Annotated in this window: 55 protein-coding genes and 4 tRNA genes (2 of these 59 running past the window's edge); 26 read left to right on the plus strand and 33 right to left on the minus strand. The window is 67.5% G+C overall.

Features of this window, described 5'->3' with window-relative positions:
* On the plus strand, positions 1 to 600 hold the 3' portion of the coding sequence (locus ABIC25_RS11670; RefSeq protein WP_004021785.1) for an MspA family porin. The gene continues 69 nt to the left of window position 1, outside the view; 600 of the gene's 669 nt are visible here — the last part of the coding sequence; the start codon falls outside the window, past its left edge; its stop codon occupies positions 598 to 600.
* Positions 601 to 647: 47 nt separating this feature from the next.
* Complete coding sequence (locus ABIC25_RS11675) at positions 648 to 1,328, plus strand: MspA family porin (RefSeq protein ID WP_239402076.1); 681 nt, start codon at positions 648 to 650, stop codon at positions 1,326 to 1,328.
* A gap of 63 nt (positions 1,329 to 1,391) precedes the next feature.
* Here the strand turns inward: ABIC25_RS11675 and ABIC25_RS11680 are convergent.
* The 5 genes from ABIC25_RS11680 to ABIC25_RS11700 all read right to left on the minus strand — a co-directional run bounded on the left by ABIC25_RS11680 (position 1,392) and on the right by ABIC25_RS11700 (position 3,422).
* Positions 1,392 to 1,482: transfer RNA gene (locus ABIC25_RS11680), tRNA-Ser, on the minus strand.
* A 161-nt stretch (positions 1,483 to 1,643) separates the two neighbouring features.
* Complete coding sequence (locus ABIC25_RS11685) at positions 1,644 to 1,853, minus strand: CsbD family protein (protein ID WP_004021787.1); 210 nt, start codon at positions 1,851 to 1,853, stop codon at positions 1,644 to 1,646.
* 150 nt (positions 1,854 to 2,003) lie between these two features.
* Positions 2,004 to 2,273 carry a hypothetical protein gene (locus ABIC25_RS11690; RefSeq protein WP_004021788.1) on the minus strand — a complete coding sequence of 90 codons (270 nt, stop codon included), beginning with the start codon at positions 2,271 to 2,273 and terminating at the stop codon, positions 2,004 to 2,006.
* 122 nt (positions 2,274 to 2,395) lie between these two features.
* Positions 2,396 to 2,860: a nucleoside deaminase gene (locus ABIC25_RS11695; RefSeq protein WP_004021789.1), complete on the minus strand. Its 465-nt coding sequence runs from the start codon at positions 2,858 to 2,860 to the stop codon at positions 2,396 to 2,398.
* Positions 2,861 to 2,879: 19 nt separating this feature from the next.
* Positions 2,880 to 3,422 carry a tRNA adenosine deaminase-associated protein gene (locus ABIC25_RS11700; RefSeq protein WP_004021790.1) on the minus strand — a complete coding sequence of 181 codons (543 nt, stop codon included), beginning with the start codon at positions 3,420 to 3,422 and terminating at the stop codon, positions 2,880 to 2,882.
* A 78-nt stretch (positions 3,423 to 3,500) separates the two neighbouring features.
* On the opposite strand from ABIC25_RS11700, the gene ABIC25_RS11705 reads away from it, so the two are divergent.
* Positions 3,501 to 4,475, plus strand: coding sequence for a prephenate dehydrogenase (locus ABIC25_RS11705; RefSeq protein WP_354561518.1), 975 nt, complete (start codon positions 3,501 to 3,503; stop codon positions 4,473 to 4,475).
* A gap of 18 nt (positions 4,476 to 4,493) precedes the next feature.
* Here the strand turns inward: ABIC25_RS11705 and ABIC25_RS11710 are convergent, their stop codons facing one another.
* Positions 4,494 to 5,048: a putative glycolipid-binding domain-containing protein gene (locus tag ABIC25_RS11710; RefSeq protein WP_239402192.1), complete on the minus strand. Its 555-nt coding sequence runs from the start codon at positions 5,046 to 5,048 to the stop codon at positions 4,494 to 4,496.
* 161 nt (positions 5,049 to 5,209) lie between these two features.
* Positions 5,210 to 5,995, minus strand: a complete 786-nt coding sequence (locus ABIC25_RS11715; protein ID WP_354561519.1) for a hypothetical protein — start codon at positions 5,993 to 5,995, stop codon at positions 5,210 to 5,212.
* Positions 5,996 to 6,527: 532 nt separating this feature from the next.
* Here ABIC25_RS11715 and helR point away from each other — a divergent pair.
* Positions 6,528 to 8,705, plus strand: a complete 2,178-nt coding sequence (helR, locus tag ABIC25_RS11720) for an RNA polymerase recycling motor ATPase HelR (RefSeq protein WP_354561521.1) — start codon at positions 6,528 to 6,530, stop codon at positions 8,703 to 8,705.
* A gap of 215 nt (positions 8,706 to 8,920) precedes the next feature.
* On the opposite strand, the gene ABIC25_RS11725 is transcribed toward helR, so the two are convergent.
* Together ABIC25_RS11725 and ABIC25_RS11730 are read right to left on the minus strand one after the other, a co-directional pair.
* Positions 8,921 to 8,996, minus strand: a tRNA-Arg gene (locus tag ABIC25_RS11725).
* A 52-nt stretch (positions 8,997 to 9,048) separates the two neighbouring features.
* A tRNA-Ser gene (locus ABIC25_RS11730) sits at positions 9,049 to 9,141 on the minus strand.
* A 118-nt stretch (positions 9,142 to 9,259) separates the two neighbouring features.
* Here ABIC25_RS11730 and hisC point away from each other — a divergent pair.
* Positions 9,260 to 10,327 carry a histidinol-phosphate transaminase gene (hisC, locus tag ABIC25_RS11735; protein ID WP_354561522.1) on the plus strand — a complete coding sequence of 356 codons (1,068 nt, stop codon included), beginning with the start codon at positions 9,260 to 9,262 and terminating at the stop codon, positions 10,325 to 10,327.
* 34 nt (positions 10,328 to 10,361) lie between these two features.
* Here the strand turns inward: hisC and ABIC25_RS11740 are convergent, their stop codons facing one another.
* Complete coding sequence (locus ABIC25_RS11740) at positions 10,362 to 11,339, minus strand: alpha/beta hydrolase (RefSeq protein WP_101820662.1); 978 nt, start codon at positions 11,337 to 11,339, stop codon at positions 10,362 to 10,364.
* Positions 11,340 to 11,528: 189 nt separating this feature from the next.
* On the opposite strand from ABIC25_RS11740, the gene ABIC25_RS11745 reads away from it, so the two are divergent.
* The gene (locus tag ABIC25_RS11745) at positions 11,529 to 12,038 is read left to right on the plus strand and encodes an acyl-CoA thioesterase (protein ID WP_354561524.1); all 510 of its coding nucleotides are present in this window, start codon (positions 11,529 to 11,531) and stop codon (positions 12,036 to 12,038) included.
* Here the strand turns inward: ABIC25_RS11745 and ABIC25_RS11750 are convergent.
* Positions 12,012 to 13,259, minus strand: a complete 1,248-nt coding sequence (locus tag ABIC25_RS11750) for a hypothetical protein (protein WP_004021799.1) — start codon at positions 13,257 to 13,259, stop codon at positions 12,012 to 12,014. The two genes, ABIC25_RS11745 and ABIC25_RS11750, sit on opposite strands and share 27 nt — an antisense overlap.
* Positions 13,260 to 13,410: 151 nt before the next feature.
* Between ABIC25_RS11750 and ABIC25_RS11755 the strand changes: the two genes are divergently transcribed.
* The 3 genes from ABIC25_RS11755 to ABIC25_RS11765 all read left to right on the plus strand — a co-directional run bounded on the left by ABIC25_RS11755 (position 13,411) and on the right by ABIC25_RS11765 (position 16,399).
* Positions 13,411 to 14,499 (plus strand): magnesium transporter CorA family protein, encoded by a 1,089-nt coding sequence (locus tag ABIC25_RS11755; RefSeq protein ID WP_239402090.1) that lies wholly within the window; start codon positions 13,411 to 13,413, stop codon positions 14,497 to 14,499.
* Positions 14,500 to 14,633: 134 nt separating this feature from the next.
* Positions 14,634 to 15,602: an ABC transporter ATP-binding protein gene (locus ABIC25_RS11760; protein WP_354561525.1), complete on the plus strand. Its 969-nt coding sequence runs from the start codon at positions 14,634 to 14,636 to the stop codon at positions 15,600 to 15,602.
* Positions 15,599 to 16,399, plus strand: coding sequence for an ABC transporter permease subunit (locus ABIC25_RS11765; RefSeq protein WP_354561526.1), 801 nt, complete (start codon positions 15,599 to 15,601; stop codon positions 16,397 to 16,399). Before ABIC25_RS11760 ends, ABIC25_RS11765 begins: the two co-directional genes overlap by 4 nt.
* 16 nt (positions 16,400 to 16,415) lie before the next feature.
* On the opposite strand, the gene ABIC25_RS11770 is transcribed toward ABIC25_RS11765, so the two are convergent.
* Complete coding sequence (locus tag ABIC25_RS11770) at positions 16,416 to 17,090, minus strand: winged helix-turn-helix transcriptional regulator (protein WP_354561527.1); 675 nt, start codon at positions 17,088 to 17,090, stop codon at positions 16,416 to 16,418.
* Between the two features lie 305 nt (positions 17,091 to 17,395).
* Between ABIC25_RS11770 and ABIC25_RS11775 the strand changes: the two genes are divergently transcribed.
* On the plus strand, positions 17,396 to 18,211 hold the full coding sequence (locus ABIC25_RS11775) for a class I SAM-dependent methyltransferase (protein WP_354561529.1): 816 nt from the start codon (positions 17,396 to 17,398) through the stop codon (positions 18,209 to 18,211).
* A gap of 158 nt (positions 18,212 to 18,369) precedes the next feature.
* Here ABIC25_RS11775 and ABIC25_RS11780 read toward each other — a convergent pair whose 3' ends face one another.
* Both ABIC25_RS11780 and ABIC25_RS11785 read right to left on the minus strand, forming a co-directional pair.
* Positions 18,370 to 19,242: an exodeoxyribonuclease III gene (locus ABIC25_RS11780; RefSeq protein ID WP_354561531.1), complete on the minus strand. Its 873-nt coding sequence runs from the start codon at positions 19,240 to 19,242 to the stop codon at positions 18,370 to 18,372.
* A gap of 94 nt (positions 19,243 to 19,336) precedes the next feature.
* Positions 19,337 to 19,424, minus strand: a tRNA-Ser gene (locus ABIC25_RS11785).
* Between the two features lie 77 nt (positions 19,425 to 19,501).
* Between ABIC25_RS11785 and ABIC25_RS11790 the strand changes: the two genes are divergently transcribed.
* Positions 19,502 to 20,473, plus strand: a complete 972-nt coding sequence (locus ABIC25_RS11790; RefSeq protein ID WP_354561532.1) for an NAD(P)H-quinone oxidoreductase — start codon at positions 19,502 to 19,504, stop codon at positions 20,471 to 20,473.
* Positions 20,474 to 20,607: 134 nt separating this feature from the next.
* On the opposite strand, the gene ABIC25_RS11795 is transcribed toward ABIC25_RS11790, so the two are convergent.
* Complete coding sequence (locus tag ABIC25_RS11795; RefSeq protein ID WP_354561534.1) at positions 20,608 to 21,105, minus strand: MarR family winged helix-turn-helix transcriptional regulator; 498 nt, start codon at positions 21,103 to 21,105, stop codon at positions 20,608 to 20,610.
* A gap of 71 nt (positions 21,106 to 21,176) precedes the next feature.
* On the minus strand, positions 21,177 to 22,373 hold the full coding sequence (locus ABIC25_RS11800) for a cysteine desulfurase-like protein (protein WP_101820655.1): 1,197 nt from the start codon (positions 22,371 to 22,373) through the stop codon (positions 21,177 to 21,179).
* A gap of 60 nt (positions 22,374 to 22,433) precedes the next feature.
* On the opposite strand from ABIC25_RS11800, the gene ABIC25_RS11805 reads away from it, so the two are divergent.
* The 4 genes from ABIC25_RS11805 to glfT1 all read left to right on the plus strand — a co-directional run bounded on the left by ABIC25_RS11805 (position 22,434) and on the right by glfT1 (position 25,764).
* On the plus strand, positions 22,434 to 22,985 hold the full coding sequence (locus tag ABIC25_RS11805; protein ID WP_101820726.1) for a bacterial proteasome activator family protein: 552 nt from the start codon (positions 22,434 to 22,436) through the stop codon (positions 22,983 to 22,985).
* 145 nt (positions 22,986 to 23,130) lie between these two features.
* Complete coding sequence (gene wzm / locus ABIC25_RS11810) at positions 23,131 to 23,994, plus strand: galactan export ABC transporter permease subunit Wzm/RfbD (protein ID WP_354561536.1); 864 nt, start codon at positions 23,131 to 23,133, stop codon at positions 23,992 to 23,994.
* A gap of 13 nt (positions 23,995 to 24,007) precedes the next feature.
* Entirely contained in the window at positions 24,008 to 24,847 is an 840-nt protein-coding gene (gene wzt, locus ABIC25_RS11815; protein WP_354561537.1) for a galactan export ABC transporter ATP-binding subunit Wzt/RfbE, read from the plus strand.
* On the plus strand, positions 24,844 to 25,764 hold the full coding sequence (gene glfT1 / locus ABIC25_RS11820) for a galactofuranosyltransferase GlfT1 (protein ID WP_354561539.1): 921 nt from the start codon (positions 24,844 to 24,846) through the stop codon (positions 25,762 to 25,764). The genes wzt and glfT1 overlap by 4 nt, the downstream gene beginning before the upstream one ends.
* Before the next feature lie 168 nt (positions 25,765 to 25,932).
* Here the strand turns inward: glfT1 and ABIC25_RS11825 are convergent, their stop codons facing one another.
* Entirely contained in the window at positions 25,933 to 27,351 is a 1,419-nt protein-coding gene (locus ABIC25_RS11825; protein ID WP_435529071.1) for an MFS transporter, read from the minus strand.
* Positions 27,336 to 28,163 (minus strand): acyl-CoA thioesterase, encoded by an 828-nt coding sequence (locus ABIC25_RS11830; RefSeq protein WP_354561676.1) that lies wholly within the window; start codon positions 28,161 to 28,163, stop codon positions 27,336 to 27,338. The genes ABIC25_RS11825 and ABIC25_RS11830 overlap by 16 nt, the downstream gene beginning before the upstream one ends.
* Positions 28,164 to 28,217: 54 nt before the next feature.
* Between ABIC25_RS11830 and ABIC25_RS11835 the strand changes: the two genes are divergently transcribed.
* Complete coding sequence (locus tag ABIC25_RS11835; protein WP_354561543.1) at positions 28,218 to 28,691, plus strand: winged helix-turn-helix transcriptional regulator; 474 nt, start codon at positions 28,218 to 28,220, stop codon at positions 28,689 to 28,691.
* Here the strand turns inward: ABIC25_RS11835 and ABIC25_RS11840 are convergent.
* Both ABIC25_RS11840 and ABIC25_RS11845 read right to left on the minus strand, forming a co-directional pair.
* Complete coding sequence (locus ABIC25_RS11840) at positions 28,688 to 29,941, minus strand: glycosyltransferase (RefSeq protein WP_354561545.1); 1,254 nt, start codon at positions 29,939 to 29,941, stop codon at positions 28,688 to 28,690. The genes ABIC25_RS11835 and ABIC25_RS11840 overlap by 4 nt on opposite strands.
* Before the next feature lie 2 nt (positions 29,942 to 29,943).
* Positions 29,944 to 30,582: a TetR/AcrR family transcriptional regulator gene (locus ABIC25_RS11845; RefSeq protein WP_354561546.1), complete on the minus strand. Its 639-nt coding sequence runs from the start codon at positions 30,580 to 30,582 to the stop codon at positions 29,944 to 29,946.
* Between the two features lie 143 nt (positions 30,583 to 30,725).
* Between ABIC25_RS11845 and ABIC25_RS11850 the strand changes: the two genes are divergently transcribed.
* From ABIC25_RS11850 to ABIC25_RS11865, 4 genes are all read left to right on the plus strand, one after another.
* Positions 30,726 to 31,604: a TIGR03619 family F420-dependent LLM class oxidoreductase gene (locus ABIC25_RS11850; protein WP_101820724.1), complete on the plus strand. Its 879-nt coding sequence runs from the start codon at positions 30,726 to 30,728 to the stop codon at positions 31,602 to 31,604.
* Between the two features lie 151 nt (positions 31,605 to 31,755).
* Entirely contained in the window at positions 31,756 to 33,330 is a 1,575-nt protein-coding gene (locus ABIC25_RS11855; RefSeq protein ID WP_354561548.1) for an ABC transporter substrate-binding protein, read from the plus strand.
* A complete protein-coding gene (locus tag ABIC25_RS11860) occupies positions 33,331 to 34,296 on the plus strand; it encodes an ABC transporter permease (RefSeq protein ID WP_064571941.1) in 966 nt (321 codons plus the stop codon). It abuts the gene before it with no gap.
* Entirely contained in the window at positions 34,293 to 36,920 is a 2,628-nt protein-coding gene (locus tag ABIC25_RS11865; protein WP_354561550.1) for a dipeptide ABC transporter ATP-binding protein, read from the plus strand. Before ABIC25_RS11860 ends, ABIC25_RS11865 begins: the two co-directional genes overlap by 4 nt.
* A gap of 34 nt (positions 36,921 to 36,954) precedes the next feature.
* Here ABIC25_RS11865 and ABIC25_RS11870 read toward each other — a convergent pair whose 3' ends face one another.
* The 3 genes from ABIC25_RS11870 to ABIC25_RS11880 are packed head-to-tail and all read right to left on the minus strand — an operon-like array spanning position 36,955 to position 39,814.
* On the minus strand, positions 36,955 to 38,361 hold the full coding sequence (locus ABIC25_RS11870; RefSeq protein WP_354561551.1) for a phytoene desaturase family protein: 1,407 nt from the start codon (positions 38,359 to 38,361) through the stop codon (positions 36,955 to 36,957).
* A 56-nt stretch (positions 38,362 to 38,417) separates the two neighbouring features.
* Entirely contained in the window at positions 38,418 to 38,960 is a 543-nt protein-coding gene (locus tag ABIC25_RS11875; RefSeq protein WP_004021823.1) for a GtrA family protein, read from the minus strand.
* A 23-nt stretch (positions 38,961 to 38,983) separates the two neighbouring features.
* Positions 38,984 to 39,814, minus strand: coding sequence for an aldo/keto reductase (locus tag ABIC25_RS11880; RefSeq protein WP_101820644.1), 831 nt, complete (start codon positions 39,812 to 39,814; stop codon positions 38,984 to 38,986).
* A gap of 61 nt (positions 39,815 to 39,875) precedes the next feature.
* Between ABIC25_RS11880 and ABIC25_RS11885 the strand changes: the two genes are divergently transcribed.
* On the plus strand, positions 39,876 to 41,459 hold the full coding sequence (locus ABIC25_RS11885) for a phytoene desaturase family protein (protein WP_354561553.1): 1,584 nt from the start codon (positions 39,876 to 39,878) through the stop codon (positions 41,457 to 41,459).
* 136 nt (positions 41,460 to 41,595) lie between these two features.
* Here ABIC25_RS11885 and ABIC25_RS11890 read toward each other — a convergent pair whose 3' ends face one another.
* The 3 genes from ABIC25_RS11890 to ABIC25_RS11900 all read right to left on the minus strand — a co-directional run bounded on the left by ABIC25_RS11890 (position 41,596) and on the right by ABIC25_RS11900 (position 43,413).
* On the minus strand, positions 41,596 to 42,276 hold the full coding sequence (locus tag ABIC25_RS11890) for an arginase family protein (protein ID WP_354561554.1): 681 nt from the start codon (positions 42,274 to 42,276) through the stop codon (positions 41,596 to 41,598).
* Positions 42,215 to 42,532 carry a hypothetical protein gene (locus ABIC25_RS11895; protein WP_004021827.1) on the minus strand — a complete coding sequence of 106 codons (318 nt, stop codon included), beginning with the start codon at positions 42,530 to 42,532 and terminating at the stop codon, positions 42,215 to 42,217. The genes ABIC25_RS11890 and ABIC25_RS11895 overlap by 62 nt, the downstream gene beginning before the upstream one ends.
* Before the next feature lie 83 nt (positions 42,533 to 42,615).
* A complete protein-coding gene (locus tag ABIC25_RS11900; RefSeq protein WP_354561555.1) occupies positions 42,616 to 43,413 on the minus strand; it encodes a MerR family transcriptional regulator in 798 nt (265 codons plus the stop codon).
* 159 nt (positions 43,414 to 43,572) lie between these two features.
* Between ABIC25_RS11900 and ABIC25_RS11905 the strand changes: the two genes are divergently transcribed.
* A complete protein-coding gene (locus ABIC25_RS11905) occupies positions 43,573 to 43,917 on the plus strand; it encodes a nuclear transport factor 2 family protein (RefSeq protein ID WP_354561556.1) in 345 nt (114 codons plus the stop codon).
* Positions 43,918 to 43,939: 22 nt separating this feature from the next.
* Here ABIC25_RS11905 and ABIC25_RS11910 read toward each other — a convergent pair whose 3' ends face one another.
* Both ABIC25_RS11910 and ABIC25_RS11915 read right to left on the minus strand, forming a co-directional pair.
* The gene (locus tag ABIC25_RS11910; protein ID WP_435529070.1) at positions 43,940 to 46,918 is read right to left on the minus strand and encodes an MMPL/RND family transporter; all 2,979 of its coding nucleotides are present in this window, start codon (positions 46,916 to 46,918) and stop codon (positions 43,940 to 43,942) included.
* Complete coding sequence (locus ABIC25_RS11915) at positions 46,919 to 47,362, minus strand: MmpS family transport accessory protein (protein WP_004021830.1); 444 nt, start codon at positions 47,360 to 47,362, stop codon at positions 46,919 to 46,921.
* 216 nt (positions 47,363 to 47,578) lie between these two features.
* On the opposite strand from ABIC25_RS11915, the gene ABIC25_RS11920 reads away from it, so the two are divergent.
* Positions 47,579 to 48,139, plus strand: coding sequence for a peroxidase-related enzyme (locus tag ABIC25_RS11920; protein ID WP_354561558.1), 561 nt, complete (start codon positions 47,579 to 47,581; stop codon positions 48,137 to 48,139).
* A gap of 42 nt (positions 48,140 to 48,181) precedes the next feature.
* Here the strand turns inward: ABIC25_RS11920 and ABIC25_RS11925 are convergent, their stop codons facing one another.
* From ABIC25_RS11925 to ABIC25_RS11945, 5 genes are read right to left on the minus strand one after another with little or no spacing between them, the layout of a single operon-like run.
* Positions 48,182 to 49,048 carry a siderophore-interacting protein gene (locus tag ABIC25_RS11925; protein ID WP_354561559.1) on the minus strand — a complete coding sequence of 289 codons (867 nt, stop codon included), beginning with the start codon at positions 49,046 to 49,048 and terminating at the stop codon, positions 48,182 to 48,184.
* Positions 49,045 to 49,914, minus strand: coding sequence for an ABC transporter ATP-binding protein (locus ABIC25_RS11930; RefSeq protein ID WP_435529069.1), 870 nt, complete (start codon positions 49,912 to 49,914; stop codon positions 49,045 to 49,047). The genes ABIC25_RS11925 and ABIC25_RS11930 overlap by 4 nt, the downstream gene beginning before the upstream one ends.
* Complete coding sequence (locus tag ABIC25_RS11935) at positions 49,907 to 50,962, minus strand: FecCD family ABC transporter permease (RefSeq protein WP_354561560.1); 1,056 nt, start codon at positions 50,960 to 50,962, stop codon at positions 49,907 to 49,909. The genes ABIC25_RS11930 and ABIC25_RS11935 overlap by 8 nt, the downstream gene beginning before the upstream one ends.
* The gene (locus tag ABIC25_RS11940; protein WP_354561561.1) at positions 50,959 to 52,023 is read right to left on the minus strand and encodes an iron chelate uptake ABC transporter family permease subunit; all 1,065 of its coding nucleotides are present in this window, start codon (positions 52,021 to 52,023) and stop codon (positions 50,959 to 50,961) included. Before ABIC25_RS11940 ends, ABIC25_RS11935 begins: the two co-directional genes overlap by 4 nt.
* The gene (locus tag ABIC25_RS11945) at positions 52,023 to 52,943 is read right to left on the minus strand and encodes an ABC transporter substrate-binding protein (RefSeq protein ID WP_354561562.1); all 921 of its coding nucleotides are present in this window, start codon (positions 52,941 to 52,943) and stop codon (positions 52,023 to 52,025) included. The genes ABIC25_RS11940 and ABIC25_RS11945 overlap by 1 nt, the downstream gene beginning before the upstream one ends.
* 185 nt (positions 52,944 to 53,128) lie before the next feature.
* Between ABIC25_RS11945 and ABIC25_RS11950 the strand changes: the two genes are divergently transcribed.
* The 3 genes from ABIC25_RS11950 to ABIC25_RS11960 form a co-directional block, all read left to right on the plus strand.
* Entirely contained in the window at positions 53,129 to 53,755 is a 627-nt protein-coding gene (locus tag ABIC25_RS11950; protein ID WP_239402137.1) for a TetR/AcrR family transcriptional regulator, read from the plus strand.
* 222 nt (positions 53,756 to 53,977) lie between these two features.
* Positions 53,978 to 55,420, plus strand: coding sequence for an ethanolamine permease (gene eat, locus ABIC25_RS11955; RefSeq protein ID WP_354561563.1), 1,443 nt, complete (start codon positions 53,978 to 53,980; stop codon positions 55,418 to 55,420).
* Positions 55,417 to 55,990, plus strand: partial view of an ethanolamine ammonia-lyase subunit EutB gene (locus ABIC25_RS11960; protein WP_354561564.1) — the 5' end (the start) only. The gene runs 836 nt beyond the window's last position; only the first 574 of its 1,410 coding nucleotides appear in the window; the start codon lies at positions 55,417 to 55,419; its stop codon lies off the right edge, out of view. The genes eat and ABIC25_RS11960 overlap by 4 nt, the downstream gene beginning before the upstream one ends.

Raw genomic sequence — 55,990 nt, forward strand, 5'->3', positions numbered from 1 at the left:
CTCGCCGGCGCCGCGTCGGCGGGCGCAGACGCATTCGTCCGACTTCCGGGCGGCACCGCGAAAGGTGAGGGCATCCAGATCGTCCGGTCCGAGGAGAGCGCCCGGGTCTCGGCGTCGATGGCCGCGAACGGCGTGTCCAGGACCACCTGGGTCAGCGGCCAGATCACCTTGTACGCACCACATCTCAAGCCCGCCAAGGCAGGGCCGAGTGTCGGTGCGGCCGGCGAGACGACACTACCGGGGAGCAACGGAACCGCGACGAACGGCGCCGCCGCCACACTGTCCACCGGTTACATCATCGGATGCCAGGTGAACATCAAGGGCCTCCAGGGCGGGCTGTCCGGCTCGCTGACCCCGACCGCGCCGTCGCTCTCGGGCACCCTGACCGTTCCACTTGCCGCCGGCGACGTCACGTTCGTGGTGCTGAACACCAAGAACATCGAGAAGGCCGGCACCTACCATCTCGGTTACGACGACGCCCAGATCGATGTGCAGAACTGTGGCGGATACGCCCAGGCCCGTGCCTTCACCACGATCGAGACCACCGGCGAGGTGCACCAGAAGGTGAACCTCTACGGCAAGCCGTTCTCCATCGGCTGACCGCGAACCCGTTGACCATGACCAAGACTCGCCGAATCGGAGCTCCCATGACCGTCCCCCAGCGCCCCGCCGCGCGCACCCGGATCATCGCGGCCACAACCGCAATCGCCTGCGCGGCACTGGTGCCCGCGCTGACCGCCGCACCCGCGCAGGCCGACACCGCCGTCCAACTCCCCGGACAGTCCGTCACGAAGAAGTTGAAAGACGGTACGACGGTGACCATCACGCGCAGCAACGAATCCGCGCGGATCAACCCCTCCATGGGCGGTACGCCCCTGCATCGCAATGCATGGGTCTCCGGCAAGTACGTGGTGACCACCTCCGACAAGGCGGCGAAGATCGGCGTCGGCGCGGGTTACATCGTCGGTTGCCAGCTCACCCTCGGCGGCAACTCGAACAGCCGGGCCGGCGCGACCGCACCCGACTTCGACCTCCAGAGCACGACCACGACGGCCGAGACCGGCGCCGGCGTGACCATCGGCCCCGGCCAGGCGGTCAACTACGTCATCAACGACCGTGAATACAAGGACGCGTTCGGTGCAGCCGGACACTCGTCGTCGATCAGCTTCGCCGGCGGCAAGGGCACCCTGGCGTACACCAACGAGACGATGATGGTGAACGGCTGTGCCGGCTACGCACAGGCCCGCTCATACGCCAAGGTGAGCATCACGACCGACAACGTGTCGCAATCGATCGCCGTGTACGGCAAGCCGTTCAGCATGGGCTGATCCGCGGAACCGCGGCCAGAACATCGAAATGGCCCCCCACCCTTGCGAGTGGGGGGCCATTTCTGGCGGTGGCGGAGGGATTTGAACCCTCGGTACGGGGTTACCGCACACAGCATTTCGAGTGCTGCACCTTCGGCCGCTCGGACACGCCACCGCCGAAGACTGTACCGCAGAGGGGCGGTCAGACTTAAATCGGCTGGTCAGGCGTGGGTGTCAGCGCACGTCACCTGCCCTTCGAGGCTCGTCGCTATCGCTCCTCGCACCTCAGGGAGCAGGGGATACGTCGCGCTCCTCGCACCTGATGGAGCAGGGGGCCTAGTGGCCGGTCAGCTTGTCCTTGACGTCGTCGATCTTGCCCTTGACGGCGTCAGCGGCATCGGTGATCTTCTGCTTGCCCTGGGCCTGCGCCTGGTCACCTTTGCCCTCGTTCTTGAGGTCCTGGTTGTCGGTGAGGCTGCCGGCAGCTTCCTTGCCGCGACCCTTCAGCTCTTCGGCCTTGTTCTGTGCGTCGTCAGTGGTTCCCATGAAGCCTCCTCTATAGGGTTCGGCCCATCGGCCGAGTGGAAGAACTCGACGACGTTCGTCGCGCCACGGCTCGACGCCAACGCCGCCGCTCAGGAGCTGACTCCTGCTTCCACCGTGCCACAGGACCACGATGGTCTGCAGAACCCCAGGTCAGCGGTTGTTGAACTTCTGCGACACCTCGTTGAGCTTGTCCTTGGCGGTGGTGAACGCCTCCTGGACCTTCTCGTTCTCGGCGAGGTCGTTGAGCTTGTCCTTCGCGGTGCCCAGGGCGTCCTGCACCTGCTTGCTCTCGACGAACTCGTCGATCTTGTCGCGGGCGGTACCCAGCGCCTCCTGGACCTTGCCGCTCTCGGCGAGTTCGTTGATCTTCGCCTTCGCGGTGTCGAAGGCCGCGGTCACCTTGTCGGACGGATCGGTCATGACTACTCCTCGCGGGTCGGGGGTACTGCAGTCCAATCTGCCAGGACCGAGCGGCCACGACCACCGGACGGGACCCTGAGATCTCACCGATCTTGATGTCTCGCGACCCCGAGACGCCGCGGTCACGGATGTCGTCGGGTGGCGAAGAAGTCGACCATGAGGGCGCGGCACTCGGGTTCGAGCACGCCACCCTTCACCTGGGGCCGATGCGACAGCCGCGGGTCGCGCACGACGTCCCAGAGCGAACCGACCGCGCCCGTCTTGGGCTCCCATGCTCCGAACACGACGGCGTCGACCCGGGACAGCGTGATCGCGCCCGCGCACATGGTGCAGGGTTCGACGGTCACCGCGATCGTGCATCCGGGCAGGCGCCAGCCGTCGCCGAACGCCCGCGCCGCCGCACGCAGTGCGAGCACCTCGGCGTGTGCCGTCGGATCGCCATCGGCCTCGCGGCGGTTGGCGGCGCGAGCCAGTTCGATGCCTTCCGGGTCGAACACGACCGCGCCGATGGGAACGTCGTCGGTCCCCGAGAGTGCTGCCGCGTCGAGCGCCGCACGGACCATGGCCTCCCAGGCGGGCGCACTCATCGCACGAGTTCGTGCCGACTCAGTGGCCGAGGGAGTCGAGGACCTTGCCCAGCTCGTCGGCGAAGCCGAGCCGTGCCGCGATCATGCCGAGCTGTTCGTCGGCGTAGAGATCGGTGTCGCCGACGATGATGCTCATCACCGCGTCGGGCAGTCCCAGATCGGCGAGCAACCCGAGATCCCCTTCCTCCCACGGATCGATCTGGTCGAGCTCGTCCGGATCGATGTCGGGCACCTCGACGTTCAGCGCGTCCAGCGCGTCGACCGCGATGTCATAGTCGACGGAGGCGGTCGCGTCGGAGATCAGGAGACGCGCTCCCGTCGGGGACGGCCGCACGATGATGAAGAACTCGTCGTCGACATCCAGCAGCCCGAACACGGCGCCCGCGGAACGCAGCTCACGCAACTGGGTTTCGGCGTCCTCGAGGTCGGAGAGCGCCGACGGTTTCATCGCGGTGACCTTCCAGCCACTCTCGTCGCGGACGACCGCCACGGCGAAACCGTCGATGTCGTCGTCCACGTCCTGCGCGTTCGACCCCGACTTCCCAAATCCGGCACCGGCCATGCAGCAAACCGTAGCCCCTATCACCGGTACTCCCAAGTCCCGGTTCACCGTGCGTGACCGGTATGGGAACGTGTCAGGGTGACTGCCGCGCCGTCGTCCCCCGCTCCCGTCCTCCCCCGACCGGTGTGCGTGCTCGGTCTCGGGCTGATCGGCGGGTCACTGCTGCGGGCCCTGCACGACGCCGGACACGACGCCTTCGGCTACAACCGGTCCACCGCGACGGTCGACGCCGCCACCGGTGACGGCTATGACGCGTCTGCGGATCTTGTTGCGACACTCCAGCGCGCGGCGTCGTCGGACGCGCTGGTCGTGCTGGCGACGCCGGTGACGACCATCGAGCCGCTGGTGACCGCTCTCGCCGAAAACGCCCCCGGCGTCCTGGTCACCGACGTCATCAGCGTCAAGCAGGAAGTCGCGCGCGTGCTCGCCCACCTCCACCCCGGTGGCCGGTACGTGGGCGGCCATCCGATGGCGGGAACCAGTTCGTCGGGTTGGGCAGCGACCGACGCCGCCCTCTTCGACGGGGCCATGTGGGCGGTCACCACCACCGACGACACGCCGTCGGACGACTGGCTGACGGTGGCCTCGCTGGCTGTGGCCGTCGGCTCACGTGTGGTGCCGGTGGCTCCGGACGCGCACGACCGGGCGGTCGCCGCGATCTCTCACCTGCCGCATCTGACCGCAGCGGCCACCGCCGCCGTCGGAGCCGGGGAGAGCGATCTCGCCCTGCGGCTGGCGGCGGGCAGCTTCCGCGACGGAACCCGGGTCGCCGGCACGGCACCGGCCCTGCAACGCGCGATGATCGAGGCCAACGGCATCGCGGTGCTCAACGTCCTCAGTGAGACCATCGACCGTCTCATCGCAGCGCGCGACGAACTCCGCGACCACGGCACCGTCGAAGTGCTCGTCGACGACGGGCACCGCGCCCGGTCGGCCTACGAGCAGTTGCACTCCGGAACCGCTGAGGTCATCAGCGGGGTGACCGTCGGCGACGACGGCTGGCAGCAAGAATTGCGTCGTCAGGCCCACCAGGGCCGGGTGTGGGTGGGCTGAGGTCGGGACCGACCGCCCTCAGACCCGGCGCGCGAGACCCGGGTAGTCGAGGACGAAACCGTTGTCGTCGACGGTGATCGTGGTCGTCGCGAGCGGCGAGTCCACCTCGAAACCGCCCTGAACCGCGGTGTACGACATCGTCGCCGGCTTCACCTCACCACTCGGCAGGTACATGTAGGCGACGGGGACCTCGGCGGCCTCGGTCGACGAGGCCGACACATCGCCGCGACGGATCGGCAGGGAATTGAACATGGGCGACAGGGCCAGCTCGACGTCCTGCGCGCCGCCGAAGTCCGAGCGGGTGGTCTCGCCGTCGGGGCGACGGATCAGCCACGTGCCCTCGTCGTCGCGGGTGATGCCGAACTGCGTCTCGCCGTCGGCGCGCACCAGGTGCACGGTCAGCCGCTTGACCACACCGGCATCGGTGGTCTGCAGCTCGTACGACGCGGAGAACGCCTCGTGGTCGGCGGTCGCCGCGGCGATGATCCGTCCGTATGCCTTGAGGCGCGTGCCGGACACGACCAGGCGGACCTGTTCGAGTCGATCGGTGTCCTCGCCTCGCCACGTGAGCATCGTCTTGAACTCGTCGGTGGAGGCGGAGGACTGACCGCTGTCAGGGGCTGTCTGCGGAGAACTCACGAGACCACGGTAGCGAGCCACGGCCCCGATCACACATCGGACGAGCAGGTCATCCGACCGACACGCGGTATTCGCGGTGACGGGGACGTGAACACCTAGGCGATGCAGGACGCGGTTCGGCGCGTCGACGACGGCGTCACCGTGTCCTCCACCACCTTCTCGCCGTCGACAGTGATCGAACAGCTCACCGAGCTACCCGTCCCCGCGATCACCAACAGACGCAGCGGGTTGATCCCGCCCGTGAAGCGAACAGTCCACGGATTCGTCGGGGCGAATTCGGAGCGCAGGCCGGCGTCGTCGACGTACAGGATGGTGGCCTGCCCGTCGATGGTCGCCTCGTAGGTCACCGGCTTGTTCTGCGGGTCGATTCGCTCACCGGGCCGGCCCGGAAGCTGTTGTCCCGGTTCGGGCGGGGTGAGGCTGGGCGGTTCGAAAGTGCGCGGGATCGGCATCGTGTCGGTGATGAGCGGCGAGTCCGCGACCGGTTCGTCCGACGACCCGTTGCGCAGACCGAGGAAACCGACGAAGGCCACCACGAGCAGCACCACCACCCCGAGCGTCAGAATCAGTGTCGCGGTGGGCACGTCGAGAATGCGCGAACGGGACTCACCGGCTGAGCTGTCGGCCTCGCGCTCGGCGGTCGCGGTGCGCTCCGCCTCTGCGCGCTCCGCGCGCTCGGCCAGGTTCAGTTCGGTGTTCGTCGGCTGGCCGGGACGGAACATCGGGGTGCCGTCGGAGGCGTACCCGAGCGGGGGATAGAGCTGTGGCGCGCCGGGCCGGCCGTAGAGGTCGCGGGGCGACCCGGCGGGCAGGCCGCCGGCCTCGCCGCGGTGCCGCGGGTCAAGGGCGCCGTGGTTCGGCTCCCCGTACGGCTGTCCCATCGTCGGCCTCCGGTCGAGATCCTGCGTCGTCGTCGACGCGTCGAAGCACCCGCTCCGAACCGGCGGACCGGGGCGACGCCGCGTGTCATTCCACCTCCGACCTTACGGCGCGAGGTCTGGTGCTCACGCCGACGATCGGAAAGCCGCAGGTCACGTCGATGCGGTGCAGAGAAGCGAACCAGTCGGTCGAATGAGTCGCGACCCGGGAGACCGGGAAATGAAGGCTGTGGCCGCGCTGCCGCCCCGCCCCCGTGCGCTCGGGGGCGGCAGCCCCCTGACAGGCCCCACCGATAGGAGTTCACCGTAGTGAACTGAAAGTACTTTCACATACACCATCGCGGCCCGCAACAGCTGATGGGTCATCGGATCACATGAAACCGGGGTCCGTTTCACCCGCGCGCCCGACGATCGCTCTTCCCCTTTCACCATAAGCCCTGGACAGGGGCTTGCCGCAAGGCCCCCCATGCGGTGCAGAATCGCTGTCTCACCTGCCGAGACCACCCTGCCGCCTGCCGATTCGGAGCCCCTCTCTGTGACCTCAGCCCCCGACGCCCCCTCCGACGCGACTTCGACGACCACCGCGGTGTTCGACCTCCCTCACCGCCTCTCCCCGAAGAACGATCCCGCCCTCATCGCCGACGACGCTCGACACTTCACCTCGATCACCACGAATCTGCGCCGCACGCTGGCCGACGCCGACGAACGCTTGCAGGGACTGCGGCGCGAAGCCGGCGGCAAGGGCCGCCGGGCCGTCGACCGCGACATGGAGATCCACCAGCTCGGGGCGCGCATTCGATCTCTGCGCCGATTCGGCCTCGACCTCTGCTTGGGCCGCCTGGTCCGCGACGACGGGGAGATCCTGTACATCGGCCGGCTCGGTCTGACCGATCCCACCGGCGACACCCTGCTCGTCGACTGGCGCACGCCGCTGGCCGCGCCGTTCTTCGCCGCCACCCGGCGTGACTCGATGGGGCTGCGGAGCAGACGCCGCTACCGCTGGACACACGGTCGGATCACCGACTACTGGGACGAGGTCTTCGTCGACGACCCGGCGGTGCTCGCCTCACACGCGGCACTCGACGACCAGTCGGCCTTCCTCGCCGACCTCGGTGCCAGTCGTTCTCCGCGCATGCGGGATGTCCTGGGCACCATCGCCACCGATCAGGACGCGATCATCCGCGCCGGATCGCACGGCGCCCTCGTCGTCGACGGCGGGCCCGGGACCGGCAAGACCGTCGTCGCGCTGCATCGTGCCGCCTACCTCGTCTACGCCGATCCGCGCCTCGCCGGCAATCGGGGCGGGCTGCTCGTCGTCGGGCCCCACCGGCCCTACCTCTCGTATGTCGCCGATGTGTTGCCGAGCCTCGGCGAGGAGAGTGTCCAGACATGCACTCTCGCCGATCTGGTTGCCGAAGGCGATTCGGCGACAACCGAAGCCGACGCCGCCGTCGCACGGTTGAAGTCGTCGGCTCGCATGGTCGAGGCCGTCGAACCGGCGGTCAAGTTCTACGAACAACCACCCACAGCACCCTTTGTCGTCGAAACGCCCTGGGCGGAGACAACTCTGACCCCGACCGACTGGGCGGAGGCCTTCGACGTTCCGGAACGCGGCACGGCGCACAACGATGCCCGCGACGAGGTCTGGGAGGAGCTGATGTCGATCATCGCGTCGCGACACGACGACGACGTGCCGCACCACGCGCTGCGTCGTGCACTGGCGGCGAACGACGAACTCGTGACGGCCTTCTCGCGAGCGTGGCCGGTGCTCGACGCCACGGAGATCGTCGGTGACCTGTGGTCGGTGCCGGCCTTCCTCCGCATGTGCGCGCCGTGGCTGTCACGCGACGAGGTCCGCGCACTCCAGCGCAGCACCCCGGACGCCTGGACCGAGGCCGACCTGCCGATCCTCGACCGCGCCCACCGCCGGATCGGCGACCCGGCGGCGTCGGCCCGTCGTCGTAGGCAGCGCTCCGACCGGGAGGCGGAGCGCGAGAAGATCGACCAGGTGGTCGACGACCTGATCGCCGCCGAGGTCCACGACGACGGAGAGGGGTTGATGGCGATGCTGCGACACGAGAACCTGCGCCACAACCTCGGGGACGACCTCGACGGTGAGACCACCGGCCCGCTGGCCGGGCCGTTCGCGCACATCGTCGTCGACGAGGCACAGGAACTGACCGACGCCCAGTGGCAGATGCTGATCGATCGTTGCCCGTCGAAGAGCTTCACCGTCGTCGGCGACCGCGCACAGGCTCGCCGAGGATTCGGCGAGTCCTGGGCCGAGCGACTCGAGCGCGTCGGGTTGAGCGACGTCACAGCGGCGGGACTCACGATCAACTACCGGACCCCCGAGGAGATCATGGACGCGGCTGCACCCGTCATCCGCGCGGTTCTCCCCGACGCGAATGTGCCGACTTCTGTTCGGCGGGCGGATATTCCGGTCACGTACGGCGACCGCGCGGACCTCGACGCGGTGGTCGGCGAGTGGACGTCGACGCATCGAGACGGGATCGCCTGCGTGATCGGCGAACCGGGGTTCGCCGGGACCGACCGCGTGCGGTCGCTCACCCCGACCCTCGCCAAGGGACTCGAGTTCGATCTCGTGGTGCTCGTCGACCCCGACTCCTTCGGCGCGGGCATTGAGGGTGCGGTCGACCGCTACGTGTCGATGACCCGGGCGACCCAGCAGCTGGTGATCCTCCGCGGGTAGCCACCCCCTCGCCGATTGGGGTAGTGCCGTACTCGTGTCGACGCCGCGCGGCCCGGTGAGGATGGATGGCACCACGACGGATCATCCGCGAGCTCATCGGCGACCGCCCGAGAGCCGCCGTGCCCCAGAGCGTGTGCCCCGGCACCTCGTCCACCCACCCAGGGTTCCGGCGCACACAGAAGAGGCCCGCCACCGGGATCGGTGACGGGCCTCTGTGGTGCGCCCGTAGGGATTCGAACCCCAAACCTTCTGATCCGTAGTCAGATGCTCTATCCGTTGAGCTACGGGCGCGTGATATTCAGTTGTACAGCTCTTCAGTTGAACCGCCGTCGGCCGACTGCGGTGGCGGAGGCGAGAGGATTTGAACCTCCGGTTCCGTTTTAAGCGGAACAACTCATTAGCAGTGAGTCCCATTCGGCCGCTCTGGCACGCCTCCCTGGCGGAGTCCTTTCGAACTGCCGAGTCGAAAGGTTACACACCCTTCGCGTCCACAAGCAAACCGGTTGGTCAGAGCCGGTTTCTGCGTCTCCGGGGTCGCGGCCTACATTGGTCGGGTGAGCTTGCGAATCCGCCCCGACCTGGACGACCTTCCCGTGTACGTGCCGGGCAAGACGTTTCCGGGAGCGGTGAAACTCGCGAGCAACGAGGTCACCGAAGGTCCGCTGCCGAGCGTCATCGATGCCATCGGCGCCGCGGCCGCAGCCGTGAACCGCTACCCCGACAACGGGATGGTCGAGCTGACCGCGGCGCTGGCCAAGGGTCTCGGTGTCACCGAAGACGAGGTCCAGGTCGGCTGCGGATCGGTCATCCTCTGCCAGAACCTGATCCTCATCACGAGCGGACCGGGCGACGAGGTGGTCTTCGGGTGGCGGTCGTTCGAGACCTATCCCCTCGCGACCCGCGTCGCGGGCGCGACACCGGTGCGGGTCCCGCTCACCGGAGACCTGACGTACGACCTGCGCGCGATGGCCGACGCGGTCACCGACCGCACGCGGCTCATCTTCGTGTGCAACCCGAACAACCCGACCGGCACCGTCGTCGAGGCAGCCGATCTCCGTGAGTTCCTGAACAACGTGCCGTCGGACATCGTCGTCGCCCTCGACGAGGCGTACTTCGAGTACCTGCGCCTGCCGTCGAATCAGGCGTACGACGCACTCGAGCTCCGCCGCGAGTTCCCCAACCTGGTGGTGCTGCGGACCTTCTCGAAGGCGTACGGACTGGCCGGGTTGCGGGTCGGGTACGCGATCGGCGACCCGGAGGTCATCACAGCCCTCGGAAAGGTCCACATCCCGTTCTCGGTCAGCAGCGTGGCGCAAGCCGCAGCGCTCGCCAGCCTGGACGCCGGCGAGCAGCTGCTGGCCCGCACGGACGCGGTCGTCGCCGAACGTGCCCGCGTCACCGCTCGACTGCGCGACGCCGGATACCGGGTGCCGGACTCACAGGCCAACTTCGTGTGGCTCGAGCTGGGGGCGGCGTCGATGGAATTCGCACGCGCCTGCGTCGACGCCGGTGTGGTGGTCCGCCCGTTCGACGGTGACGGCGTCCGGGTGACCGTCACCAACGCCACCGAGGACGACGTGTTCCTACGGTTCGCCGAGAACTGGGAGGGCCCGCGGGCCTGACGATCTGTCGTCGCGATCGCGAGCCCGCGGTCGACTACAGCCCGCGGCCGATCGTCGGCCAGAGGACCTCGAGATCGCGCTCCCAGTACGCCCACGTGTGGGTCCCGATGAGCCGGAACCCGTCCGTGTAGCGCACCCCCGCCGCGCGCAGCGTGATGGCGAATTCCAGCGAGCACCGGTATGCACCCAGTTCGAGTGCCGACGACGACGCGGTCACGACCTCGCGCGGCCCCTCTTCCGGATCGATCTGTCGTTGGAGGTCGAGGGGACCGACGGCACCCGACCCGGCGGAGATGAAGATGTTCTTCCCCCGCAACCGGTCCAGATGCAGGCTCGGATCGTGCGCGCGCCAGCCCGCGGAACCGAACGGGCCCCACATGTTGGTGGCGTCGCCGCCGTCGCGGCCGACGGTGCCCCGGACATACGCCTCGTTGACCGGCCCGGACACCGGCGGACAACCGCTGAGCGAGGCCACCCCGGTGTACATCTCGGGATGACGGATGGCCAGCGAGAATGCGGCCTGTCCGCCCATCGACAGCCCGATGACGGCGTTGCGGCCGTTCCCGTCGAACCGTTCGTCGATCAGCGGGGGCAGCTCCTTGGTCAGGAAGGTCTCCCACATCGGCTTCCCGAGCGCCGCGTCCTTCTTCTGCCAGTCGGTGTAGAAGGTGCCCTTGCCGCCCGTGGGCAGCACGACGTTCACGTTCTTGTCCGCGAAGAAGCGCCCGGCCCGACCCTTGGTGATCCAGTCGCTGACCTCGCCCTCGGCACCCGCGCCGTCGAGCATGTAGACCGTCGAGCGCGGCGCCGAACCGCCGACCGGCGTGAGCACCGAGAGCTTGATCCGCTCGTTCATCGCCGGCGAGAACACCCAGATGTCGGTGCGCAGAGCGCTCAGTTTCTCGGACTTGGCGATACGCGCCACCTGTTTGGGAGCCGCGTCGGCAATGGCGGGGGTCGACAGAATCCCCACCATCAGGCACACCAGACCTGCGATCAATCGCCTCGACATCCAGCCAACTCCCTCGCCGACAGTCCCCCCGAGCGCACTCGGACCCGTCGTGTCACCACGTACGCGTCCGCGCCGGTCGGATCGGCGCGGCGCGGACATCTAGACTCACAGACTACCCGGCGTCCAGCGGAGTGGAAGGCCGTGACCACGGCGTCTCACGGTCACCGGGACCGCCGAGGAAAGTCGACGATGCCCAGTTCACCTGCTGTTCACCCCCAGCCTCCCCAGCCAGACGACGCACCGTCGACCGAGAGGCTCGGGCGACACGACTTCGCGTACGTCGCCGACGTCGGGGTGCGATGGTCGGACATGGACGCGTTCGGTCACATCAACCACGCGCGGATGGTCACGCTCATGGAGGAGGCGCGCATCGCGTGGCTGTTGAGCGCCGGCGAGGACCACGCCCCGCTGATCACCAGCGCGATGATCGTGCACGTCGACATCCGATACCAGGCACAGCTGCGCCACGACGACTCGCCACTGCGAATCGGGATGTGGATCAGGGGCTTTCGTTCAGTGGACTTCACCATCGGCTACGAGATCCGCAGTGCCGGCGCCGAAGCCGACAGTCGTCCGGCATGTGTGGCGAGTACGCAGATGGCAGTCGTCGACATCGAGAAGCACACCCTGCGAAGGCTCACCCGCGCCGAGAAGGACTACCTCAGCGCGTGGTCACGAGGGCTCGTAGCGGGCGGGTAGCTCGCGAGGCACCGCCGGCGAGATCCGCGCGATGTTGCCCTGCAACACATCTCGATAGATCCGCAGTTGCTCTTCGCCGCTGCGGACCTGCTCGGTGAGTCGCTTGGCGTTGTCGACGGAGATCTCCCGGTCACCTGATCTCGCGATCAGCGCGTCGATGCGATCGTCCAGCGTGGCCGCCTTGTTGTACTCGGCGAGGACCTGTAACTCGACGGCCGCGGACTCGACGACGTGCGCGACCTCGCCGAGCGCCTGGACGCGGTCGATGAGCTCGGTCCACACCGGTCGCAGCGTCGTCTCACGCTGATCGATCTGCGCGGCGAAGGTGCGGTCGAAGCCGCCGTTGCGCTTGGCCCGATCGAGGTCGATGCGGACAGCTCGCAGTGCGATGACGTCGGCGGCGATCTCGGCGACCTCGGCATGCAGGTTCACCTGGGTGCGCTGGACCTCGAAGTGGTCGGAACGCCACGCAGGGTTGCCGAGGATGCGGTCGTAGTAGTGGCCGGTGATGAACAAGAGCGTCTCGTAACCGTCCACGAAGGTCGCGGCGCGAGGCGCACCGGCCTGCGCGGCACCGCCCGGCGCCTCGCGCACGCCGGACAGGAACTGGTCGGCCCACTGCCCCGCCTGCGAGTTGCCCGACTTCGCGGCCACCTGCCCGACCACGCCGGCGATCCGGTCGAACGCCGCGGTTCCGGCGCGACGGACATAGCTCGACGTGTTGACGTTGGGGGTCGGCGTGCACAGCAGGCCGGCGAAGAGCCGGTCCCGTTCCTCGATCTCGAGATAGACGTTCTCGCGCCGTTCCCGCCGGATCGCCCTGGTTCCCGACGCGAACACACCCTTGGCTGCGACGATCTGCTTGCGGGCGTCCTCGCGGCGGCGTTGCAGACCGTTGAGCCGGTTGCGCATCACGGCACCGACCACGCCGGGCACCACCGGACTCGACAACTGGTGTTCGATCTGGACGATCGCGCGCTGCATGCGTCGGAGGTCGCCGAAGCCCGCGGACATCGACGGCATCGGCCGGCCGGTGGAGATCCGGCGCACCACGATCGCCCGCCCACCCGGGGTGAGATATCCGGACGCGATGAGCAGCGCCGCGGTGTCGGACAGTTCGCGCCGCTCGCCCGGCACCGCGGAACGATCGCACCACTCGCGGATCTGTTCGCTCGTGCGCGCGGGCATCAACCGATGTCCGCGGGAACTGCTGTCGACCATGTCGTCGCCGCCTTACCTGGAGATTCGGTGTCCGTTCCCGTCGCAGACACCGATTTCGATGCTACCCGCGGACGACGACCACCCGGCGTGACCGACGTCGCCACTGCCTGTCGAACCGCCGGAAAACGTCCGACGGTGTCACGATGGCCACATGACAGTGCCCTCGGATGTGTCGGAACCTCGCGGCGTCGAACGCATCCGCGGTCAGATCTGGCGGAACGGTGACCCGGTGGACGGCTTCGACCTCGGCGAGATCTCCCACTGCCTGGAGGATCCCGAGAAGCTGATCTGGGCGGATCTGGAATGTCCCACCCACGAGACGCTGTCCCGGCTCGCCGACGAACTCGAACTCGACCCGTTCGCGATCGAGGACACCGTCGCGGCGGCCGAGCGGGTCAAGACCGTCACGTACACCGGGCACACCTTCGTGATGGTCTACGCGGTGTCGCTGCACAACGGAGACGCACCGTCCGAGGACCGGGACGATGACGATGACGGCTCCGCGGCGACCGATTTCCGCGCCTCTGCGAACGGACGGGCGCGAATGTTCGACCTGCACCGCATTTCCGTCTTCGTCAAACGCAACGCACTGATCACCGTGCGACCGACCCCGGCGCTCGACATCGACGAGGTCATGCGGCGGTGGTCGGACAGCGGGGCCATGCAATACGGGATCGGCGCGCTCGTGCACGGCTTGCTCGACGTCGTCGTCGACGGACATTTCGACGCCGTGCAGCGCCTCGACGACGAGATCGAAGATCTCGAGGCGTTGCTCTTCGACGAGCGCATCCCGGGGCGCGAGCTGCAACGCAGAACCTACGACCTGCGCAAGGACCTCGTCGTCCTACGGCGGGTGGTCCTGCCGATGCGTGAGGTGATCGCCGGCATCCAGCGACGACGGTTCGACAACCACGCACCGCCCGAACTCGATCCGCATTTCTCCGATCTCTACGACCACGCGCTGCGCGCATCGGAGTGGACGGAGTCGTTGCGCGACATGATCACCACTGTTTTCGAGACCAACCTGACCCTCGCCGACGCGCGCCTCAACACGGTCATGAAGAAGCTGACCGCGTGGGCCGCGATCATCGCCGTGCCGACCGCCATCACCGGCTTCTACGGACAGAATGTGCCGTTCCCCGGTTTCGAGCGACTACTCGGCTTCATCACCAGCACGACGCTCATCGTCGTGGTGGTCGTCGGCCTCTACCTCTCGTTCCGTAAACGCGACTGGCTGTGAGCTGGACTCCGATTGGACTGCGCCGCAACAGTTTGCGCGCCAGCTCCCGGCTCTTTCGGTGAATTCTCGCGAATCCGGTTGATTACGAGCGCGTTTGATAGCGTAAGTGGCCAACCCACCAACGGAAGGCACCGATGGAGTCACCCGCGATCACGATCGACGGTCTCACCAAGCGGTTCGGCAGCCTGACCGCGGTCGACGACCTCTCGTTCACCGTTGCGCCCGGTCGCGTCACCGGGTTTCTCGGGCCGAACGGTTCGGGCAAGACCACGACCCTGCGGATGCTCCTGGGCCTGGTCGAACCGACCACCGGCCGGGCGCTGATCGGCGACCGTCCGTTCCGGCAGATCCCGCAACCCGCCCAGCACGTCGGCGCGGCACTGGAGGCGTCGAGTTTCCACCCCGGGCGCACCGGACTCGGGCACCTCAAAGCACTCGCTCCACAGGTCGGCGTCCCGACGTCACGATGCCGGGAAGTGCTCGACTTCGTCGGACTCGCCCAGGCCGCGGACCGCCGCGTCGGCGGATACTCGATGGGCATGCGGCAGCGCCTCGGCCTGGCCACCGCGTTGCTCGGCGACCCGCAGATCATCCTGCTCGACGAGCCGGCGAACGGACTCGATCCGCAGGGGATCGTGTGGCTGCGCGGACTGCTACGTTCACTGGCCCACGAGGGACGGACGGTTCTCGTCTCCAGCCACGTGCTCGCCGAGGTGGGGAGCACCGTCGACGACGTCGTGGTGATCGGTAACGGCAAGCTGGTCCGGGCGTCGACGCTCGCCGACTTCGAGGCGCTGGCCGAGCACGCGGTCGTCGTGCGGACCCCGTCGCGGGCGTCGTTCGTCGCGCTCGCGGGTGAGCGCGGCTGGCAGGTCGAGGACACCCACGACGGTTTCCGGATTCCCGGCGTGAGCGCTGCCACGGTCGGTACGGCGGCCTTCGCCGCGGGCATCGAACTCCACCAGCTCGCCGACGTCGGCGCCGACCTCGAGGCGGTCTTCCTGAACCTCACGAGGTCGTCGGACGCACCGACGAGTCATTTCCCGAGCGGTCCACCCGGTCCCCTGGCCGCTGGCCCGACGTCGCCGGAGGCTGTCCGATGAGGGCCGCGCTGATCGCCGAGTACCGCAAGTTCACCTCCACCAGGATGTGGTGGGTACTGCTCGTCGCGATGGTCGTATACCTCGGCTTCATCGGTGCGGCGCTGGCCTTCTCGATGACCACCGAGAATGCGATGCAGCAACCGACGACCCTCGTCGGCGCCGACCTGGCCCGCTCGATCTACGCGCTCACCAGCCCGATCGGGTATGTGTTCGCCCTCGTGATCGGCAGCCTCGCTGTCACCGGGGAGTTCCGGCACAAGACCATCACCGCGAGTCTGCTCGTCGAGCCCCGACGCGGAGTCCTGTTGGTGGCGAAGCTGATCGCAGGTATCCCGATGGGCCTGCTCTACGGCGTCCTGGGCACGCTGGCGGTCGTCGCGACGGCGGCACCGATCCTCGCCACCGTCGGGGACGGCGCGTTCCTCGGTGACAGCTCCACCCTCGAGGTGATCGGTCTCTCGATGCTGGTGATGGTGCTGTGGACGGCGATGGGCGTGGCGTTCGGCGCGGTGGTGTCCAACCAGGTCGCCGCGATCGTGATCCTGCTGGCCTTCACACAGCTCGTCGAACCCATCGCGCGCATCGCACTCGCGACGTTCGACGTCACGTCCTCGGTGTCGAAGTTCCTGCCCGGGTCGGCCGCCGACGCCCTTGTCGGATCGAGCTTCTTCGCGACGATGGGCGGCGGGAGCGACGACCTGCTCCCGCAGTGGGCCGGCGCGCTCGTGATGCTCGCCTACATCGCCGCGTTCGCGATCATCGGTCGGTACACGACGTTCCGTCGCGACATCGCCTGAACCAGGTCAGCCGTGCTCAGGCCGGTCGCGGAATCGCCGAGGTGAGGCTCTGACCGATCCACGACGGCACGTCCCGAGCCACCTCCGCGGGACCGTGGATCTCGACCCGATCGCTCGTGAGCGCGAGACGCCAGTCGATGTCGCCCCGCCATATCTCGGTGAGAGTACGCAAATCGGTCACCACGGTGGCGTCGAGTTCGTAGCCGGGGTCGAAGTCGCATACCTGCGCCTCACCGCCGGCGACGACCAGCCACCAGGTACGCGCCTTGCCGATGACGTCTCGAAAGACGAACTGCACCATGGTGCGTCGGCGCGGCCATCGGTCGATGGGGACGGTGCGGTGCATGTCCCACATGAGCAGATGGGGGTCGAGGTCGGCGTCGCCGAGTTCGCCGATCCAGCGGATACCCCACGCGCTCAACGCCTCCACGACCGTCGTGAGCTCCTCGCCCATGGCCGTCAGTGTGTACACCGAACGTCCGCCGACCTCCGCGCGGTTTATCACCCCCGCGCGCTCGAGACTTCGCAGCCGTTTGGTGAGCAGTGCCGGCGACATCTTCGGCACGCCGCGTCGTAGCTCGTTGAAATGTCTACTGCCCAGGAGGAGTTCGCGAACGATGAGAATTGTCCACCGCTCGTCGAGCAACTCCATCGCCTTGGCCACCGGACAGAACTGTCCATACGATGTCATCGCAGCCTCCCCGCTGCTGGTTGAGCCGGCCCCGAGCGAAGCGAGGCGCCGTCTCATGCTGGTTGAGCCGGCCCCGAGCGAAGCGAGGCGCCGTGTCATGCTGGTTGAGCCGGCCCCGAGCGAAGCGAGGCGCCGTGTCGAAACCTCCTCGACCCAGTACACACCCGTCGTCGACTGATGACCAGTACAGAAACTGAACTGCCACCGGTACAGATCTTGGTCTAGAGCCCGGGCCGGGCTTCGTCGGATGCTCGTTGTGTCCGGTCACGGACAACAGCCACCCGACGACTCGAGGGACTTCCATCATGACCACTTCGCAACGCGCCCCGTTCGACGCCGAGATCAAGGCTCGCCACCGCAAGCTCTGGGCCTCCGGCGACTATCCGGCCGTCGCCGACCTCATCGCACCGCTGGGTCGACGCCTCGTCGACGCAATGCACGTCACCGCCGGGGACAAGGTCCTCGACGTCGCCGCCGGCGCCGGGAATGTGGCCGTACCCGCGGCCGAGGCCGGCGGGCACGTCGTCGCCAGCGACCTCACACCCGAGCTCCTGTCCGTGGGCGAAGCCCGGCACCGCGACCTGCCGATCACCTGGCGTACCGCCGACGCCGAGGATCTCCCGTTCGACGACAACGAGTTCGACATCGCGACGTCGTGCGTCGGGGTCATGTTCGCGCCGAACCATCAGAAGTGTGCCGACGAGCTCGTTCGCATCGTACGACCCGGCGGACGGATCGGGCTGATCAACTGGACGCCAACAGGTTTCATCGGCGAACTGTTCGTGGTCATGAAGCCGTACGCCCCGCCACCGCCGCCCGGGGCGCAGCCGGGTCCGCTCTGGGGCGACGCCGACCACGTGCGGTCGCTGTTCGGTTCCGGTGTCACCAACCATGAGTTCGTCACCGAGACCGTGGAGATCAGCGAGTTCGACGACGGCGCGGCGTTCCGCGAGTTCTTCAAGGCCCACTATGGACCGACGATCATGGCGTACCGCAACATCGGCGACGACCCCGCGCGGGTCGCCGAACTCGACGCCGCCATCGCCGCCCACGCCGACCGCTACCTCACCGACGGACGGATGGAGTGGGAGTACCTCCGAGCAGTGCTGACGGTCGCGTGAGCAGGCGCCCCCGCCGCCCCACTGCTGGTTGAGCCGGCACCGAGCGCAGCCGCCGGGCCGAGCAAGCGACGAAGGAGCGCGTCGAGGTCGAGGCGCCGAGTCGAAGCCACTGGGCCACAAACGGCTTGCGTGATCCGGATGGCGCCGAGCGCCCGGACTCAGAGCTCGGCGTACTCGACGACCAGCGGGGCGTGATCGGACAGCCGAAGGTCCGGCGATGCCTCCTTGTCGACGGCCACGGCGCGTGCCCGCCGGGCGAGCGCGGGTGAGGCAAGTTGGTGGTCGATGCGCCACCCGACGTCCTTGACGAACGACTCCCCCGCCCAGCTCCACCAGGTGAGCGGTCCGGGGCGGTCGCCGTGCAGTGCGCGGACGACGTCGACGAGCCGGCGCGGCCCGGTGATCTCGCCGAACCACGCCCGTTCCTCGGGCAGGAAGCCCTCCATCTTGCGGGCCGCGCGCCAGTTGGTGACGTCGTGTTCGAGGTGCGCCACATTGAGATCACCGAGGAGGAGGAACTCCCGGCCGGCGCGGCGTGCGGCGAGCCGGTTGCGCGCCAACTCACGCGTGAACCCGGCCAGAAAGCGTTGCTTGCGCGCGTGTTTGGCGCCACCGTCGAGCGGCTCGCGCGACGAACCGGGACGCTGCAACTCGGCGGGAAGCCCACCCTTGGGCAGGTAGATGTTGGCAACGGTCAGCGGCCGATCGGCGAGGTCGACCTCGATGTAGCGGCCCTCGTGGGCGAAGGCGGGCAGTCCGCGAGCCTTGGGCGGATGGCTCACCCACGTGCGCACCGCGGCCGGTTCGTCTCGGGTGAGCACCGCTACGCCGTTCCGTCCCGCGATGGAGCCGACGTCGATCGCAGCGTGATAACCGTCGAAGTCGCCGACGTCGTCGATGCCGCACCGCAACTCCTGCAGTCCGACCACATCGGGCTGCCGTCCGGCAAGCCAGGCGTCGAAGCCACGACGACGCGCAGCCCGAATCCCGTTGACGTTGAACGATGCAACGGTGAAATCACCGGCACCCATGTGTCCTGCCTTCCACGGTCTCGGTCCCCGACGAGCCGGCCGGCGCCGCGGTCCCACGAAAAAGCCCCCACCCGGCTGAGGAGGTGAGGGCCCCTGGCGGAAGCGGAGGGATTTGAACCCCCGGTGGTTTTACCCACGCTCGCTTTCAAGGCGAGTGCATTCGGCCGCTCTGCCACGCTTCCCTGACGAGCAAGGTTACACAGCGACGCCGGAACGGACCTCGCCTGGCACTCCGGTGCGCTGTGACACCATCGAAGAGGTGAAAGCCATCGTCGTCGAATCCGAGAACCTGTCCCTCTCCGATGTGCCCGACCCGACCCCCGCTGCCGGTGAGGTCGTGATCGACGTGGTCGCGGCCGGCGTGAACCGCGCCGACATCCTGCAGCGTGCGGGCAACTATCCCCCGCCGCCCGGAGCGTCGGACACCCTCGGCCTGGAGGTCTCCGGGCGGATATCGGCTCTCGGCGATGGCGTCTCCGGCTGGTCCGAGGGCGACGAGGTGTGCGCACTACTCGCCGGCGGCGGTTATGCCGAGAAGGTCGCCGTGCCGGCCGAGCAGCTGCTCGCGGTCCCGAAGGGCGTCGACCTGGTGTCAGCTGCGGCACTGCCCGAGGTCGCGTGCACCGTGTCGTCGAACATCTTCGACACCGCTCACCTGACCACCGGCGAGCTCCTGCTGATCCACGGCGGGTCCAGCGGTATCGGCACGCATGCCACCCAGATCGCCCATGCGATGGGCGCGCGGGTTGCGGTGACCGCTCGCACCCCGGACAAGCTCGAACGCTGCCGCGAGTTCGGAGCCGAGATCCTCATCGACTACTCGAGCCAGGACTTCGCCGAGGTCCTCAAGGACGCCGGCGGCGCCGACGTCATCCTCGACATCATCGGCGCGAAATACCTGAAGTCGAACCTGAAGGCGCTACGTACCGACGGGCGCCTCGTCATCATCGGCATGCAGGGCGGCACCACCACCGAGATCAACCTCGGGCATCTGCTGGCGAAGCGTTTGTCCGTGATGGGCACGACGCTGCGCGCCCGGCCCGTGCACGGACCCGGCGGCAAGGCCGAGGTCGTCGCGTCGACGCTGACCCGCACCTGGCCGCTCATCGAAGCCGGGGAGGTCGTTCCCGTCGTCGACCGCGTGTTCCCGCTCGCCGACGCCGCTGCCGCGCATGATCACCTCAACAGCGGAGACGTCGTCGGAAAGGTGCTGCTGAGCGTCGAGGGGTGATCGAGTGCGGAGGGTGTGGTTTCGACACGGCTCCTCGCTGCGCTCGTCGCCTGCTCAACCAGCAGGGGGGCGGTCCCCTGCGCTCGTCGCCTGCTCAACCAGCAGGGGGGCGGTCCCCTGCGCTCGTCGCCTGCTCAACCAGCATTAGGAGGTTCCGCGGCGTCGACCGCCGCGCGGATTTTGCGGAACGCGGCACCGAGCGCGGCGAACTCGTCCGGGCTCATCGCGTCGACCACGAACTGCCGGATCACCCGATCGCGGACGTTGACGTGGTCGGCGAGGGTGCGTCGCCCCTGATCGGTGAGACGCACGAGCCGATGCCGCCCGTCGACCTTGGACTCGAGGCGCTCGATGTCGCCGTCGTTGCTGAGGCGGGCGATCATGCGCGACACCGTGCTGACGCGCATGTGCACCGCATCGGCGACCTCGCTCACGCCCAACTGCCGGCTGGTGCAGACCGCTTCGAGGATGCGCAGGTCGGATACGGACAGGCTCCGTTTGGTGAACTCGTCGTTGACGCGGGCGAACAGCGCCCAGCCGCCGTCGACCAGGTTCTTCCAACTCTCCGCCTCGGCAGCGGTGAGCGACCGGGGTGGGCCCTTGTCTGGACCATCAATCGTTTTTGCCGACACAGCATGACAACATACATTGTCGTTAACTCAAACAACACCATAGTGAATACCGGCACGTTACCGGCGCGCTGTCAGGCGAGTGAACCGAGCGTGCGCACCAGGTGGTCGACCTCGTATGGCGTCGAGTATGGGGCCAGCCCGACCGTCACGGCACCGCCGAAATCGGGTGCGCCCATGCGCGCGAGCGCGCGATTGGGGAGGTCGGCGAGTGCGCAGACACCGTTGTCGGCCAGGCGTCGGACCACCTTGTCCGCACCCACGGACTCGACGGTGAAACTCGCCAGCGGTATCCGGTTGTCCTCGGTGCCCACGAGGTTCACGTGGTTGAGCTGGGACAGTGTCGTCACCAGGTAGTAGGTGAGGCGCTGGAGATATTCGTAGACACCGTCCATCGAGGTGACGAGGCGGCGCCGCCGCTTGCCGATGCCGGCCTCGTCGAGTCCGGCCAGATGTTCCACCGATGCGACGAGCCCCGCGAGCATCGCGCCCTGGTGCGGTTCGGGTTCCAGCCGGGCGGGCCCGCGCGCGGCCGGATCCATGGCCATCAGCTTCAAGCGGTCGATCAGGTGGGGCTCGCGAAAGGCCATGGCCGCCATCCGCGGACCACCCCAGCGCTCGGCCGACACGACGAGCACGTCGGCACCCAGATCGTGGATGTCCAGGCTGAGGTACGGCGCGGCGTTCGTGGCGTCGACAACAAGCAGCGCACCTGCTTCACGGACCAGGGGCGCGATCTCGCTGATGTCGGTGATCGCCCCAGTCGTCGACGACGCGAGCGTCACCGCGACAACCTCCGTCTCCGGGGTGACGAGGTCGCCGAACTGCCAGGCCGGGAGGCCGCCGGTCTCGACGTCGACTTCGGCCCAGCGGACGCGGCCGCCGTACCGATCGGCGGCACGGAGCCAGGGCACGATGTTCGGTTCGTCGTCCTGGCGCGTGACGACGACATCGCCGCGCAACCACGCGTGCGGCGCGAGCGCATCGGCGAGACCGGACAACAGCGCGTAGCGCGACGGTCCGAGGACCACACCCGCGGCGTCGCCGCCGACGAGATCGGCGATCGCCCGGCGCGCACCGTCGACCACCTCGGCGCTCGCCCGAGCCGATGGATACACCCCTCCCGGGGCGGCGGAGAGCGAGCGGAAACTGGTGGTCACCGCGGTCGCGACCGAATCCGGGATCTGCATCCCGGCCTGCGGGTCGAGATGGATCCAGCCGTCGCCGAGCGATGGAATCAATCCACGCACATAGGCGACGTCGAAAGCCATGGGCACGAGGATAGACGTCGGCGATCTGCCGTTTCGCGGTGTCCGGGCACAATGGAGCCCATGGCTATCGAAGGCACTCCAGGACCCGGCCCGACCCCAGGACCGTTCGGCTCGGCCGGCGACTCCGACAACGTGATCATCGTCGGCGCGGGGACGGACGGGCAGACGGGCGACGAGTCGTCGGAATCGACCAGCGTCGCCGACATGGTCGAGCAGCCCGCCAAGGTCATGCGGATCGGCACGATGATCAAGCAGCTGCTCGAAGAGGTTCGCGCGGCTCCGCTCGACGACGCGTCGCGCAACCGCCTGCGTGAGATCCACCAGTCGTCGGTCCGTGAACTCGAAGAGGGGCTCGCGCCGGAGCTCCGTGAAGAGCTCGAGCGGCTCGCCCTCCCGTTCTCCGACGAGGGCACCCCGTCGGATGCCGAACTGCGTATCGCACAGGCCCAGCTCGTCGGTTGGCTCGAGGGCCTGTTCCACGGCATCCAGACCGCACTGTTCGCCCAGCAGATGGCCGCCCGCGCGCAGCTCGAGCAGATGCGACAGGGCGCACTCCCGCCCGGGATGCCCGCGCCCGGCGGTCCAGGTCACAGCACCGGGCAGTACCTCTGACAGCTGTGGGTCGGGTCGAGTGGCTTCCACACGGCTCCTCGACCTCGACGCGCTCCTTGGCCGCTTGCTCGCCCCTGCGGCTGCGCTCGTCGCCTGCTCAACCAGCGGGGAGCAGCAAATGGGCCGACGGGTACGCTGACTCCTCGTGTCAGCGGTAGTAGACGACGACGCGATTCCCGCGCGTCCCGAGGGGTCCGATTCGCGCAGCTTCGCGCGCGCGGTCAAGGACCTCGGCGACGGTTTCGCAAGCCGCGAGCTGTGGTTCCATCTCGGTTGGCAGGACATCAAGCAGCGCTACCGCCGTTCGGTGCTGGGACCGCTGTGGATCGTCATCGCAACCGGTGTGACCGCCATCGCGATGGGCCTGCTCTACGGCGAGTTGTTCGGCATGGACATCAAGGTGTTCCTGCCGTACGTCGCACTCGGCTTCATCTTCTGGAACTTCATCCAGAGCTCGATCCTCGAGGGTGCGGAAGTCTTCTCGAAGAACGAGGGCCTGATCAAGCAGCTCCCGGCCCCGGTGAGCGTGCACGTCTACCGGGTCGTGTGGCGAGCGCTGATCATCTTCGCCCACAACGTCGTCATCATCGTCATCCTGTTCCTGATCTTTCCGCCGCCGCTCAATTGGACGGTGACGCTGATCGTCCCCGCGCTGGTGCTCTACGTGCTGAACTCGATCTGGGTGACCATCGTCTTCGGTATCTTGTCGACGCGGTTCCGCGACATCGGCCAACTCCTGACCACGGTGGTGCAGCTGGTGTTCTTCATGACGCCGATCATCTGGACCACCCAGAGCCTGGGCAATTCGACGGGCGAGACGTCGTCGCGGCTGAAGCTCGTCGAGCTGAACCCGATGTTCCATTACCTGGAGATCGCACGTGGGCCGCTGCTGGGTGAGCCGGTGGAGTTCTATCACTGGGCCGTCGTCCTGGGCTGCACCGCCGTCGGCTGGGTGCTGGCGATGCTGGTGATGCGCAACTACCGGGCCCGCGTGGCGTACTGGGTGTAGGGACGGAATCGAGATGGCCAAGAACATCAACCCCGTCGACGATCGGGTCCGGGTCGACACGTGGGATGCGTGCGTCGACTTCCCCATCTTCGACGCCAAGACGCGCTCGCTGAAGAAGTCGGTCATCGGCGCGGCCGGCGGCGTGATCGGTTCCACCGAGTCGAACGTGGTGGTCGTCGAGGCGCTCAAGGACATCAACCTGCATCTGACGCACGGCGACCGGGTCGGCCTGGTCGGACACAACGGCGCAGGCAAGTCGACGCTGCTGCGCCTGCTCTCCGGCATCTACGAACCCACCCGCGGCGCGTGCCGGGTGCACGGCCGCGTCGCACCCGTCTTCGACCTCGGCGTCGGCATGGACCCGGAGATCTCCGGCTACGAGAACATCATCATCCGCGGCATGTTCCTGGGCATGACCCGCAAGGAGATGCTGAAGAAGATCGACGACATCGCGGAGTTCACCGAGCTCGGTGACTACCTGCAGATGCCGTTGCGCACCTACTCCACCGGTATGCGCGTGCGTATCGCGCTCGGCGTCGTGACCTCCATCGATCCCGAGATCCTCATCCTCGACGAGGGCATCGGTGCGGTCGACGCCGACTTCATGCGCAAGGCACGCGGTCGGCTCCAGGCGCTCGTCGAACGGTCGGGAATCCTGGTGTTCGCCAGCCATTCCAACGAGTTCCTGGCCCAGCTCTGCGACCGCGCCCTGTGGATCGACCACGGTCAGGTCCGGATGGAAGGCGGCATCGAAGAGGTCGTCGGCGCGTACGAGGGACCCGACGCCGCGGCGCATGTCCGGAAAGTGATCGCCGATCTCGAGAAGTCCGACGCGCAGGGGAAGCCGGAGTGACCGACGCCGGTGCCGGCCAGAAGGTGATCGCGGTGGTGGTCACCCACCGTCGCGTCGAGTTGCTGGCGGAGTCACTTGCCGTGGTGTCCGGACAGGATCGGCCCGTCGACCACTTGATCGTCGTCGACAACGCCGACGAACCCGAGGTGGCCGCACTGGTTGCCGCACAGCGGGTTCCGACGACGTACCTCGGTTCGCAGCGCAACCTCGGCGGCGCCGGCGGCTTCGCCCTCGGCATGCTGCACGCGCTCGCCCTCGGCGCCGACTGGGTCTGGTGCGCCGACGACGACGGGCGCCCCGACGGACCGACCGTGCTCTCGACGCTCCTGGACTGCGCCGAGCGCCATCAGCTCGACGAGGTGTCGCCGGTGGTCGCCAACCTCGACGACCCGGACACGCTCGCCTTCCCGCTGCGTCGTGGGCTCGTGTGGCGGCGGAAGCGGTCAGAGCTCTTTGCCGACGGTGAGGCGCAGTCCGATGATCTGTTGCCGGGCATCGCGTCCCTGTTCAACGGTGCACTGTTCTCCGCGTACTGCCTTGAGCAAGTGGGTGTTCCGGACCTACGACTGTTCTTCCGCGGCGACGAGGTCGAGGTGCACCGTCGTCTGGTGCGATCCGGTGTGCGGTTCGGGACATGCCTGCGCGCGGGCTACCTGCACCCGGACGGGTCGGCAGAGTTCCGCCCGATTCTCGGCGGTCGCATGCACACCCAGTACCCGGACAACGAGACCAAACGGTTCTTCACGTACCGCAACCGCGGTTATCTGATGAGCCAGCCCGGACTCCGGAAGCTGCTGCCCCAGGAGTACGCCCGGTTCGGATGGTTCTTCCTTGTGCAGCAACGCGATCCGAAGGGGTTCGCCGAGTGGGTACGACTCCGCGGCCTCGGTCGCCGGGAACGGTTCACGCGGCCCTGAGGGCTAGATCCTGCTCTACTCCCTGAGGTGAAACGAGCCCGCCCACGCTCCCTGAGGTGCGAGCGAAGCGAGCCTCGAAGGGCCCTGCGAGGCACGTGACCGAGCCCTTCGAGGCTCGTCGCTTGCGCTCCTCGCACCTCAGGGAGCAGAGGGGGCTCTTCTTTCGGATCAGGGAGCACCATGCCGCGGTGTCATACCCAGGGCCGAGATCGCCCCCAGCGCAGCGATTCCCGCGAGAACCCACCACGCGGTCACGAACGACTGGTGCACGTCTGTGTACACGACCGACGTACCGATGATCGCGACCAGCAGGCTGACGCCGAGGGACATGCCGATCTGGCGACTCATGTTCACCACCGCGCTCCCCGTCGCCGCCTGATCAGCGGGTAGGTCGGCGGTCGCCGACGACAGGATCGACGGCAACGCGAATCCCACTCCCACGCCACCGATCAGCCACCCCGGCAAGATCTCCGATGCGAAATCGGGTGTGGCGTCGACCGACAGGGCGACGAGCACGATGCCGAGCCCGAACAATGCGCACCCGATTGCGACGAGCACACCGACCGGCACGCGTGCGCTGAGACGATGGGAGACGGCCGCGAAGATCGGGACCATCAGCGGTCCGGTCGACACCGCGAGCCCCGTCGCGATCGGCGAGAAGCCCCAGACCTGCTGCAGCCACAGAATATTCGCGAGCAGTGCGCCGGCAAACGGGATCGAGAACAGGAGCATCGTCACGTTGGCGACGGAGAACGCCCGGACCCGGAGCAGAGCCGGCGCGATGACCGGTTCGTCGTGGTGCATCGAACTGACGATGAACCCCACCAGAGCCACCACGGCGATCACCCATGCCCCGGTGATCCGGAAGTCCGACCAGCCCCACTCACTTCCCTGGACCAGGCCGAGCGTGAGCGCACCGACCGACACGACGAGCAGCGTCGCACCCAGTGCATCCGGAAAGCCGCTGACCGAGTCGTTCCGTGGACGGGCCAGCACAACAGCCCCGGCGACGAGGGCTGCCACACCCACCGGGATGTTCACCAGGAAGACCCAGCGCCACGACGCCTCGACGAGCAACCCGCCGACAGCCGGTCCGAACGCAGCGGCGAGTGCCCCGGTGGCGGCCCAGATGCGGACCGACCGGGCGCGGCGCTCTGGCGGGATCGTCGAGACCACCAACCCCAGACTCGCCGGGGTCAGGATCGCCGCGCCGAGCGCCTGCAGCGCCCGGAATGCCACCAGCCACCACACCCCCTGCGCTGCAGCACATGCGGCACTCGCGACGGTGAAGATCGCCAGACCGAGTAGGAATCCACCCTTGCGACCGTACCGGTCGACGATCCGCCCGGCCGGAACCAGCAGTGCGGCATACAGAATCGCATAGGCGTTGAGGATCCACGACATCTGCGACAGCGTCGCGTCGGCGAAGTCGGCACCGATGTCGTCGAAGGCCACGTTGACGATGAACACATCGAGGCTGGCCATGAACGCGGCCCCGGACAGGATGAGCAGGACGATGCCCGGACGCGCGTGAAGTGTGGCCGGGGTGGATGTTCCGACACGCGTGGCGGTCATCGGGTCGGCCATCCGAGAACGCGACGACTCTGGCGTGCGGAGGCCAGGAGTCGGCCGTTGCGGTCGCGCAGCGAGGTGTCGTCCACCGACCACCCGCCGGACGTCGACGTGTTACGAGTGTGGACGAGAACCGGCGCGGGGGTCGGATCGTCCGACGGGGCGGTCACGTGCATGGAGAAGGCGACCGTCGGAAGCGCCAGGGGCGCAGTCAGAGTCGGGAACACCGCGGGCGGCAGACAGTCTGCGAGCAGAGCTAGGTAGGCGGCATCGACGGCCATCGGGGTGCGAGTGGTGATCCAGGCGCGCATCCACGACTCGCTCGCGCCGGTGAGCGGCAGCGGACCGTCGACCGGCCGCAGGTCCAAATGCGCACCCATGGGCACGATGTCGGCTGGAATCATGAACGCGGCCAGTCCTTCCGGACCAGGCACGCCCGAGATCCGATCGACGACATCCGTGATCTCCGCATCGCCGACGCGTCCCGCGGTGACCGACGCCGTCGCGACCTCGACACCGGCCTGCGTGACCGTGACATCGACGATCCGGGTGTACCGACCGACCTCCCGAACCGACGGCGTCAGGAGCAACTCCCCGCCGTCCGGCTTGCCGACAAACCGCAGATCGAGAGCGCGCACCGATACGTCGGGCGCCGCATCGGCACCGACCCGGACGGCCAACGCCGCGATCGCACCGCCGTGCGGACCCGACCACCCCCACCAGGAGGGGTCGATGGTCGCCGACCAACGGCCATCGCCGGTCGGGGTCGCTCCGAAACTGTCCGACAATCCGTCGTCGACAGGGCTGTGCCTGCTGAGTTGCTTCACGCAACTCATGCAAGCAGGTTGAGTTGCGTCACGCAACCCACTAGTCTGGATTTCATGCGCCGCGCCTCGTTCGCCGAGATGAACTGCTCGATCGCCCAGACATTGGAGGTCGTCGGTGAATGGTGGACGCTGCTCATCGTTCGGGACGCGATGTTCGGCGTGACGCGCTTCGACGAGTTCTCGTCTCGCCTCGGCATCGCCCGGAACGTCCTGACACAGCGACTGGACACCCTCGTGGAGCACGGCGTCCTGACCAAGGAGCCGTATCAAGACAACCCGGTGCGCTACGACTACCGCCTCACCGAGAAGGGGCGCGACCTCTGGACCGTCCTGGCCGCGCTGCGTCAGTGGGGCGACAAGTGGACCGCGGAAGACGGTGCGCCGGTGGTGTCCACCCATTCGTGCGGGCAGACCATGACCGTGGAACCGACGTGCTCGGCGTGCGGCGAGCACATCGCCGTCGGCGACCTTCGCGTGCACGCCGGCCCCGGCGCGACGGCAGCCAATCCGCTGAAGGCTCTGCGCTAGAGCAAAGCTTCCACCACCCGGGCCGCGGCCAGCGGCCCGTCCTCGGAGGACAGCTTGGCCGAGAGCTCGGTCGCAGCGTGGCGGTATCGGCCATCGTCGACCGCCTCGGTGATCGCTTCGCTGAGCCGCCCGGCGATCAGTGTGCTGCGCGGAACCGAGCGGGGGGAACACCCCAGTTGCTGCAGACGGTGAGCCCAGAACGGCTGATCCATGATGCCGGGCAAGGCGATAGAGGGGGTTGCCGATCGCAATGTCGAGGCAGTGGTCCCCGCTCCACAGTGGTGTACCACCCCGGCAGTCCGCGGAAAGAGCCACGCATGGGACACATCATCGATGGTGTGCAGTGTTGTGGTGTCGTTGCCACCATCCAGTCGAGCCCACCCGCGCTGTACGACACCTCTTCGACCGGTGTGGCGCAGCGCGTCCGCGATGATCGTACTGATTTCTTCGCCGTTGCTGATGGCTGTACTGCCGAGGCCGACGAATACCGGTGGAGGACCGTCGTCGAGGAAGTCGAGTAGCTCGGCGGAAGGCTTCGCGACGGAACTGTCCACAGGCCACCAGTATCCGGTCGTGTGCACATGAGCCGGCCAATCACGCGGAGTCGGCACAACGTGACTGCTGAACCCACACAGCTGGGTCCAGCGTCGTTGCAGGCGCCGACGAGCGCCGACTGACTGAGCGGGCAGACCCAGGGTCCGACGGAGGTCATCGATCAGGGGCGCGAAGAACTTCTCACCGGCGGCGGCCAGATTCCACGCCGCACGGTTTCCCCAGCGACCGTATGAACGTGTGCCGAGTGGCGGTGGCGCAAAGTTCCCGGTGGGATACGACGGTTGTAGGACCACCGCGGCACTCGGCCGCCCGCTTGCCTCGGCAACGTGCCAACCGAGCATCGTGCCGACCGGACCGCCGCAGAGAATCAGGTCGGCGTCCTCAGCGGCAACGGCCATCGCCTCGCCGACGCCGCGGAGATCCTCGCGCATACCCTCGAGCGCCTCCTTGGAGGGTTTGAGTCGGCGCCCGTCGACCATGGCCTGTCCGTACGTCGACGCACGAGTATCGGCCTCGGTGTCCCGCGGGAGATGTCGGTACTCGAACCCGGACCCGGTGATCATCGATTCGTAGGGACGCTGCGCGGCGATCGCCACTGTCGCGCCCAGGTGGTCCGCGAGTCCCGCCGCCAGACCGGTCATGGGCCCGACGTCCCCCCGCGTGCCGAAAGCCAGGATGGTGATTCGTGTGCTCATGGTCATCTTCCGATCGCCGAGATGATGATCGAGGCCAGTGCCGACGTGTGACCGAGGACGTCGTAGTCACTGTCACGCGCCAGTTCGCGGACCACGCCGTCAAGAGAAGAGCGGACGATGCTCTTCACCACCGCCGGTGCTGCGGTGGCATCGAATTCGCCGTCTCGGATTCCGTCGCCGAGGATGGACAACGGATCGAGCAGCGCGAGCTCCGGAGGGACGCCGGCATCGTCAACGGATGCTTGCACGGCCTGATCGAACCGGAGACCCCGTTTGTCCCGGTAGCTCACCGAGATCTCGTACAGCGCGACGGCCTCTTGCCGGTGGACATCCAGGAACTCGCCGTTCGACTCGATGTAGGCGCGCAAACGGTCGGTCGCGCTCGTCTGCGCGACGATACGGGGAATCATTGTCGTGGCCGACGCCTCGAAGACTGTTTCGACGATCGCCGAAACCAGTTCGTCCTTGTCACGAAAGTGATACAGGACAGCACTTTTCGCAATTCCGGCGCGTTCTGCGATCTTTGCCAGCGACGCCGTCGGATACCCCACCTCGGCGATCAACTCGATGGCACACGCCACGATCTGACGTCGCCTTGCCTCGTCGGCAAACGTCCGACCCGTAGCTGATCCTGACCGCATGGACGAATATTAGACCGATCGGTCAGTTGGAGCAAGAGTGCCGTCCGGGCGGCGCCCACCTGCCATAATGACGAACTTCATGCCACGTAACTAGAACGTGTTCTACTGTGAGGGCAGTTCCACTTGCCGTCCCGAGGAGCATGATGCGGTTCACCTTCGCCGAGGCCATGACCGATCCGTCGTATTACGCGCCGCTCGCGCAGGCCGCGGAGTCGGCCGGGTACGCCGGTTTCACCATTCCCGACTCACTCGCCTATCCCGAGGAGTCGGACGCGAAGTATCCGTACACCCCCGACGGCAACCGCGAGTTCCTCGACGGCAAGGCGTTCATCGAGACGTTCATCCAGGCCGCTGCTCTCGGTGCGGTCACCTCGACCATCCGTTTCACGCCCTTCGTGGTGAAACTGCCGGTCCGGCCGCCGGCGCTCGTCGCCAAGCAGGCGAGCTCGGTGGCCTATCTGACGAACAACCGGTTCGCGATGGGTGTGGGCACCAGCCCGTGGCCCGAGGACTACGACTTCATGGGCGTGGACTTCAAGCGTCGCGGTAAACGGATGGACGAGTGCATGGACATCATCCGCGGTCTCACCACCGGCGAGTACTTCGAGTTCCACGGCGAGTTCTACGACATCCCGAAGATCAAGATGACCCCCGCGCCCACCGAGCCCATCCCGCTGCTCGTCGGCGGACATGCCGACGCCGCACTGCGTCGTGCGGTCATCCGAGGCGACGGCTGGATGCACGGTGGCGGGCCGCCCGAGGAACTCGACACGCTCCTCGACCGGATCGCCGAGATCCGCAAGGCCGAGGGCAAGACCAACGACCCGTTCGAGATCCACGTCATCTCGATGGACGCCTATACGGTCGATGGTTGTAAGCGACTGGAAGACAAGGGGATCACCGACGTGATCGTCGGCTTCCGGCTCCCCTACGTCATGGGCGAGGACACCGAGCCGCTGCAGACCAAGATCGATCACCTGAACTGGTACGCCGACAACGTGATCGCCAAGGTCAACGGCTGAAATTGGAGCCCGCCCACCGGACTCGACGCACCGCATGAACCCGACGCGCCACCGCCACCGTTGTTGCACCACCCCCGACCCTGGGGCAGACTGCACGAACGGACAAGTGCGCACACCCCGGTGAGTGAACACCTCGGGCGGGAGGACAGCGATGACCGATTCGGCCGCGGGGTCGATGCCGTCGTCGCTGAGCAGGCGCGGATTCTTCCGGGTCGCCGGTGTCGCGGGCACGACGATCCTCGGCGCGTCACTCCTGGCCGCATGCGGTGGTGGATCATCGGACACCGCCAACACGATCAAGGCAGCCATCGCGGGTGAGCCCGATCAGCTCGATCCGCAGAAATCGAGTTCCTACTTCACGTTCGAAGTTCTCGAGAACGTCTTCGACACCCTCGTCGAGCCCGACGAGAAGCTGCAGATGCGGCCTGCCCTGGCCGAGAGCTGGGTGGTCGACGCCGACGGGTTGAACTGGGACTTCACCCTGCGCGACGGGGTCACGTTCCACAACGGCGACCCACTCACCGCGGCCGACGTCGAATACTCCTTCCGTCGGATCATCGACGAAGAGCTCTCCAACGCATACAAACTCGATGCCATCGCCTCGATCACCGCGCTCGACGAACGCCGGGTCAGGTTCACCGTCACCGCTCCCACGCCCAATCTCCTCACCAGCATCGGCGGGTTCAAGGGCCTGGCCATCGTGAACCGCCGCAACGTCGAATCCGGCGAGATCGCCACCACACCCGTGGGAACAGGCCCGTTCCGCTTCGTCTCCCGCTCCCCCGGCGCCTCGATCGTCCTCGCGGCCAACCCCGACTACTGGGGTGGCGCACCCGCCGTCGACGGCGTCCACTTCAGCTTCATCTCGCAGGGCACCACCGCGGTATCGGCACTGCGGTCCGGTGAGATCGACTGGACCGACGCCATTCCCGCTCAGCAGCTGAGCATCCTGCGCCGCGACGACACACTCGACGTGGGCACCGTGGTCGCCAACGACTACTGGTACGTCACGATGCACTTCGACGCCGAACCGTTCGGGGACACCCGGGTCCGGCAAGCCGTGGCCTACGCGCTCGATCGCGAGTCCATCGCTCAGGTCGTGGGATACGGGACCGCGACACCGAATCAGCTCGCCATCCCGTCGACCAGTCCCTGGTTCGCCCCATATGACCGCTACACCGCGGGCCTCGATCGCGACGCCGCAGTGGCGAAATCGAAAGAACTGTTGCGCCAGGCCGGTATCCGCGGCCTCGACATGCGGCTCATGGTCACCACCGAGTATCCCGAGACGGTGACCGCGGCACAGGTGATCGCCTCGAACCTGGAGGACGTGGGCATCACGGTCAAGATCGAACAGCTCGACTTCGGGGCGTGGCTCGACCGTCAGGCGGCAGGCGACTTCGACGCTCTGCTACTCGGTTGGCTGGGCAACATCGACCCGGACGATTTCTACTACGCCCAACACCATTCCGAGGGCACCTCGAACTCACAGAAGTACTCGAACCCCGAGGTCGACGCGCTGTTGGACCGTGGCCGCACCGAACTCGACGTCGCGACGCGCAAACAGACATATGCCGACGCCGCGAGCATCATCGCCGACGACGTCAGCTATCTCTACCTCTACAACCCGTCGTCGACACAGGCCTTCGTGACACAGCTGCAGGGATACGTCGTCCGCCCCGACAAGGCCATCCGGTTCCGCGATGCCCGGTTGGAGAGGAGCTGAGTGACAGCACTGCATTCACCGCTGCTGCGTTTCATCCTCGTGCGGCTTCTCTACACGGTCGCAGTGCTTCTCGGCGTGATCGTCGCGGTCTTCTTCCTGATGCAGATCGTCCCGGGCGATCCGGTGCGCATCGCCCTGGGCACCCGCTACACGCCGGAATCGTATGAGGCGCTGCGCAGCGCGTCGGGTCTCGACCAGCCACTGGCCACGCAGCTGGTCAACTACGTCGGAAACGCCTTCACCGGCGATCTCGGAGTCAGCTTCCGCAACAGCGAACCGGTGACGACGATGCTGTTCGAAAGGCTCCCCGCCACCATCACACTGGCGACCGCGGCGATCGTCGTCGCGCTGCTCATCGCCGTCCCGCTGGGATTCTGGGCCGCACTGCGCGAAGGGCGTATGGCCGACAACGTCATTCGCGTCGTGAGTCAGTTCGGGATCTCCGTGCCCGACTTCTGGATGGGCATCCTGCTGATCGGGCTGTTCTCCACCGCGCTCGGTTGGCTGCCCTCCGCCGGGTATCAACCCTTCGCCGACGACCCGCTCGGATGGCTCGAACACCTTGTGCTCCCGGCGATCACGGTCGGGGTGGTCACGGGGGCGATCATGACCCGGTACGTCCGTTCGTCCGTGCTCGACGTGGTCAACGCGCAGTTCGTCACCACCGCGGAGTCCAAGGGTCTGAGCACCAGAAAGGTCATGCTCGACCACGTCGGCCGCAACGCGCTCGTACCCGTCCTGACGATCTCCGGTATCCAATTCGCCGGCCTCTTGGGCGGTGTCATCGTCGTCGAGGTCGTGTTCGCCTGGCCCGGGCTGGGCCTGCTGGTCTACGACTCCGTCGCCGCCCGTGACTACCCGGTCCTGCAGGGCGCGATCCTGCTCATCGCGGTGATCTTCCTGGTCGTCAACCTCGTCGTCGACATCCTCTACGCCGTCATCGATCCCAGGATCCGACTGTCATGACCCTCACCTCACCCGATCCTCCCGAGCCGGGCACCGCCGACGAGTCGGCCACCAGGGCATCGGGCTCCGGCGCGCCGACCGACTCGGCCTGGCGCCTGCTGTTGCGCAATCGCACATCGGTGATCGGGCTCGTCATCATCGCGGTCGTGCTGGTCTGTGCAGTATTCGGTCCACTCATCGCTCCTTACGGCGCCAACGAGATCGACGTCCCGAACGCGCTGCAGGCGCCGAGCTGGTCGCACCTGTTCGGCACCGACGACCTGGGTCGCGACGTCTTCTCGCGGGTCGTGCTCGCCGCGTCGGTGAGCATGCGGGTGGCGGTCATCGCGGTGGCCATCTCCCTCACCGTCGGCGTGATCCTCGGCATGGTCGCGGGTTTCGCGGGTGGTGTCCTCGACACGGCGCTCATGCGCATCGTCGACGTCGTGTTCTCGTTCCCGGTCCTGCTGCTGGCGCTGGCCATCGTCGCCGTCCTGGGGCCAGGCGTCACCTCGGCGATGATCGCGATCGGCGTCGTGTACATACCGATCTTCGCCCGCGTCGCCCGGGCGGACACGTTGCGGGTGAGGCAGACCCAGTACGTCCAGGCGGCACGCACGATGGGTGTGCGAACGCCGGCGATCCTGGCACGCCATGTGCTGCCGAACATCTCCGGACCGGTCATCGTCCAGACCTCGATCTCGCTGGCGTTCGCGATCCTGTCGGAGGCGGCACTGTCGTTCCTCGGCCTCGGTGTTCAACCGCCCGACCCGTCGTGGGGCCGGATGCTCTTCGACGCACAGGGATTCATCACCACCGCGTGGTGGATGGGCGTCTTTCCCGGTCTGGCCATCCTGGTGACGGTCTTCGCGTTCAACCTCGTGGGCGATGGGGTCCGCGACGTACTCGACCCGCGTCAGCGCACGCTGTTGCGCAACCGGGGGCACGAGCGCAGGTCGCCGACGGTGACAAGACCCACGACCGGGAAGCGCCGCGAACCCGACGGTTCGGTGCTGCGCGTCGAGGATCTCGTCGTCGGTGTCGGCCCGCGCGAGATCGTGCACGGCATCAGCTTCTCCGTCGCGCCGGGTGAGACGCTCGGCATCGTCGGGGAGAGCGGATCGGGCAAGTCGCTGAGCGTCCTGTCGGCGACCGGACTGTTCGACGCGCCGAGCGCCTATGTCCACGGCTCGGCGGTTCTCGGTGACACCGAGATCGTCGGCGCCACACCGTCGAAACTTCGAGCACTGCACGGTTCGCGCGTCGGATTCGTCTTCCAGGACCCGTCGTCGAGTCTCAATCCCCTGCTCACCGTCGAGCAGCAGCTCACCGAGGGCCCGCGCCGCCATCTCGGCCTCACGCGTGCCGAGGCGCGGGAGCGCGCGCTGAAGCTGCTGCGCGACGTGAACCTCCCCGATCCCGAGAACCGCCTGCGTTCCTATCCCCACCAGTTGTCCGGCGGCCAGCGGCAGCGCGTGATGATCGCCATCGCGCTCGCCTGTGACCCCGAGCTGCTCATGGCCGACGAGGCCACCACCGCACTCGACGTCACCACGCAGGCGCAGATCGTCGACCTCGTCGCCGAACTCCAGCGCGAACGCGGAATGGCGGTCCTGTGGATCAGCCACGACCTCGGCGTCATCGGTCGGATCGCCGACCGCGTGATGGTCATGCGCGAGGGGCGGATCGTCGAGAGCAGCGACGTCGCAACGCTGTTCGACGATCCGCAGGACGATTACACTCGCACGCTGCTCGATTCGCGTCCGCTGCTGAGCAAGGTCGTGGAGCGCGGCGACGCCCCGGCCCTCGAGAAGCGGATCGATGCCGACCCCCTGTTACGTGTCACGGGGCTGGGCGTCGACTACGTGGTCCGCGGTCCGTCGGGACGGCAGGTGGTGCACGCCGTCGACGGTGTCGATCTCGACGTCGCCCGCGGTCGCACCCTGGGCATCGTCGGTGAGTCGGGTTCGGGCAAATCGACCATCGCGGGTGTCATCACCGGACTCATCACCTCCGGTCAGGGGACGACGGTCCGGGGCAGCGTCGCGGTCACCGTCGACGGCCGACAGGTGGAGGCCGTCGGAGTCGGTGGCTCCGACGAGGCCCTGCTCCGGCGTCGGGTCGCGATGGTCTTCCAAGACCCGGCTGCATCACTCGACCCCCGCATGACCGTGGCCGCGTCGATCGCCGAACCGTTGCGGACGCACGGCCTGGCCGACAGCCGCAACGGGATGCGGCAACGCGCCGAGCAGCTGCTCGCCGACGTCAGCCTGGACGCGTCGTTCCTCGACCGCTATCCGCACGAGATGTCCGGCGGACAGCGGCAGCGGGTGAGCATCGCGCGTGCGCTGGCCTCGGACCCCGAGATCCTGATCCTCGACGAGTCGACCGCGTCGCTCGATGTCTCCGTGCAGGCCAGCGTGCTGGACCTGCTCGCCGAGCTGCAGCGCGAGAAGAACCTCACCTACCTGTTCATCGCGCACGACCTGGCCGTCGTCGAGCAGATCAGCGACACCGTCGCGGTGATGCAGGAGGGGAAGGTCGTCGAGAGCGGACCGGCGTCGGAGATCCTGCACGACCCGGCGACCGACTACACCCGCAAGCTGCTCGCGGCGATCCCGCCCGAAGTGCCGCAGCGGGCGTGACGACCCCGTCGACCAGAACCCGACCTGCGGTGCGTCAGCGAGCAGCCAGCGCCGCCTCGGCCGCACGGAATCCGCACATGCCGTGCACGCCGCCGCCGGGTGGGGTCGAGGCCGAGCACAGGTACACGCCCTCGACTCCCGTGGCGTAGGGATTCGGCGTCAGGCGCGGACGGGCGATGAGGTGCCACAGGTCGTTTCGGCCGCCGCCGATGTCCCCCGAGACGTAGTTGGCGTTCTCGGCCTGCAGATCGGCTGGGCCTGCGCTCCGCGTGGCCCGGATCCGCGATCGGAACCCCGGGGCGAAGCGTTCGATCTGGGCCGTCACCGCCTCCGTCGCGTCGCCGCTGAATCCCTGCGGCACATGCGCATACGCCCACAAGGGCTTGAGGTCACCCTTTGCCCGGCCCGGGTCGGCCAACCACTGCTGCCCGATGAGGACGAAGGGATCGTCGGGCATCCGACCGCCGAGCACAGCGTTCTCCGACCTCACGACCTGGTCCATCGTGCCGCCGAGATGCACGACGCCCGCCCGGTCACAACCGGGTGCGGTCCAGCCGACCTCGCCGTCGATCACATAGTCGACCTTGAACGCTGCCGGTCCGGCCTGATGATGCCGGTACCCCCGCGCAACGCGCTCGGGCTGTTGGGTCCCGAGAATGCGCTGCGCGGCAGTGGGATCGACATCCAAGAGGACGATGTCGGCGTCGAGTTGCGCACGTGAGTGCACGGGGTTGCCGGTGACGATCTTGCCCCCGAGATCTTCCAGGAGGGCCGCGAGCGCACGGGAGATCGCCGCCGAACCGCCCTCGGCGACCGGCCAGCCCGCGACATGTCCGGCGGCGGTGAGCATGACTCCGCCCGCGGCCGTGCCGATGTGGTTCAGGCGGACGAACGGATGTGCCGCGATACCGATGAACAGGGCCCGCGCCTGGGGCGTCGAGAAGGCTCTCGCCAGCGTGGTCGCGGGCAGTGCCGACCGGGCCGCGAAGCCGGCGAAGCGCAACGGATGCCGCGGCACCCTGAGCATCGGGCCGAGCGCATCGTCGGCGATGGTGCCGAAATGCTCGCCGAGCGAGCCGAACATCGCCCGCCACCGACGACCGTCGGGACCCAGCCCCGCTGCGGTCTTCTCGACGGATCGATAGAACAGGCCGGCGGTGCCGTCGTCGAGCGGGTGCGCGGCGTCGATCTCGGGATTGAGAAACCGTAGCCCGTACCGCTCGAGTCCGAGGGTCTGAAGGTAGGGCGAGGCAGCGCCGAGCGGATGGAAGGCCGAGCAGACGTCGTGCACGATGCCGGGTTCGAGGAACTCTGCGCTCCGCGTCCCGCCGCCGATCTCGTCGGCAGCCTCGAAGACCGTGACGTCGAGACCTGCCTGCGCGAGGCGCACCGCGCCTGCGAGTCCGTTGGGTCCGCTGCCGACGACGACCGCTGTTCTCATCCGGACACCGTAACCGGCAGACGCGGCGCGGGACCCTGCATGCCGAACCCGGTCGGTCAGCGGATCTTGAAGATGACCATCCGCTGGACGACGAAGTTGATCACGGTCGCGGTGCCCTGGGCGATGACGAAGGCGATCGCGGAGTAGAGGGCCGTCTCCTCCCACAGGTGCGACAACCAGCCGTACAACCCGACGTTCACCACGAAGGTCACGAGGTAGAGGCACACAACGGCGATGAACCGCGCGGTGCTCGGCTCGGCACGGAAGGTCCAGCGACGGTTGATGAGATACGCCGTGGTGGTGCCGAGGATGAACCCGCCCGCCTTCGCCACACCCCCCGGCACTCCGACGACGTACTGCAGGAACATGGTGAGGGCGTAGTCGAGGACGGCTGAGCCCGCGCCCGTGATGACGAACCGGATGAGCTGGGTTTTCAGGTCGACGTCGGTCGATGCCTCTTCGTCGTCGAGCGGCAACTCCATCGGCATCGGCGCATGCCGGGTGGCGAAGTCCTCGTGACGCGGGTGATCGGCGTCGTGGAGATGGTGGTCAGCGCCGACGGCGTTCTCGTCGTGGTCACCGGGATCGGGTCGAGACACGCTGACACCCTAGCCGAGGCGGGTCAGAACTCCTCGTCGACGTCGGAGTCGCGGGCGGCACGTTCGCCGCGGTCGAGGGTGGCGAGTTCGGCGAGATCCGCGTCGTCGAGAGCAAAATCGAAGAGGTCGGCGTTCTCGAGCTGTCGCCCGGTGTGCGACGACTTCGGAACCACGCTGATGCCGTTCTGCACCGACCACCGCAACGCGATCTGGGTCGGCGACTTGCCGTACTTGCGCGCGATGCGGAGGATGACCGGATCGGCGAGCAGCCCCTCCTTGCGGCCCGTCGGATGCCATGCCTGTGCGTGAATGCCTTTCTCGGCCATGAACTCTCGCAGTTCGGTGCGCGGCAGGACCGGCGAGCACTGGATCTGGTTGAGCACCGGCCACCGCCCAGTCTCGTCGAACAGCATCTGGAGGTGATGCTGCTTGAAGTTCGACACGCCCGGCGTGCGGACATATCCCTCGTCGGCCAGCGTCAGCAAGGCCTTCCACGAGTCGACGGTGCGGCCGAGGCTCGGGCACGGCCAGTGGATGAGGTAGACGTCGATGTGGGCGACGCCCAGCCGCCGGGCGCTCTCTTTGGCGGCGTTGATCGCCTCGTCGAAACCCTGGTCGCCGCCACCCAACTTGGTCTGCACCACGATGTCCTCGCGGGGGACACCGGTGCCGTGCAGGCCCATTCCGACGCTCAGCTCGTTGCTGTACCGCGGCGCGGTGTCGAGGAGGCGGTAGCCGGATTTGATGGCCGACCCAACGGCGCTCACACACGGCCGGCCGAGCATGTTGTAGGTGCCGAGCCCCACCAGGGGGATCGAGTTTCCGTTGCTGAGCTCGACCGAGGGGATGTCCACCGCATCAGGATATGTCGACAACCGCATCCTGCGTCGTGTGTCGATCTGGAACGCTGGACCGATGGGCATCGCAGACGACTCGTCGTATGACGACATCGTGATCGGCGCGGGCCACAACGGCCTGACCGCCGCCGCGTACCTCGCCCGCGCCGGACGCCGCGTGCTGGTCCTGGAGAAAGCGGACCACGTCGGCGGCGCCACCGTGTCCGCGACACCGTTCGCCGGTCTGTCCGCGCGGTTGTCGCGGTACTCCTACCTGGTCTCGCTGATGCCGCGCGCGGTCATCGCCGACCTCGACCTCGACATCTCGCTCGTCCGCCGACGCTATTCGTCGTACACACCGGTGCCCTCGGACCCGGCGCGCGGAATCCTGGTCGACACCCTCGACGACGACGCGACGGCCGCGACGTTCCGGGAGGTGACCGGGTCCGACGTCGGCTTCACCGCATGGCGGTCGTTCTACCGTCGGCTCGGCGTGGTCGCCGACCGCGTGTTCCCGACCATGACCCAACCCCTACGCACCGCGGCCGAGATGCACGACCTCGTCGTCGGCCGAGACGGGCTCACCACCGACACCTCGACCGCCGAACTGTGGGAAGCGCTCACGACGCTGCCGCTGGGCACGCTCCTGCGCCAGTACTTCGACGACGATCTCGTCCGCGGCATCGCAGCGACCGACGGACTCATCGGCACCTTCGCCGACCTCGACGATCCGTCCCTGCGCCAGAACATCTGCTTCCTCTACCACGTCATCGGCGGCGGAACCGGGGACTGGGATGTGCCGGTCGGCGGCATGGGCGCGGTGTCGGGAGCGCTGTATCAGGCGGCGAACTCGGCGGGCGCCGACTTCGTGACGGGAGTCGAGATCACCGGTGTCGATCCCGACGACGGCACCGTCGAGACGACGAACGGGACCTTTCGCGGGTCGATGCTCTATGCGGCGTGCGCGCCGCAGGTCTTCAACACGTTTCTCGACGGGGTGCCGATCCCCTGCGAGCCCGACGTTCGGGGTGCACAGCTCAAGATCAATCTGCTGCTCGACCGGTTGCCGCGACTCCGCGACGGGTCGGTCTCGCCGGCGGCGGCCTTCGCCGGAACGTTCCACATCAACCAGACCGCAACCCAACTAGGCGATGCGTGGCGGCAGGCGAATCGTGGTGAGGTGCCGGATCTCCCACCCTGCGAGATCTACTGCCACACCCTCAGCGATCCGTCGATCCTGGGACCGGAGCTGGCCGGCAAGCACACGCTGACCCTCTTCGGTCTGCACATGCCGCCCGAGGTGTTCGACGAACCCGGTGCCGTCGAACACGCCGTCGGTGCAACCTTCGCGTCGTTGAACTCCGTACTCGGAGAACCCGTTCAGTCGGTCATCGCGCATGACCTGAACGGTCGTCCGTGCATCGAGGTGAAGACGCCGCAAGACCTCGAAGACACCATCGGACTCCCCGGCGGGCACATCTTCCACCGGCCGTTGCAGTGGCCATGGGCCGAGACCGCCGCCGAAGTCGGCCAGTGGGGCGTCGAGACCCCGCATCCGCGAGTGTTGTTGTGCGGGGCGGGTGCTCGACGCGGCGGCGGGGTCAGCGGCATCCCGGGCCGCAACGCCGCTGCCGCGGTACTGGGAGTGGACGCGTTGGGCTGACCGGCTCACCGATCCGACCCGGGCCGCTCAGGTGAAGGTCAGTGCCGACACGAGTGCCGACACGAGCCTCGGTATCGCAGTTCGATCCGCCGCGGCGTGCGCGGGGTCCAGCTGCCCGATCGACATCCCCCGACACTCAGGGTCTCGCAGCAGCGTGACCAGGGCCTGTTCGAGGATCGCGATGGTCGGGCCACTGTTGCGTCCGTTCACGTTCTCGGCGATCGGCGCGTCCAGGAAGTCGAGCACGTCGACGTCGAGGTGCACCACGAACGGACCGGGGGCGAGAGTGCTGCGGGCGGTGCGGGCCGCATCTCCGGGGTCGTCGCAGAGCGTTCGCTGATCGACGATCGGGAGTCCCAGCTCGGCAACCTGATCGCGTTCCCACCGAGTGGTCTCCCGAGTCACATCCACTCCGAGGTAGACCAGGTCCGACGGGTGCAGCCGTGCAGCTGCCGCCGAGCACGAGCAGACGCTGCCCGGCTGCGAGCAAGCCGGCAGCAGCTGCGGAGAGTTCCTCGAGTGCATCTGTCTCGTCACCCAGGTTCTGCGCGAACGGGCTCTCCCGGTCGGGAAACCACAACCGGGTCGTGAGATCTCCCGCGTCGACGACCTCCGCGCCGGTGGCAGCCAGCTGCTCGATGAGGCCGGCATCCCGCAATGCGGTGGGCGCACGTTCGACGCCCACGCAGTAGGCACCGGCACTACTCGGCGCCCCCAACACCGTGATCTTCACCGAGTCCTCCTGGCGGCCTGGGTCACTCCCCCTCGATCTTCTGCGAGTTCGCCCATCGGCGTCCGGGGTCGCCACCCCATGCATCCCAGGCCACACGTCCGGCCGAGGGAAAACCGTCCTCGCCGTTGCTGAACCCGGTGGCGTCCTTGTCCACCTCGTGGCGGGAGAAGTAGTTGCGCATCTTGCGGATCTGCTCGTCGTCGACGTCCTTGCCCTCGGCCAACTGGTGGGCCCGATGGCGGCCGGTGTCGGTGAATCCCTTGCCCGCCTTGCCGTCGTCGATCCATCGAACCGCGCGCTGGGCTGCTTCCTGGACGTCCTTGGGAGGCTTGTGACTCATGTGCCGGGCTCCTGTCGTCGGGTTGTGTCCACCGCGTGCCCCTCGACGACGGCCGTGAAACCCGCGGCCTGTCGCCACCGGGGTCAGCTGTGGACCGGCCACGCGATCTCGGTTGTCCCGCTCTGGCCCGGGATGCCGTCGACATACGTCTCCCTGACCGGCCCGGGCGCACCGATCCCGTGCTCGCTGACGTAGGCCCCGAGGTCGGCGTAGACATCACCGATGGTCGCGTCGTCGCCGTGGTGAGTGGCGACAGCCATGTGAACCGGCGGCAGGACCTCCCGTCGCACGCGTCCGCCGCCCGTTGCGGCGGCTGTCGGTGACACCGGCCAGAAGACGGCGCAGTCGCCGCGCTCGTCGAGGAACAGCTCCGTCGACCACAGGCCACCCCGAGGTCCCTGAGCGGAGAGCGCCGAACGCTCGAGCTCGTCGTCCAGGTCCTCGTTGGCCTTAGTGAACCATCCGCCGAGATCTACCAGGTCGATCGTGTCGCGAATGACGAGGACCGATACTGCCGGGACCACACGGCGCTCGATCGGCGCCGACGTGGGCGCCGAGTCCGTCAACAGTCGGCGCAGCGATTCCACCGCGGACTGCGTCTCCGCGAGACGTTGCTCCATCCGACGCAGATGATCGGCGATGATCTCGTTCTTGGCAGCTGCGGAGGGCGCTGTCAGCGCACAGCGCACCTCCTCGACCGGCATGTCGAGTGACCGGAGGTGGTGGATCACACGTGCGTCGTCGATCTGCTCGGGTGTGTAGTAGCGATACTGAGTGGCGGCATCGATGCGAGCCGGCTCGAGCAGACCGACGCGGTGGTAGAACCGCAACGCTTTCGCGCTGAGACGGGTGGCTCGGCTGAAGTCACCGATGGTCATCATGCTGGGCACCTCGCCATCCTCCCCCTTCCCCCAGGGGGAAGCTCAACTCGTCGGTGACTTCATGGACCGCGCTTGACCTTCCCCTTGGGGGAACGGCCAGTGTGTGGGTTCGGAAGAAGAACACGAGACGCGAGCTACCGAACGAAAGGCATCATCACGATGGTTTCCATCCCCTCGCTCCCGCCGGCCGTCGAGACATACCTCGACGCGACACCGAGCACAGATCCGACCCAGATCTCCGCGCTGTTCGCCGAGTTCGCCACCGTCGTCGACGACGGACACACTTACGACGGGCGTGCCGCGATCGCCTCGTGGCGCGCGGCTGTCGCCGACGCGTTCACGTACACGGCCACACTGATGCGTATCGAGCGCGACGGCGACGCCGTCATCGCCATCCAGCGCATCGAAGGCGACTTCCCCGGCGGCAGAGTGGATCTGGCCAACCGGTTCACGGTCGACGCCGGCGGCCACATCAGCTCGCTACGCATCGAACCGGTGCAGTAGCGGGTCGGGATCCGAACGACCGTCAGAGCCGTTGCGCGACGGTCGGACTCATCTGCTCGTCGAGTTCGGGTTCCAGGCGGGTCCGTCGCGCAGGTAGCGACACGAACGGCGTCGGCCACCAGAACCACCGGCCGGAGAGACGTGCGATCGCCGGCATGACCAGGGTCCGCACGATGAGAGTGTCGATCAGGAGTCCGATGGCGACGGTCGTGCCGATCTGCGCGACATTGTGGGCGTAGCTGGCGAGCATGGCCAGCATCGTGATCCCGAACGTCAGACCTGCCTGCGTGACAACACTTCCCGTGCCGACCATGGCGCGAATCAGTCCGGTGCCGCCGCCGGCCCCGTACTCCTCCCGAAAGCGGCTGACCAGCAGCATGTTGTAGTCGGCGCCGACGGCCACCAGGAAGGTGAACGCGATCGGCGCGACCGACCAGTGCAGTGGATTGCCGATGATGCCCTGCCACAGGAACACCGACACCCCCATTGCCGACAGGTACGACAGGCCGACGGTCCCGATCACGGCGAGCGCCGCCACCAGACTGCGCAGCAGGAACAGGACGACGCAGAACACGAAGGCGAAGGCGGCGACGACGATGGCGATGAAGTCCTCGTGCGCGAACGACTCGATGTTCAGCAGGGTCCCGCCGGGGCCGCCGATGCTGACGGTGGATCCGGCCAGGGACGTGTCCTTGATCGCGCCCAGGGCAGTCGGGATGACGTGCGCGCTCACGTCCATCGCGTCACGGCTGAATCCCTCACGCTGCGGGGTGACGATCATCCGCGTCGCCTTGCCGTCGTCGGAGAAGTAGTACGGGATTCCGCTCTGGAAGAGCGGGCTCTCCAACGCCTGGCTCGGAAGGAAGAATCCGCCGGCAGCGGGACTGCCCGCCGAGTACGCGCCACTGACCTCGTCGAGAAAGTCGGTGATCTCACCCACCTGCGGGAGGAGAGCCCCCAGGGTCGTGCGCAACGGCCCGATCAGGTCGCGGATCTGTGTGACCGTGGCGCGCAGCGTCGGGATCTGCTCGGTGGCGGTGGGCAAGGCGCCACTCAGGGACCGCGTGCCGTCGGCTAGATCCCGGACCGATTCGCGGAGGGCGGGAACGTCGTCGAGAACGGACAGCCCGGTCAGGGCGGTGCGGCACGCGGCGACATCCCCACACTGCGGGATCGACCGGACCAGCCCGCGCATCGGTGCGATCCCCGCCGAGAGTTCGTCGACCTTGGCCAGCGTCGAGTCGCTGGTCTGCTGCAGTTGCGTGGTGGCGTCGGACAGCGACCCCGCGCCGGCCGCCCCTTGCCGCAGCGCGGCGTCGACGCCGTCGATGGCGGTGTCCAGGCGGTCGACCGTTGCGCCGATCGCGTCGAGATCGGTGATCCGATCGCGCAGAAGCGATGTCATCTGCCCGAAGCGGTTCCCGATGTACCCGGCCTGCGAGGTGAGGGTGCCCTGATCGAGGGTCTGCCCGAGGGGGCGGGTGATGCCCTGGACCGCGTTCACACCGTCGATCGAGGCGACCGCGTCGGTCATCTGCGCGAGTGCGATCAGATCCGCCGAGTTGCGCATGTCGTGGTCGGATTCGACGATGAGTACGCTCGGCGCCATGATGTTGGGCGGTAGATGTCTGTCTGCCGCAGCGAATCCCACGTTCGCGGGCGAGTCCGCCGGTTGCGCGCGGCGTTCGTTGTAGCTCGGCGCGTACATGGCGAGCGGAAGGATCATGACCGCGAGAACGGTGAGCGCCGCCGCGAGTACCGGACCCGGCCAGCGTGCGACGGTGGTGCCGATGCGGCGCCAGCGTCGCGGTGAGGCCGACTCCCGGGGTTCCACGAAACCCAGTCGGGTCGCGACCGCGAGGACCGCCGGCCCGAGGGTGAGTGCAGCGGCGAGGGTGATGAGAATTGCTATGGTGCAGGGCAATCCCGACGTGCTGAACATGGCGAGTCGGGTTGCCGCCAGGCAGGCCATCGCACCCGCGACGGTCAGCGCCGATGCGACGACGATGTGCTGCACACCGGCCAGCGCGTCGTAATAGGCGTCCTCCCGGTCGCGCCCCTTACGTCGGGCCTCTTGATAGCGGCCCACCAGGAAGATCCCGTAGTTGGTGCCTGCGCCCAGGACGATCACCGCCGACAGCGCCGCGGCGAAGATCGACACCTTGATGACCTCGTTCTCGGCCAGGAAGGAGATGGTCGCGCGGGCCACCGCCAGGGCCAGTCCCACGCCCAACAGGGGGACCATCGCGGTGACCACAGATCGGTAGACGAGCAGCAGCACGGCGCCGACCAGCAACGCGCACACCGACACCAGCAGGATGATGGAGTCGTTGATGGCCACCATCTCGTCGTTGACGACGGCCGACGGTCCGGTGACGTGAACGTCGATGCCGGGTGGCGGCGTCGACGCGGCGATCGTGTCGCGCGCGGACTGGGTCGACTCCATGGCCAGCGCCGTGCCCATGTTGCCGGCGAGGTTGACCAGCACATAGGCGACATGACCGTCGGAACTCTGCGCCGCCGGGGCGAGATCGGGATTCGACCACAGGTCCATCGCGGAGTTCACGTGTTCGGTGTCCGCGGTCAGCTCGGCCAGGAGTTCGTTGTAGTAGGTGCGGGCTTCCGGTCCCAGCGGTTCGTCACCCTCCATCAGGACGTAGACGAAGTTGTTGCTGCCCCCGCCGCCGAAGTACTCGCCCATCTTGACCAGCGCCTGCACCGACGACGCCTCGTCGGGCAGGAAGGACTGGGCGTGTTCGGTGACCGTCGATTCCAGCTGCGGTACAACGATGTTGAGACCACCGGCGATGAGCAGCCAGATGGCGATGACCGGGATCGAACAGGCGTACAGGAAGCGCGCGAACCGGGGACGCGACGATGCCCCGTCACGGAGCACCTCGTGGTGCACGGGTCGCCGGACCTCCTCGAAGAGCCCGTGCCGAAGGCGCGCGAGCCGACCGCGTGTGGTGGCCATCTGCCGTTCCCCGTCGTCGGTGCTCATCTACGCCACCGGAACCAGACAGTTGGCGACCGTGCTGCCGTCGGCGCCCGACCCGGCTTGCCGCGCGCGCTCGAATCCGTTGACCCGCACCGCACATGACACCGTTCCGCGGCCCGATGACTGGGTCAGGACCCCGACGGATGTCGTCAGTTCCCGCGTTCGGAGCACCACCCGCCACGGAACGGACACCTTGTCGTCGACGACCCGCCCACTGGGCTCGATGTAGGACACCCGCGCGGATGATCCCGCCGGGCCGGTCACCACGTACTCGATCGACTTGTCGCGCACGACGCCCGCCTGCGGCGCCGGGGGTGAGTGCCCGATCGCCCGGTCCGGGATCTCACTCAAACGCAGTTTGCCCACATAGAACGCCGACACCGCCATCACGGCAATGACCACCAGAACGATCCACAGCGAGCCGCCACGTGCACCGGATTTCTTCATCGGACCCCCATCGACATCAGCCCTCGTGCGGTTCGACCTGGACTTTCCCTGGTCTGACCACACTCAGACTGCCAGTGGCAGGGACTCTATATGTGACATCGATCGTTGGCAAGGTTTCGCCCCTCCTTCCGGGGGTGGTGAGTCACGTCACCAGGCGCGAGCATTGGCTTGTCGCGCAGCGAACAGAGTCTGCCCCTGTGACGGAAGGCGTTGCCCATGAGTACGAGTCGGTTTCCCCTGACCGAGCTTGCCGACCTGCCACCTGACCTTCGTGAACGGATCGAACCCATCGTGTCGAAGTCGGGTTTCGTCCCCAACATCTTCCGCGCACTGGGGCACCGACCAAACGAGTTGCGAGCCTTCTTGGACTACCACGACGTCCTGATGGACCAACCCGGGCCACTGTCGAAAGCCGAGCGCGAACTGGTCGTGGTCGCCTCGTCCGGAGCGAACCGGTGCATCTACTGCGTCGTCGCCCATGGCGCCATTCTGCGTGTGCGGTCCAAGGACTCACACCTGTCCGATCATGTCGCAACCAACCCGGCGGGCGCGAACCTGGATGGTCGGCAGCGCGCGATCGTCGATCTCAGTCTCGCCCTCACCAGGACACCGGAACTGTTCGCGGACAGTGACATGGCCCGGGCTCGGTCAGCGGGGCTCACCGACGACGAGATCTGGGACATCGGTGCGATCACGGCGTTCTTCGCCGCATCCAACCGTCTCGCACACCTGACGGCGGTCGCACCCAACGACGAGTTCTACTCCATGGGACGGTGACTCGGAGGGTCGGCGAGGCGATCTGGTTCTCGACCCCGCCACTCATCCGACCAGCGGCCCACCGAGTTTCCAGTATCCGAGGAACGCGACGTGATTCTTGTCCATGCCGAGTTCGTGTGTGAGGTACCGACGAATCCGGGTCGTCGTGGTCGATTCACCGGCGATCCAGGCATAGGCGGCCGGGAGCGTGTCCCGGAAGTCGCCCGCATGCCGAGCACCCCAGTCCCGCACCGCTTCTTCGAGCCGTCGGCCCGTGTCGGGCCCGCGGGTGACGTGCTGTATCCGAGCGTGCGGATGACCCGCGCCGACGATGTCGTCGAGTGGGTCGGCGAGTTCGAGCAACACATCCGTGCGGGTGGTGGGCGGCGTGGCGGCAATGATGTTGCCGATCGCCGGCATCGCGGATTCATCACCGATCAGGAGCAACCGATCAGGTGCGTGAGGTGGCTGGTAGTGAATTCCATACCCGGTGCGCCCGACCCGGACGTCCGGCCCGGTGATCACGAGACGGTCGCCGGCCGAACAGGTCAGAGCCCACCGCGAAGCCGGCCCGGCCGGCTCGTGGACGAACACGTCGACATCGATCTCACCCTGGTCGGGACGGATCGCCGACGGGGTGTAAGTCCGCAGCTCGTTCCTGCGGTCCGCCGGGAGCTCCTTCCAACGGGTGTACCACTGCTTCGGGTGCGGGGTCGGGTTCTCGAGGAGTCCGAAGTCGGGTTCGGTGCCGTCGACCATGGGCAGGACGAGCTTGATGCGTTGGTCGAGGCCCCAGGGAGCGAAATTCCCCAGCGACGGGTCGAGCAGGGTGACGCGGATGAAGTTCGGCGAGATCCGTTGTGTGGCAGAGACTGTCACCGGGAACGCGCTGTACTCCCACGGTCGGGTCGATTCGATCGACTGCGTCATTGTGCTGTCTCCTCGTGCGGGATGGATCCGACGGGCATCGGACGGGGTACGACGAGGGGCCCGCCGGTGATGGGATCGGCGATGACGACATTGGGCAGGTCATAGATTTCTTCGACCCGTTGGCTGGTGACCACCTCCGCGGGTGGGCCTGCGGCGAGGATCTCACCCTCCCGCATGGCGATGATGTGATCGGCGTACCGGGCTGCGTGATTGAGGTCGTGCAGGACCGAGATGACGGTACGTCCCTGGCGGTTGAGATGCGCGAACAACTCCATGAGCTCCACCTGGTGGGCGATGTCGAGAAATGTTGTCGGCTCATCCAGGAGGAGAAGATCGGTCTCCTGGGCCAACACCATGGCCACCCAGATGCGTTGGCGTTGCCCGCCGGAGAGCTCGTCGACGCGTCGCGGGGCGAGATCGACAGTCCCCGTGGCCTCGAGCGCGTCGAGGACCGCCTGCTCATCGGCACTGCTCCATTGCCGCAGCAGACCCTGGTGCGGATATCGCCCCCGCGCAACGAGATCGGCGACGGTGATCCCGTCCGGCGCGATCGCGGACTGTGGGAGCAGACCGAGGCGCCGCGCCACGTCTTTCGCCGGCCGGCTCGAGATCGCCTTGCCGTCGAGGATCACCTGCCCGGACGTGGGCGCGAGAAGTCGTGACAGGCCACGGAGAAGTGTGGATTTGCCACACGCGTTCGGGCCGATGATCACGGTGAACGACCGGTCCGGGATCGACGCACTCAGCCCGGCGATGATGGTCTTGCCGTCGTAGCCGAGGGTCACGTCGTCGGCGCGCAACCGCACGGAGCCCTCCGTCGACGTGCGGGGCAGGTTGCCGGATGTGGGTGAGTGTTTGTCAGGCACGACGACGGATCTCCTGGATGATCATGGCGACGAGGTAGATGCCTCCCACCGAGACGGTGACCACCCCGACGGGCAGCGTCACGGGCAGAACGTGCTGGGCGATCACATCGGACGCCAACAGCAACAGTGCCCCCACGAGCGCCGATACCGTCAGCGACAGATACGGAGTCGCGGACAGTCGTCGTGCGATCTGCGGGGCCGCGAGGGCGATGAAGGCGACCGGCCCGATGACCGCGGTCCCCGCTGACACAAGTGTGACGGCGCTGAGCAGTACCACTGTGCGAACGAGGGCGGGGCGGGCCCCGGTGGCCGCGGCCACGTCGTCACCGAGGTCGAGCTGCCGCAGCCGCGGCGTCAGGACCGCCAGCACCATCACCGGGACGATCGCCACGCCTACGGCGCCGATCAAAGGCGTTGCGGTGACACCGTTCAGGCTCCCCGCGCCCCAGGCGGAGGCGAACATCGCGGTGTCCAGCTCGACCTCGAGGAGCATCCACGTGTTGAGCGACGCCAGCATCGCCGCCACCCCGATGCCGGTGACGATGAGGCGGAAACCCTGCAATCCGCCCTTGTAGGCGAGCATCCAGATGACTGCGGCGGTCACCACACCACCGACGACCGCTCCGGCTGTGATCTGCGACCAGCTCGCCGAGAACACCACAACGGTGACGAGCATGCCGGTGAACGCCCCGTTGGACAGACCCAGAATGTCCGGACTGGCCAACGGGTTCCGGGTCACCGTCTGGAAGATCGCACCGGCCACCGCCAGTAGTGCGCCGAGAATGATCGCGGCAAGGGTGCGTGCCAGTCGCCATTCGAAGACCACGGTGCGATCGAGCGCGTCGCCCCCGCCCAGCAGGGTCTCGACGACGGCAAGTGGCGACAACGGATAGGTTCCCAGCCCGAGTGCGACGACACCGAGGACGACGACGGCGAGACCGAGGCCGACACCCACGGCCACGCTGCGCGCCCGCACCGGCACCGCGTACGGACCGACGCCGATCACCCGCCGTCGGTAGCCGACGTCGATCAACCCGGTGCCGGTCATGACAGCGTGCTCGCTTTCTGCCGCCGAACCAACAGGATCAGTACCGGCGCCCCGACGAACGCCGTGACGATGCCGACCGGAATCTCCGCCGGCGAGATGAGGATTCGCCCCAGCACGTCGGAGAGGAGGACGAGCACCGGCGCCAGGACCACCGACGCCGCCAGGATCCTGCGCTGGTCCACCCCGAACAACCACCGCGCCACATGCGGAACCATCAGTCCCACAAAGGCGATCGGCCCGGCGAGCGCGGTAGCGGTGCCTGCCAGAACCGTCACCGACGCGATGACGCCGATGCGGAGGGCGCGCACGTTCGCCCCCTGCGCCCGCGCGACATCCTCGCCCAGCGCGAGCGCATTCAACCCGGCGGCCAGCACGAACGCCGCGAGCAAGGCGACCGCGACGAGCGGCACGGTCGGGGCCAGCACATCCAGCCCGCGACCGACCAGCGAGCCCGCATTCCACGAACGCATGTGCTCGAAGGCATCCGGATTGCTCAGCGTCATACCCGTGGTCATGCCGGAGAACACCGCGCCCAGCGCCACGCCGGCAAGGGTGAGGCGCACCGGGTCGGCCGAACCGCGGCCCGACGAACCGATGACATACACCCCGAGCGTGACCACCAGCGCCCCCAGAAGCGCCAGCCAGACCGAGGTGAGAATGCTCTGCAACCCGAAGAACGCCACTCCGACCGCAACCGCGAACGCAGCGCCCGCGTTGACTCCCAGGATGCCCGGGTCGGCGAGCGGATTACGGGTGAACGCCTGGATCAACGCGCCGGCGGCGCCGAGTGCCGCCCCCACCACCAGGCCGACGGCCGTACGCGGGATCCGCAGCTCCATGACCACGTACCGCGCCTCGGGCGAACCGCCACCCCGGAGAACCTCGAGCACCGCTGCCGGTGTGATCGAGTTCGACCCGATCATCAGCGACATCGCCACCGCGACAATGAGAAGAAGCGCCACACCCATCAGGCCGATCGGCGTCGGCAAGGCCCGCAGCATCCGTTCGGACGCCGCGTTCTCGCTGCCGGTGCCGGCGGGTGCGTCGATCAACGACGACATCAGGGTTTCTGGAGAAACCGCTCGATGTCGTCGAGAACAAGTGCGCCGCCCTTGAGCCCGACTCCCGAGATCCAATAGCTGGTGTCCACCAATGTCACCGACGGAAACGCAGCCCGGTTCTGGGTGATGGCAGCAGGGATCGTCGACGGGTCGTCGACATCACTCGTCGTGATGAACACGTCGTCGGCCACCGCCTGCCGGATGTTCTCCGGCGAGATGTCGGCCTGCAGACCGTCTTCCCATTCGCGGCCGGGGATCGTGTACCCCACACACTGCAGGGTCCCGCCGGCGAAGCTGATCGGTCCGTACAGGCTCAGTGTCGTCTCGTCGCGCGGCCGGATCAGATTCGCTGTCTCGCCCTCGACGTCATAGGTGTCCTTGATCTGGGCGCACCGCTCGTTGAAGCCGTTCAGCATCTCCTGCGCTTTGTCCTTGCGGCCCAACGCCTGCCCGACCAGGAGGACGTTCTCCTGCCAGGGGTCCGCCTGCGACGCCATGAAGACCGTCGGCGCGATCGACTCGAGCTGGTCGTACAACTTGGAATGACGAGACTCGGTACCCAGGATCAGGTCCGGCTTCAAGGCGGCGATCGATTCCAGATCGGGTTCCGGCACCGTTCCGACCGGCTCCACCCCATCGACGCCCAGATACTTCGGAATCCCCGCCACGTTGCTGGCCACCGCGGCGCCCACCGGCGTCACCCCGAGCGCGACCGCGGTATCCAGTTCCACCGGCTCGAGCACGACGACCCGCTGCGGATTCGTCGGAACGTCTGCCGTGCCGCGGGCATGCTCCACACTCTGCGTTCCGCCACCGGCAGCAGAGTCGTCCTCGCCGTCCGACTGAGACGAGCACCCCGCCAAACCCACGACGATCGCCGCCGCCAGCACCACTCCACGTCGAACCACGGACGCACGCATGCAACAAGCCCTTTCACGAATCGGCGCTGCCGAGAGCGGCACCGGTCAACCCCAACCCTGCCAGTTAGCGCATCCTAACCTAACGGATCGTGGCGGCAGTGAGGGGTCCGAGACGTGCCTCGAGCACGTGCCCCGGCGGCTCGAGTCCGCCAACTCACCCGCATGGGTGGGACATAATCGCGGACATGCAGAAGCCGGCTTGCCCGATCCGACGCCGGACCACACCCGAGGTCCGGGAGGCGCTGCTCGTCGCGGCCGTCGCCGAGCTCGACGAGGCCGGTCCGGAGAAGGCGAGCCTGCGCGCCATCGCTCGCCGCGTGGGAATCACCCATCAGTCGGTGGCCCACCACTTCGCCGATCGCCGTGCGCTGTTCACGGCGGTGGCCGTGCAGGGGTTCGACACCCTGCACGCCGAGCACACCCGTGCGCTCGAACAGCTGCCCGGCAATGCGCCGCTCGGAGAGGCGGTGGCCACTCTGGGCCAGGTCTACGTCCGGTTCGCGCGCGACCACCGCGCCGCGGTCGGCCTGATGATGGGTTCACGCCTGGTCGACAACAAAGCCCCGGAGCTGGTCGCGGCCCGGGCACGGGCGTGGGAACTCCACATGCGCACGGTCTCCGACGCCGCGGATGACGGCTGGGGCGGCGGAGTGCCCGGCAATCTCATCGCGATCGCGACCTTCGCGATGGCGCACGGGCTGGCCTCGCTGGAGACCGACTTCGCCACCGAGCTGCCCGACGGCACCGGGGTCGAGGACCTGCTGTCGTTGGTCAACGCCGCGATCATCACTCCCCCGCGTCACGATTCCTGATCCACGGCACCGTCGACCCTGGTCCGTCAGAACAGGTGGGCCCTGCGGCCCGCCGTGGCGCGGGCAGGGTGCGCAGGCCGATCGACCTGGCCGGTCGGGTAGGTGATCAACCTGGCCAACTCGGTTGCAACGTTGCGCGACTTAGTGTCGGGCGTCACATTTTCTTGGACCAGTGTTGCCCGGAGCGCCGAGTGGCTGGCCCCTGAGTAAAGGGAGGCCATCATGGCCATCGACGATTCGGCGAGCGCGCACCACGCAGGGGGTGCGGACAGCCATTCGGAGTCTTCGGACTATCTGGCAAGACGCCAGCTCAAGGGCGGGACCGCGGGGTGGTTGTTGCTCGCCGGCCTGGGCGTGAGTTACGTGGTCTCCGGCGACTACTCGGGGTGGAATTTCGGACTGGCACAGGGCGGTTTCGGCGGGCTCGCGATCGCCGCGGTGGTGATCGCGGCCATGTACCTGTGCCTGGTGCTGGGAATGGCAGAACTGTCCTCGGCCCTCCCCGCGGCCGGTGGCGGTTACACGTTCGCGCGCCGCGCCCTCGGTCCATGGGGCGGCTTCGCCACGGGCACAGCGATTTTGATCGAGTACTCGATCGCACCGGCCGCGATTGCCACGTTCATCGGCGCCTACGTCGAATCGTTGAACCTGTTCGGGATCACCGACGGTTGGTGGGTCTATCTGGCCGTCTATGCGATCTTCATCGGGATTCACCTGTCGGGCGCCGGTGAGGCATTGAAGGTGATGTTCGCGATCACCGCGATTGCGCTGATCGGCCTGGTGATCTTCGCGATCACCGCGATCGGGCACTTCGAGGTCGGCAATCTCACCGACATCGCACCGACCGACGCAGCCGGGGCGTCATCGTTCCTGCCGTTCGGTTACCTCGGCATCTGGGCGGCGATTCCGTTCGCGATCTGGTTCTTCCTGGCCATCGAGGGCGTGCCGCTCGCAGCCGAGGAGGCCGCCGATCCCGAACGCAACGTGCCGCGGGGCATCATCGCCGCGATCAGCGTTCTGCTCGTCACCTGCGTGACCGTGCTGTTCCTCACCACCGGAGCGGGTGGCGCAGGGCCGATGTCGGAGTCGGGCAATCCGCTCGTCGAGGCACTCGGGGATTCGTCGATGGCCAAGGTGGTCAACTACATCGGACTGGCCGGGCTGATCGCGAGCTTCTTCTCGATCATCTACGCATACTCGCGACAGTTGTTCGCGCTCTCGCGCGCGGGTTATCTGCCGCCCGTGTTGTCGGTGACCAACAAGCGCAAGGCGCCGACCCTGGCGCTGATCGTGCCCGGCATCATCGGTTTCCTGTTGTCGCTGACCGGGAAAGGTGACCTGCTGCTGAACATGGCCGTTTTCGGCGCGGCGTCGAGCTACGTGCTGATGATGGTCAGTCACATCATCCTGCGGCGGCGGGAACCCGACATGAATCGCCCCTACCGCACCCCCGGTGGCGTCGTCACCACCGGCTTCGCCCTCGTCGTCGCACTGATCGCCGTCATCGCGACGTTCCTGGTCGACGTGGTCGCAGCATTGTGCTGCCTCGGTGTGTTCGCCTTGTTCATGCTGTACTTCGCGCTGTACAGCCGCCATCACCTGGTGGCCAACTCTCCTGACGAGGAGTTCGCCGCCCTCGCCGAAGCCGAGGAGGATCTCCGATGAGCTACACCCAGACCATCTCGGGCACGACATACACATTCGACGGGCTGGTCGATCTGATGGCCAAGGCCACCCCCCGTCGCTCCGGCGACGAACTCGCCGGGTGCGCCGCCGAGTCCGATGCCGAACGTGCAGCTGCGGCATGGCAACTCGCCGACCTCCCGCTGACGACCTTCCTCGAGAATCCCGTCGTTCCCTACGAGACAGACGAAGTCACCAGACTGATCATCGACACCCACGACCGCCGCGCGTTCCAGGCGGTCGCACACCTCACCGTCGGCGGCCTTCGAGACTGGTTCCTGGAAACCGCGGTCCGGAAGGACAGCGCCGCCCGAATCGCCGCGGTCGCACCGGGACTGACACCAGAGATGGTTGCCGCGGTGTCGAAGATCATGCGCAACCAGGACTTGATCCTGGCCGCGTCGGCAGCAACGGTCTCCGCAGCATTCCGCACGACCGTCGGACTGCCCGGACGCATCTCCACCCGCCTACAGCCCAACCACCCCACCGACGATCCCCGCGGCATCGCCGCAGCAACCCTGGACGGACTGCTGATGGGGTGCGGGGACGCGG

The sequence above is a fragment of the Gordonia sp. PvP123 genome, from assembly GCF_040547295.1.
In the GTDB taxonomy this organism is placed as follows: Bacteria; Actinomycetota; Actinomycetes; order Mycobacteriales; family Mycobacteriaceae; genus Gordonia; species Gordonia terrae.

Coding starts and splice junctions, on each gene's coding strand:
- ABIC25_RS11675 (WP_239402076.1), top strand. CDS start 648: ATGACCGTCCCCCAGCGCCCCGCCGCGCGCACCCGGATCATCGCGGCC.
- ABIC25_RS11685 (WP_004021787.1), bottom strand. CDS start 1,853: ATGGGAACCACTGACGACGCACAGAACAAGGCCGAAGAGCTGAAGGGT.
- ABIC25_RS11690 (WP_004021788.1), bottom strand. CDS start 2,273: ATGACCGATCCGTCCGACAAGGTGACCGCGGCCTTCGACACCGCGAAG.
- ABIC25_RS11695 (WP_004021789.1), bottom strand. CDS start 2,860: ATGAGTGCGCCCGCCTGGGAGGCCATGGTCCGTGCGGCGCTCGACGCG.
- ABIC25_RS11700 (WP_004021790.1), bottom strand. CDS start 3,422: ATGGCCGGTGCCGGATTTGGGAAGTCGGGGTCGAACGCGCAGGACGTG.
- ABIC25_RS11710 (WP_239402192.1), bottom strand. CDS start 5,048: ATGCTCACGTGGCGAGGCGAGGACACCGATCGACTCGAACAGGTCCGC.
- ABIC25_RS11715 (WP_354561519.1), bottom strand. CDS start 5,995: ATGGGACAGCCGTACGGGGAGCCGAACCACGGCGCCCTTGACCCGCGG.
- ABIC25_RS11740 (WP_101820662.1), bottom strand. CDS start 11,339: ATGTCGAGGCGATTGATCGCAGGTCTGGTGTGCCTGATGGTGGGGATT.
- ABIC25_RS11745 (WP_354561524.1), top strand. CDS start 11,529: ATGCCCAGTTCACCTGCTGTTCACCCCCAGCCTCCCCAGCCAGACGAC.
- ABIC25_RS11750 (WP_004021799.1), bottom strand. CDS start 13,259: ATGGTCGACAGCAGTTCCCGCGGACATCGGTTGATGCCCGCGCGCACG.
- ABIC25_RS11755 (WP_239402090.1), top strand. CDS start 13,411: ATGACAGTGCCCTCGGATGTGTCGGAACCTCGCGGCGTCGAACGCATC.
- ABIC25_RS11760 (WP_354561525.1), top strand. CDS start 14,634: ATGGAGTCACCCGCGATCACGATCGACGGTCTCACCAAGCGGTTCGGC.
- ABIC25_RS11765 (WP_354561526.1), top strand. CDS start 15,599: ATGAGGGCCGCGCTGATCGCCGAGTACCGCAAGTTCACCTCCACCAGG.
- ABIC25_RS11770 (WP_354561527.1), bottom strand. CDS start 17,090: ATGACATCGTATGGACAGTTCTGTCCGGTGGCCAAGGCGATGGAGTTG.
- ABIC25_RS11775 (WP_354561529.1), top strand. CDS start 17,396: ATGACCACTTCGCAACGCGCCCCGTTCGACGCCGAGATCAAGGCTCGC.
- ABIC25_RS11780 (WP_354561531.1), bottom strand. CDS start 19,242: ATGGGTGCCGGTGATTTCACCGTTGCATCGTTCAACGTCAACGGGATT.
- ABIC25_RS11800 (WP_101820655.1), bottom strand. CDS start 22,373: ATGGCTTTCGACGTCGCCTATGTGCGTGGATTGATTCCATCGCTCGGC.
- ABIC25_RS11805 (WP_101820726.1), top strand. CDS start 22,434: ATGGCTATCGAAGGCACTCCAGGACCCGGCCCGACCCCAGGACCGTTC.
- wzt (WP_354561537.1), top strand. CDS start 24,008: ATGGCCAAGAACATCAACCCCGTCGACGATCGGGTCCGGGTCGACACG.
- ABIC25_RS11825 (WP_435529071.1), bottom strand. CDS start 27,351: ATGGCCGACCCGATGACCGCCACGCGTGTCGGAACATCCACCCCGGCC.
- ABIC25_RS11835 (WP_354561543.1), top strand. CDS start 28,218: ATGCGCCGCGCCTCGTTCGCCGAGATGAACTGCTCGATCGCCCAGACA.
- ABIC25_RS11840 (WP_354561545.1), bottom strand. CDS start 29,941: ATGAGCACACGAATCACCATCCTGGCTTTCGGCACGCGGGGGGACGTC.
- ABIC25_RS11845 (WP_354561546.1), bottom strand. CDS start 30,582: ATGCGGTCAGGATCAGCTACGGGTCGGACGTTTGCCGACGAGGCAAGG.
- ABIC25_RS11850 (WP_101820724.1), top strand. CDS start 30,726: ATGCGGTTCACCTTCGCCGAGGCCATGACCGATCCGTCGTATTACGCG.
- ABIC25_RS11855 (WP_354561548.1), top strand. CDS start 31,756: ATGACCGATTCGGCCGCGGGGTCGATGCCGTCGTCGCTGAGCAGGCGC.
- ABIC25_RS11865 (WP_354561550.1), top strand. CDS start 34,293: ATGACCCTCACCTCACCCGATCCTCCCGAGCCGGGCACCGCCGACGAG.
- ABIC25_RS11870 (WP_354561551.1), bottom strand. CDS start 38,361: ATGAGAACAGCGGTCGTCGTCGGCAGCGGACCCAACGGACTCGCAGGC.
- ABIC25_RS11885 (WP_354561553.1), top strand. CDS start 39,876: ATGGGCATCGCAGACGACTCGTCGTATGACGACATCGTGATCGGCGCG.
- ABIC25_RS11890 (WP_354561554.1), bottom strand. CDS start 42,276: ATGCATGGGGTGGCGACCCCGGACGCCGATGGGCGAACTCGCAGAAGA.
- ABIC25_RS11895 (WP_004021827.1), bottom strand. CDS start 42,532: ATGAGTCACAAGCCTCCCAAGGACGTCCAGGAAGCAGCCCAGCGCGCG.
- ABIC25_RS11900 (WP_354561555.1), bottom strand. CDS start 43,413: ATGATGACCATCGGTGACTTCAGCCGAGCCACCCGTCTCAGCGCGAAA.
- ABIC25_RS11905 (WP_354561556.1), top strand. CDS start 43,573: ATGGTTTCCATCCCCTCGCTCCCGCCGGCCGTCGAGACATACCTCGAC.
- ABIC25_RS11910 (WP_435529070.1), bottom strand. CDS start 46,918: ATGAGCACCGACGACGGGGAACGGCAGATGGCCACCACACGCGGTCGG.
- ABIC25_RS11915 (WP_004021830.1), bottom strand. CDS start 47,362: ATGAAGAAATCCGGTGCACGTGGCGGCTCGCTGTGGATCGTTCTGGTG.
- ABIC25_RS11920 (WP_354561558.1), top strand. CDS start 47,579: ATGAGTACGAGTCGGTTTCCCCTGACCGAGCTTGCCGACCTGCCACCT.
- ABIC25_RS11925 (WP_354561559.1), bottom strand. CDS start 49,048: ATGACGCAGTCGATCGAATCGACCCGACCGTGGGAGTACAGCGCGTTC.
- ABIC25_RS11935 (WP_354561560.1), bottom strand. CDS start 50,962: ATGACCGGCACCGGGTTGATCGACGTCGGCTACCGACGGCGGGTGATC.
- ABIC25_RS11940 (WP_354561561.1), bottom strand. CDS start 52,023: ATGTCGTCGTTGATCGACGCACCCGCCGGCACCGGCAGCGAGAACGCG.
- ABIC25_RS11945 (WP_354561562.1), bottom strand. CDS start 52,943: ATGCGTGCGTCCGTGGTTCGACGTGGAGTGGTGCTGGCGGCGGCGATC.
- ABIC25_RS11950 (WP_239402137.1), top strand. CDS start 53,129: ATGCAGAAGCCGGCTTGCCCGATCCGACGCCGGACCACACCCGAGGTC.
- eat (WP_354561563.1), top strand. CDS start 53,978: ATGGCCATCGACGATTCGGCGAGCGCGCACCACGCAGGGGGTGCGGAC.